The 57,671-nt window shown below is 50.5% G+C and carries 44 protein-coding genes and 1 tRNA gene (2 of these 45 running past the window's edge); 29 read left to right on the forward strand and 16 right to left on the reverse strand.

The window, feature by feature from the left end; genetic code table 11:
• The 3 genes from rpoD to V7P87_RS00760 all read left to right on the forward strand — a co-directional run.
• Positions 1-1,112 carry the 3' portion of an RNA polymerase sigma factor RpoD gene (gene rpoD, locus V7P87_RS00750; protein ID WP_260655607.1) on the forward strand. It extends 736 nt beyond the left edge of the window, so only the last 1,112 of its 1,848 coding nucleotides appear in the window; its start codon lies beyond the left edge, outside the window; the stop codon is at positions 1,110-1,112.
• Between the two features lie 292 nt (positions 1,113-1,404).
• A tRNA-Ile gene (locus V7P87_RS00755) sits at positions 1,405-1,481 on the forward strand.
• Positions 1,482-1,888: 407 nt separating this feature from the next.
• Positions 1,889-3,586, forward strand: a complete 1,698-nt coding sequence (locus V7P87_RS00760; protein ID WP_333795715.1) for an alkaline phosphatase D family protein — start codon at positions 1,889-1,891, stop codon at positions 3,584-3,586.
• A gap of 374 nt (positions 3,587-3,960) precedes the next feature.
• On the opposite strand, the gene V7P87_RS00765 is transcribed toward V7P87_RS00760, so the two are convergent.
• Positions 3,961-4,950 (reverse strand): hypothetical protein, encoded by a 990-nt coding sequence (locus V7P87_RS00765; RefSeq protein WP_333795716.1) that lies wholly within the window; start codon positions 4,948-4,950, stop codon positions 3,961-3,963.
• A gap of 306 nt (positions 4,951-5,256) precedes the next feature.
• On the opposite strand from V7P87_RS00765, the gene V7P87_RS00770 reads away from it, so the two are divergent.
• The 5 genes from V7P87_RS00770 (at position 5,257) to V7P87_RS00790 (ending at position 12,014) form a co-directional block, all read left to right on the forward strand.
• Positions 5,257-6,468, forward strand: coding sequence for an efflux RND transporter periplasmic adaptor subunit (locus V7P87_RS00770; protein ID WP_333795717.1), 1,212 nt, complete (start codon positions 5,257-5,259; stop codon positions 6,466-6,468).
• A complete protein-coding gene (locus tag V7P87_RS00775) occupies positions 6,465-9,644 on the forward strand; it encodes an efflux RND transporter permease subunit (protein ID WP_333795718.1) in 3,180 nt (1,059 codons plus the stop codon). The genes V7P87_RS00770 and V7P87_RS00775 overlap by 4 nt, the downstream gene beginning before the upstream one ends.
• Positions 9,645-9,698: 54 nt before the next feature.
• Positions 9,699-10,310, forward strand: a complete 612-nt coding sequence (locus tag V7P87_RS00780; RefSeq protein WP_333795719.1) for a TetR/AcrR family transcriptional regulator — start codon at positions 9,699-9,701, stop codon at positions 10,308-10,310.
• Between the two features lie 124 nt (positions 10,311-10,434).
• Positions 10,435-11,040 (forward strand): 2OG-Fe(II) oxygenase, encoded by a 606-nt coding sequence (locus V7P87_RS00785; RefSeq protein WP_333795720.1) that lies wholly within the window; start codon positions 10,435-10,437, stop codon positions 11,038-11,040.
• A gap of 218 nt (positions 11,041-11,258) precedes the next feature.
• Complete coding sequence (locus tag V7P87_RS00790) at positions 11,259-12,014, forward strand: tellurite resistance TerB family protein (protein WP_333795721.1); 756 nt, start codon at positions 11,259-11,261, stop codon at positions 12,012-12,014.
• Between the two features lie 81 nt (positions 12,015-12,095).
• Here V7P87_RS00790 and V7P87_RS00795 read toward each other — a convergent pair whose 3' ends face one another.
• The 3 genes from V7P87_RS00795 to V7P87_RS00805 are packed head-to-tail and all read right to left on the reverse strand — an operon-like array spanning position 12,096 to position 16,678.
• Positions 12,096-12,899: a hypothetical protein gene (locus V7P87_RS00795; protein WP_333795722.1), complete on the reverse strand. Its 804-nt coding sequence runs from the start codon at positions 12,897-12,899 to the stop codon at positions 12,096-12,098.
• Complete coding sequence (gene glpK / locus V7P87_RS00800; protein ID WP_333795723.1) at positions 12,893-14,392, reverse strand: glycerol kinase GlpK; 1,500 nt, start codon at positions 14,390-14,392, stop codon at positions 12,893-12,895. Before glpK ends, V7P87_RS00795 begins: the two co-directional genes overlap by 7 nt.
• An 18-nt stretch (positions 14,393-14,410) precedes the next feature.
• The gene (locus V7P87_RS00805; RefSeq protein WP_333795724.1) at positions 14,411-16,678 is read right to left on the reverse strand and encodes a patatin-like phospholipase family protein; all 2,268 of its coding nucleotides are present in this window, start codon (positions 16,676-16,678) and stop codon (positions 14,411-14,413) included.
• 351 nt (positions 16,679-17,029) lie between these two features.
• Between V7P87_RS00805 and V7P87_RS00810 the strand changes: the two genes are divergently transcribed.
• The 5 genes from V7P87_RS00810 (at position 17,030) to V7P87_RS00830 (ending at position 24,122) form a co-directional block, all read left to right on the forward strand.
• Positions 17,030-19,555 carry an ExeM/NucH family extracellular endonuclease gene (locus V7P87_RS00810; protein ID WP_333795725.1) on the forward strand — a complete coding sequence of 842 codons (2,526 nt, stop codon included), beginning with the start codon at positions 17,030-17,032 and terminating at the stop codon, positions 19,553-19,555.
• Positions 19,556-19,601: 46 nt separating this feature from the next.
• Entirely contained in the window at positions 19,602-20,195 is a 594-nt protein-coding gene (locus V7P87_RS00815; protein ID WP_333795726.1) for a cohesin domain-containing protein, read from the forward strand.
• A 321-nt stretch (positions 20,196-20,516) separates the two neighbouring features.
• The gene (locus tag V7P87_RS00820) at positions 20,517-22,838 is read left to right on the forward strand and encodes a bifunctional diguanylate cyclase/phosphodiesterase (protein ID WP_333795727.1); all 2,322 of its coding nucleotides are present in this window, start codon (positions 20,517-20,519) and stop codon (positions 22,836-22,838) included.
• A complete protein-coding gene (locus V7P87_RS00825) occupies positions 22,835-23,659 on the forward strand; it encodes a DUF3034 family protein (RefSeq protein WP_333795728.1) in 825 nt (274 codons plus the stop codon). The genes V7P87_RS00820 and V7P87_RS00825 overlap by 4 nt, the downstream gene beginning before the upstream one ends.
• Positions 23,660-23,684: 25 nt before the next feature.
• Positions 23,685-24,122, forward strand: a complete 438-nt coding sequence (locus V7P87_RS00830) for a group I truncated hemoglobin (RefSeq protein WP_333795729.1) — start codon at positions 23,685-23,687, stop codon at positions 24,120-24,122.
• Here V7P87_RS00830 and V7P87_RS00835 read toward each other — a convergent pair.
• Positions 24,119-24,871 carry a substrate-binding periplasmic protein gene (locus V7P87_RS00835; RefSeq protein ID WP_333795730.1) on the reverse strand — a complete coding sequence of 251 codons (753 nt, stop codon included), beginning with the start codon at positions 24,869-24,871 and terminating at the stop codon, positions 24,119-24,121. The two genes, V7P87_RS00830 and V7P87_RS00835, sit on opposite strands and share 4 nt — an antisense overlap.
• Positions 24,872-24,983: 112 nt before the next feature.
• Here V7P87_RS00835 and V7P87_RS00840 point away from each other — a divergent pair, with 112 nt between their 5' ends.
• Both V7P87_RS00840 and V7P87_RS00845 read left to right on the forward strand, forming a co-directional pair.
• Entirely contained in the window at positions 24,984-25,943 is a 960-nt protein-coding gene (locus tag V7P87_RS00840; protein ID WP_333795731.1) for a D-2-hydroxyacid dehydrogenase, read from the forward strand.
• A 139-nt stretch (positions 25,944-26,082) separates the two neighbouring features.
• Entirely contained in the window at positions 26,083-28,089 is a 2,007-nt protein-coding gene (locus V7P87_RS00845) for a tetratricopeptide repeat protein (protein ID WP_333795732.1), read from the forward strand.
• 30 nt (positions 28,090-28,119) lie between these two features.
• Here V7P87_RS00845 and V7P87_RS00850 read toward each other — a convergent pair whose 3' ends face one another.
• Positions 28,120-28,953: an RluA family pseudouridine synthase gene (locus V7P87_RS00850; RefSeq protein WP_333795733.1), complete on the reverse strand. Its 834-nt coding sequence runs from the start codon at positions 28,951-28,953 to the stop codon at positions 28,120-28,122.
• Positions 28,954-29,069: 116 nt separating this feature from the next.
• Here V7P87_RS00850 and V7P87_RS00855 point away from each other — a divergent pair, with 116 nt between their 5' ends.
• Entirely contained in the window at positions 29,070-29,840 is a 771-nt protein-coding gene (locus V7P87_RS00855) for a choice-of-anchor H family protein (RefSeq protein ID WP_333795734.1), read from the forward strand.
• Positions 29,755-30,678, forward strand: coding sequence for a hypothetical protein (locus V7P87_RS00860; protein WP_333795735.1), 924 nt, complete (start codon positions 29,755-29,757; stop codon positions 30,676-30,678). The genes V7P87_RS00855 and V7P87_RS00860 overlap by 86 nt, the downstream gene beginning before the upstream one ends.
• Here the strand turns inward: V7P87_RS00860 and V7P87_RS00865 are convergent.
• From V7P87_RS00865 to V7P87_RS00875, 3 genes are all read right to left on the reverse strand, one after another.
• Positions 30,663-31,733, reverse strand: a complete 1,071-nt coding sequence (locus tag V7P87_RS00865) for a hypothetical protein (protein WP_333795736.1) — start codon at positions 31,731-31,733, stop codon at positions 30,663-30,665. The genes V7P87_RS00860 and V7P87_RS00865 overlap by 16 nt on opposite strands.
• A complete protein-coding gene (locus tag V7P87_RS00870) occupies positions 31,717-34,284 on the reverse strand; it encodes a hypothetical protein (RefSeq protein ID WP_333795737.1) in 2,568 nt (855 codons plus the stop codon). Before V7P87_RS00870 ends, V7P87_RS00865 begins: the two co-directional genes overlap by 17 nt.
• A 68-nt stretch (positions 34,285-34,352) precedes the next feature.
• The gene (locus V7P87_RS00875) at positions 34,353-35,744 is read right to left on the reverse strand and encodes a PhoH family protein (RefSeq protein WP_333795738.1); all 1,392 of its coding nucleotides are present in this window, start codon (positions 35,742-35,744) and stop codon (positions 34,353-34,355) included.
• 188 nt (positions 35,745-35,932) lie between these two features.
• Between V7P87_RS00875 and rapA the strand changes: the two genes are divergently transcribed.
• The 4 genes from rapA (at position 35,933) to V7P87_RS00895 (ending at position 41,762) form a co-directional block, all read left to right on the forward strand.
• A complete protein-coding gene (gene rapA / locus V7P87_RS00880; protein ID WP_442967908.1) occupies positions 35,933-38,845 on the forward strand; it encodes an RNA polymerase-associated protein RapA in 2,913 nt (970 codons plus the stop codon).
• Between the two features lie 31 nt (positions 38,846-38,876).
• Positions 38,877-39,530, forward strand: a complete 654-nt coding sequence (locus V7P87_RS00885; RefSeq protein ID WP_333795739.1) for a pseudouridine synthase — start codon at positions 38,877-38,879, stop codon at positions 39,528-39,530.
• A 174-nt stretch (positions 39,531-39,704) separates the two neighbouring features.
• On the forward strand, positions 39,705-40,766 hold the full coding sequence (locus tag V7P87_RS00890) for an OmpA family protein (RefSeq protein ID WP_333795740.1): 1,062 nt from the start codon (positions 39,705-39,707) through the stop codon (positions 40,764-40,766).
• 216 nt (positions 40,767-40,982) lie between these two features.
• Positions 40,983-41,762 carry a DUF3530 family protein gene (locus V7P87_RS00895; RefSeq protein WP_333795741.1) on the forward strand — a complete coding sequence of 260 codons (780 nt, stop codon included), beginning with the start codon at positions 40,983-40,985 and terminating at the stop codon, positions 41,760-41,762.
• 34 nt (positions 41,763-41,796) lie between these two features.
• Here the strand turns inward: V7P87_RS00895 and V7P87_RS00900 are convergent, their stop codons facing one another.
• Positions 41,797-43,356 carry a methyl-accepting chemotaxis protein gene (locus tag V7P87_RS00900; RefSeq protein ID WP_333795742.1) on the reverse strand — a complete coding sequence of 520 codons (1,560 nt, stop codon included), beginning with the start codon at positions 43,354-43,356 and terminating at the stop codon, positions 41,797-41,799.
• Between the two features lie 239 nt (positions 43,357-43,595).
• Here V7P87_RS00900 and V7P87_RS00905 point away from each other — a divergent pair, with 239 nt between their 5' ends.
• Positions 43,596-43,952: a DMT family protein gene (locus V7P87_RS00905; RefSeq protein WP_333795743.1), complete on the forward strand. Its 357-nt coding sequence runs from the start codon at positions 43,596-43,598 to the stop codon at positions 43,950-43,952.
• A 96-nt stretch (positions 43,953-44,048) separates the two neighbouring features.
• On the opposite strand, the gene djlA is transcribed toward V7P87_RS00905, so the two are convergent.
• Genes djlA through V7P87_RS00920 form a run of 3 tightly spaced genes read right to left on the reverse strand, consistent with a single transcriptional unit; the run spans position 44,049 to position 46,536 of the window.
• The gene (gene djlA, locus V7P87_RS00910; protein WP_333795744.1) at positions 44,049-44,846 is read right to left on the reverse strand and encodes a co-chaperone DjlA; all 798 of its coding nucleotides are present in this window, start codon (positions 44,844-44,846) and stop codon (positions 44,049-44,051) included.
• Positions 44,846-45,535, reverse strand: a complete 690-nt coding sequence (gene murU, locus V7P87_RS00915; protein ID WP_333795745.1) for an N-acetylmuramate alpha-1-phosphate uridylyltransferase MurU — start codon at positions 45,533-45,535, stop codon at positions 44,846-44,848. Before murU ends, djlA begins: the two co-directional genes overlap by 1 nt.
• Positions 45,523-46,536, reverse strand: a complete 1,014-nt coding sequence (locus V7P87_RS00920; RefSeq protein ID WP_333795746.1) for an aminoglycoside phosphotransferase family protein — start codon at positions 46,534-46,536, stop codon at positions 45,523-45,525. Before V7P87_RS00920 ends, murU begins: the two co-directional genes overlap by 13 nt.
• Before the next feature lie 131 nt (positions 46,537-46,667).
• On the opposite strand from V7P87_RS00920, the gene lptD reads away from it, so the two are divergent.
• The 7 genes from lptD to V7P87_RS00955 all read left to right on the forward strand — a co-directional run bounded on the left by lptD (position 46,668) and on the right by V7P87_RS00955 (position 55,352).
• Positions 46,668-48,959, forward strand: coding sequence for an LPS assembly protein LptD (gene lptD / locus V7P87_RS00925; RefSeq protein ID WP_333795747.1), 2,292 nt, complete (start codon positions 46,668-46,670; stop codon positions 48,957-48,959).
• Positions 48,960-48,970: 11 nt separating this feature from the next.
• Positions 48,971-50,263, forward strand: coding sequence for a peptidylprolyl isomerase SurA (surA, locus tag V7P87_RS00930; RefSeq protein WP_333795748.1), 1,293 nt, complete (start codon positions 48,971-48,973; stop codon positions 50,261-50,263).
• The gene (pdxA, locus tag V7P87_RS00935) at positions 50,260-51,255 is read left to right on the forward strand and encodes a 4-hydroxythreonine-4-phosphate dehydrogenase PdxA (RefSeq protein ID WP_333795749.1); all 996 of its coding nucleotides are present in this window, start codon (positions 50,260-50,262) and stop codon (positions 51,253-51,255) included. The genes surA and pdxA overlap by 4 nt, the downstream gene beginning before the upstream one ends.
• A complete protein-coding gene (gene rsmA / locus V7P87_RS00940) occupies positions 51,248-52,066 on the forward strand; it encodes a 16S rRNA (adenine(1518)-N(6)/adenine(1519)-N(6))-dimethyltransferase RsmA (protein ID WP_333795750.1) in 819 nt (272 codons plus the stop codon). Before pdxA ends, rsmA begins: the two co-directional genes overlap by 8 nt.
• Entirely contained in the window at positions 52,059-52,436 is a 378-nt protein-coding gene (apaG, locus tag V7P87_RS00945; RefSeq protein WP_333795751.1) for a Co2+/Mg2+ efflux protein ApaG, read from the forward strand. The genes rsmA and apaG overlap by 8 nt, the downstream gene beginning before the upstream one ends.
• A gap of 2 nt (positions 52,437-52,438) precedes the next feature.
• Complete coding sequence (locus V7P87_RS00950; protein WP_333795752.1) at positions 52,439-53,251, forward strand: symmetrical bis(5'-nucleosyl)-tetraphosphatase; 813 nt, start codon at positions 52,439-52,441, stop codon at positions 53,249-53,251.
• Between the two features lie 88 nt (positions 53,252-53,339).
• Positions 53,340-55,352 (forward strand): methyl-accepting chemotaxis protein, encoded by a 2,013-nt coding sequence (locus V7P87_RS00955; protein WP_333795753.1) that lies wholly within the window; start codon positions 53,340-53,342, stop codon positions 55,350-55,352.
• 220 nt (positions 55,353-55,572) lie between these two features.
• On the opposite strand, the gene V7P87_RS00960 is transcribed toward V7P87_RS00955, so the two are convergent.
• The 3 genes from V7P87_RS00960 to cgtA form a co-directional block, all read right to left on the reverse strand.
• Positions 55,573-55,950 (reverse strand): DUF3718 domain-containing protein, encoded by a 378-nt coding sequence (locus V7P87_RS00960; RefSeq protein WP_333795754.1) that lies wholly within the window; start codon positions 55,948-55,950, stop codon positions 55,573-55,575.
• Positions 55,951-56,029: 79 nt separating this feature from the next.
• Entirely contained in the window at positions 56,030-56,521 is a 492-nt protein-coding gene (gene folA / locus V7P87_RS00965; RefSeq protein WP_333795755.1) for a type 3 dihydrofolate reductase, read from the reverse strand.
• 9 nt (positions 56,522-56,530) lie between these two features.
• Positions 56,531-57,671, reverse strand: the 3' portion of a protein-coding gene (cgtA, locus tag V7P87_RS00970) for an Obg family GTPase CgtA (protein ID WP_296300163.1). Its footprint extends 17 nt past the window's final position; 1,141 of the gene's 1,158 nt are visible here — the last part of the coding sequence; its start codon lies beyond the right edge, outside the window; its stop codon occupies positions 56,531-56,533.

A 57,671-nucleotide genomic window follows, 5' to 3' on the forward strand; every position in this document is an offset into this window, starting at 1 on the left:
CCACCAAAGCAGAAATTGAAAAACTGTCTGAAGTTTTCCGTTGTTTCCGTTTAGTGCCAAAACAATTTGACCGGCTGGTCAAAAACATGCGTGAAATGATGGACCGCGTGCGCGTCCAGGAACGTATTGTGATGAAGCACTGTGTTGAATACGCCAAAATGCCGAAGAAAAACTTCTTAAAGGCATTTACCGGCAACGAAAACAGCAGCGCCTGGATTGACGCCGAAATTGCCGGCAACAAACCTTATTCGGCCAAACTGGCTGATATGCGCGAAGAGCTGGTGCGTTCAACCGACAAATTACGCAAAATTGAAGAAGAAACTGGCCTGTCCATTTTCAAAATCAAAGATATTAACCGCCGTATGTCGATTGGCGAAGCCAAAGCCCGCCGTGCGAAAAAAGAGATGGTGGAAGCCAACTTACGTCTGGTTATTTCTATTGCGAAAAAATACACCAACCGCGGTTTGCAATTCCTTGATTTAATTCAGGAAGGCAACATCGGCTTGATGAAAGCTGTAGATAAATTTGAATACCGTCGTGGTTATAAGTTCTCTACTTATGCCACCTGGTGGATCCGTCAGGCCATCACCCGTTCAATCGCCGACCAGGCGCGCACCATCCGTATTCCGGTGCATATGATTGAAACCATCAACAAACTGAACCGTATTTCGCGGCAGATGTTGCAGGAAATGGGTCGTGAACCTTCGCCGGAAGAATTATCTGAGCGTATGGGCATGCCGGAAGATAAGATCCGTAAGGTGCTGAAAATCGCCAAAGAGCCAATTTCGATGGAAACCCCAATTGGTGACGACGAAGATTCGCATCTGGGCGATTTTATCGAAGACAGTGGGTCAGAATCACCACTGGATTCAGCCACCATGGAAAGCTTAAAAGCAGCGACCAACGAAGTGCTGGCAGGCCTGACCGCCCGTGAAGCCAAGGTACTGCGTATGCGTTTTGGTATCGATATGAATACCGACCATACACTGGAAGAAGTGGGTAAACAATTTGATGTAACGCGCGAGCGGATCCGTCAGATTGAAGCTAAAGCGCTGCGTAAACTGCGCCACCCTTCCCGTTCAGAAGTATTAAAGAGCTTCCTGGACGAATAGACCTAGGCTTATCAGCCTTTTGTGGTGATAACTCATTACAAACATCATAAAAAGCGCCTTGCGGCGCTTTTTTATTTGGGGCTGACTACCATAAAAAAACGCGCGCTAACGCTACACTTGCCAGCTCTCTATCGGCTGTCGGCCCGCAGCTGATTTGATGACCAAAAGCGAAGACGTTTAAAAAACAAGCAATTGAAATACAAAAGCCCAGATCAGCAAGTGACAACAACCACAAATCTTCTTATACTGCCTGCGTTTTATTGCAGGCGCATTCGTCGCTGCACAAAGACACGGCCCTATAGCTCAGTTGGTTAGAGCATCCGACTCATAATCGGCAGGTCCCTGGTTCAAGTCCAGGTGGGGCCACCATTTTCAGACCCTCTTGTATCATCCCTGATAGCTTCCTCGCTTAAACTGACATGTTCTTTTAAGAGCAGCCTTACCACAGCGTCCGCTATCAACAACTGCTTTGCTATCACCTCAGCTGGTTTTCACCAATCCCCCCAATTTTTTCTGGTACTGGCATCTGGCTTACCTGCTTTGTCATAAAAAAAGCAATCAAATATCACAATTCAGACATTTAACTTTAACAAAACCATCTTAAGTTCTGTGCGCCGGCTGCTGCACAGCATGTATTGCAGATCCACCACTTTTAACCACAAATCACTGCAATATTGCGAATAAATCAGGCTTTATCTGTAGTAGCACGGCCCACAAAGTCACAGTAGTCACCAAAGTGTGCTGCTGGCCAACACCTTATCACTAAGAGCAATAATATGACCCGACTGAACCGCCGTGATTTTTTAAAAATGTCTGCTGTATTAACAGGCTCAGCCTGGCTGACCACCGTCAGTGGTTGCCTTGGCAGCAATGACAGCCTGCCGGACAATGCCACCACTATCCGTTTTGACCATGGTGTTGCCAGTGGTGACCCTTTGCAGGACAGAGTGGTCCTCTGGACCAGAGCCACGCCGGCACAACCTGTCAGCACTGTGGCTTTATTGCTGGAAATAGCGACAGACCGTGATTTTACCCAGGATCTGCAGCGCATCCGGGTCGATGCCAGTCAGCAGGCGGATTATTGCTGTAAAGTCGATGTCACAGGACTGCTGCCGGGCAAAAGTTATTATTACCGTTTTGCCGATCGGCAAAGCCGCTCTGCCATAGGCCACACCAAAACCCTGCCAAGCGGCAGTCCGGAAAAAATACAACTGGGCGTTGTCAGCTGCAGTAACTATCCGGCCGGATATTTTCATGTATATCAGGAACTTGCTAAGCGTACCGAGCTGGATGCCGTGTTGCATCTTGGCGATTACATTTACGAATATGCCACTGATGGTTATGCCGGTGAAGATGCAGTAAAACTGGGCCGTACTTTAGCGGATGATAACAATACTGAAATTATCAGCTTAACCGACTACCGCCGCCGTTATGCACGCTACCGCACAGATCCGGCGCTGCAAAAAGCCCATCAGCAACACGCATTTTTGCTGGTGTGGGACGACCATGAGGTCTGTAACGATGCCTGGCAAAGTGGTGCTGAAAACCACCAGAGCAGCGAAGGCAGCTATCAGGATCGCAAACTGGCTGCCTTACAGGCCTATTTTGAATGGATGCCAATACGACCCAAAGTAGACGCCGGCAAAGCCTTGTACCGTCATTTCCGCTTTGGTGATTTGGCCAGTATTTATATGCTGGATACCCGGCTGGAAGCACGCAGTCAGCCGCTGGACTATGCCAATTATTTTAGTGCCGGCGGTTTTGACAGCAACAGATTTGCCCAGGATTTAATGACACCAGGCCGTGCGCTGCTGGGTGCCAGCCAAATGCAGTGGTTACAGGCGGAAATGCTCAGTGCAGATACCAAATGGCAGCTGTTGGGGCAACAGGTGTTGATGGCCAGAATGACCTTACCTGCTGAGTTGATTGCAGGTCTTGCAAATCCGGGCCCGGCGCTGCTGACACAAATGGCTGATTTGGCAAAGCTCAAAGCGCGTGAACAACAGAACGACCCAAGCCTGACCCCGGCTGAGCTGGCCAGGTTAAAACAACCACAACTACCGTACAACCTGGATGCCTGGGATGGGTACCCTGCAGAGCGTGAACAACTCTATGCTACTGTGCAAGCCATGAAAAAGCAGCTGATTGTGTTGGCGGGCGACACCCACAATGCCTGGATGTCAGAGCTGACCGATATGCGCGGTAAAAAAGTAGGGGTTGAATATGCCACAGCATCGGTGTCATCACCGGGGCTTGAGTCTTATTTAAAACTGAACGAGACCCAAAGCAAACAATTTGCCCAGATGCTGCCGATGCTGATTTCTGAATTAAAACAATGTGATGTGCACCGCCGTGGTTTTATGCAACTGGCTATCAGCAAAACACAGGTAGAGTGTCACTGGCATTTTGTCAGCAGTATCAAACAAAAAGACTATCAACTCGAAGCAGGTTTTAACCACAGCTATGCGGTTTAACCCTTCCAGCTGCCGGGCAATCTATGATTGCCCGGTTTTATCCCCTCCATCATGGCGGTATCACAGCACCATAATCCCTGATAAAAGCTCATAGCCTGCCACAGCCAAATCAACAGCAAAAACAGCAGTAGCGACTTCACCAGCCGGCCTGTTTAGCAGGCAAAAAAAAGCTCCATTTCAGGAGCTTAAACAAAGGAACATCATCCAGGACAAACATAAAGTGGCACAGCGCACTGTACTTGTCCTTATTCTGCGGATTGATGCTGACATTTTTATGGCTTTTTGATGACAAATTTAAGACGTGCCCTATCAAGGGCCTTACAGCCAACAGCCAACAGCCACACAGTGAAGAACTATGATGACAGTTAAGGTGGTTATTCGCTTTGTGCTGGTAACATAGCTGCCGGCCCAGTTACTTCAGCATGCTTCACATCAGGCTTAGTCATCTTCGCCGGTGCTACTGCCGACTGCGGCGGCTGATACCATAAACTGCGGTCTGATAACGGTGTTTCAGGCGGCAATAACGGATTTTTCAGCTCGATGATACGACGCTGCTCCAACCTGGCTTTTTGAATGGCCGCACCATAACGCTGTGAAAACAACTGATCAAACTGACCGTTTTTGCGCAAAATATGCAGACCACGCTCAAGATCAGCGGCCAGCTGCAATTCGGTTTTATTCAGAAAAAAGTACACAGCGGAAGGGTAACGGATCACCAGATCTGGCTCGACCACAAAACCTTGCCTGTTGTGTTGTTGTTCATGCTCAATTTCAATAACAGAACGCGGAAAGGCATTGCCTCTATGTCGCGCCAACATATCAAACAGCTGCTGCGGGTGCGGCGCTGTCAGCACCTTTAACTGATTAAAACGCAAAATTTCAGTGTCGGGCCAGTCGTAGCCCTGCAAAAAACTCAGCCGCTTCAGCCCTTTTAAACTATGAACACCTTCGGCGATATCAGCCTGATCAGCAGCCAATAACAACAAACGCCAGCCATTCAGACCTTTATCCAGCGGGATCCGAACCGGCAACAACCGTTTCTCCCGATCCACTGATGTCATACTCCAGTACACATCAACATTGCCAAGCTCAATTTCTTTCAGCACCCTGCCCTGCACCATATCGAGGTTGGCGGGTTTTAGCTGATAATTGCCACCGCTGGCTTTAAGCGCTGCCTGCAGCAGTTTAAAAGGATACATCTGAGCTGTTTGTTCGGCGCTCAGTAAAGGGCTGCCGTAGATGACAGTCCGGGCCTGGTTTTTTGCCGAAGCCGCTGTATTGGGTTGCTGCGCCGCACCAGCCGGAATGGTCAACAAGGCACAGCAAAATGCCAACAGACCAGAAAAAATGCCCAGAATATTCATCCGTATTGATTGTTCCCAAGGCAAAGCAGCAGCCGATAACTCACTATAACAAAGTCGCTGGCCACGCCCAAAAATTTCCGCACCAAAGCACTGAGTTACAACTTTTGAATTCTGACAGAATAAATCTGTGTTTTTATTAGATTTTCATAAAGAAAAACTGCTTGTGGTCACTACGGATTAATTCACCACACTGCGCTGATACACGACCAACTACCGGCCAAGTCCGGTCAATGGTCAGTCACAGGCTTGCGTTTTAGTTACACCAAACTATAGAATGATCGTTCATTCTATGTTTGGAGATCCTGCATGAAACGCCTGTTTGCCTTAGCCAGCGGCCTGCCTGCCCCGGTTTTATTGTCTGCCGCCCTGCTGCTAAGCGCCTGCCAGCCGGCATCACAACAAGCTACGCCTGCCGCTCAGGCAGCCGTTGAAGTGGCAGTGCTCACACTGCAGCCTGAGGCCGTTACCTTAAATACCGAATTACCGGGGCGAGTCCATGCCTTTTCACAAGCACAAATCCGTCCTCAGGTTGGCGGTATCATTTTGTCGCGTAACTTTACCGAAGGTGGTGAAGTCAAAGCCGGTGATACTTTGTATCAGATTGACCCGGCCCCTTATCAAAGCAGTCTCAACAGCGCCAAAGCGCAGCTGGCCAAGGCCGAAGCCAACCTGATGCAGGCCAGTGCCAAAGCCAGCCGTTTTAAAGACTTACGCAAAAACAAACTGGTCAGTCAGCAAGATACTGATGAAGTGATTGCACTTGAACAGCAAGCGGCAGCCGATGTGCTGGCCGCCAAAGCCAGTGTTGAACAAGCCAGTTTGCAGCTGACGTATAGCAAGGTGCTGGCACCTATCAGCGGCCGTATTGGCAAATCGACTGTCACAGCCGGTGCGCTGGTGAACTCTGGCCAGACTGAGGCGCTGGCCAATATTACGGCGCTGGATCCTGTTTATATTGAAATTACCCAATCGAGCAAAGAGCTGCTGCAACTCAAACAAGCGCTGGCTGCGGGTCAGCTTAATGCTGCCGGCACTGAAGTGAGTTTAAAGCTGGAAGATGGCAACTTATATCCGCATCGGGGCCAGTTACAGTTTGCAGAAGTCAGTGTTGATGAAAGCACGGGCTCTGTGGTACTGCGCGCCCAATTTACCAACCCCAATCAGCTGTTGTTACCGGGCATGTATGTGCGCGCCACCCTCAATAGCGGCATTAAAACAGCGGCTATTCTGGCACCTCAACGGGCGGTCAGCCGCAACGCCAAAGGTGAGGCCACAGCCCTGGTAGTGAATAACGAGGGCAAAGCTGAACTCAGAGTATTAACAACCAGCCGTACCATCGGCGATAAATGGTTGATTGACGAAGGTTTAGCCGCTGGTGACAGGCTGATCGTTGAAGGACTACAAAAAGTACGGCCAGGTTCGCCGGTAAAAGCCGTGCCTTTTAACCCTGCGCCAGCTGTTGCAGAACCTGGAACCAAAGCAGCCGGTACTGGCAGCAACAACGGAGCCAGCTTATGAGCCGCTTTTTTATCGACAGGCCCATTTTTGCCTGGGTCATTGCCATCGTCATTATGCTGGCCGGTGTGCTCGCCATTAAAGCGCTGCCGATAGCGCAATACCCTTCCATTGCACCGCCAGCCATCAGCATTACTGCCAGCTACCCTGGCGCTTCGGCCAAAACGCTGGAAGACAGTGTGACTCAGGTCATTGAGCAAAAAATGAAAGGTCTGGATGGCTTGTTGTATATGTCATCGACCAGTGAATCCAGTGGCACCGCCACTTTAACCCTGACCTTTAGCGCCGACACCAACCCGGACATTGCCCAGGTGCAGGTGCAGAATAAACTGGCGCTGGCCACACCGTTATTGCCACAAGAAGTACAGCGTCAGGGCGTGCAGGTGGCAAAATCTGCCCGCAACTTCCTGCTGGTGATGGGTTTTGTGTCAGAAGATGGCAGCATGAACAACATCGATATTGGTGACTATGTCTCAGCCAATGTGCAGGACATTATCGCCAGGGTGGAAGGTGTCGGTGAAGTGCAGATGTTTGGCACCCAATATGCCATGCGCATCTGGTTAGATCCGGCCAAACTTGCCAATTACAAACTGAACCCATCTGATATCAACACTGCTATTTTGGCGCAAAATGCCCAGGTATCAGCCGGTCAGCTCGGTGGTTTACCGGCAGCAGCAGGCCAGCAGCTGAATGCTTCTATGACAGCACAAAGCCGGCTGCAAAGCACAGAGCAGTTTGGCAATATTTTGCTGCGCATTAATGCCGATGGTTCAGCGGTGAAACTGTCAGATGTGGCCCGTATTGAACTGGGTGGTGAAACTTATGAAGTGTCAGCCCGTTATAACGGTAAACCGGCCATTGGTTTGGGTGTAAAACTCGCCAGTGGTGCCAATGCACTGGATACCGCCGATGGTGTAAAAGAAGCCATCGCCAATATGCAGCCCTATTTTCCGGCCGGTTTACAGGCGGTGGTGCCTTTTGATACCACGCCTTTTGTCAAAATCTCTATTGAAAAAGTAGTGCACACCTTAATTGAAGCCGTCGTGCTGGTGTTTTTAGTGATGTATCTGTTTTTACAGAACTTTCGCGCTACGTTAATTCCTACTATTGCGGTGCCTGTGGTATTGCTCGGCACCTTTGCCGTGTTATCGGTGTTTGGTTATTCCATTAATACCCTGACGATGTTTGCCATGGTGCTGGCGATAGGTTTGCTGGTCGATGACGCTATTGTCGTGGTGGAAAACGTCGAACGGGTGATGACCGAAGAAGGTTTATCGGCCCGCGATGCCACCCGTAAATCGATGGATGAAATAACCGGCGCTCTGGTGGGTATTGCGCTGGTGTTGTCGGCAGTTTTTGTGCCTATGGCGTTTTTTGGTGGTTCTACCGGTGTGATTTACCGCCAGTTTTCTATCACGCTGGTGTCGGCTATGGCACTGTCGGTGTTGGTGGCTTTAGTGTTAACACCGGCACTTTGCGCCACTATGCTTAAACCGTCCGGCCATAGCGGCGGCGGTATGCTGGGTCAGTTTTTCTCCGGGTTTAACCGTGGTTTTGATGCCACCAACAACAAAACCCAGTCGATTGCCCGACGCATGATCACCCAGCCCAAACGCTATTTATTGCTGTACGGTCTGATTGTCGGTGGCATGGTGCTGCTGATGTTACGTTTACCTTCGGCCTTTTTACCGGACGAAGACCAGGGTATTTTATTTAACCAGATTGTGCTACCGGCAGGTGCCACCAGTGAACGTACACTGGAAGTGGTGAAGCAAGTGGAACAACACTTTTTGGTGGAGCAAAAAGAAGCGGTGAAGTCGGTGTTTTCGGTCAGTGGTTTTAGTTTTGCCGGCCGTGGTCAGAACGCCGCCATTGGTTTTGTCAATTTAAAACATTGGGACGAGCGCCAGCGGCCTGACCTCACCGTCAAAGCCGTCAGCAGCAAAGCCATGGGTGCTTTTAGCCAAATCAAAGACGCTATGGTGTTTGCTTTTGCGCCGCCAGCCGTGGTTGAGCTTGGCACCGCCAATGGTTTTAACCTGCACCTGCAAGACAGAGCCAACTTAGGCCACGAAGGTTTATTGGCCGCCCGTAACCAGTTATTGGGCATGGCCGCACAGGAGAAACGCCTGATGGCCGTGCGGCCTAATGGTCAGGAAGACACCCCAGAGCTGAAACTTGATATAAACCTCGCCAAAGCCGGTGCCTTAGGCGTCAGTCAGACCGATATTAACCAGACCATCCAAACCGGCTGGGGTGCAAGTTATGTCAATGATTTTATTGACAAAGGTCGGGTGAAAAAGGTGTTTGTGCAAGGCGATGCCAAAGCCCGGATGGTGCCGGAAGATGTAGCCAAGTGGTATGTGCGTAACAGCACGGGCGAGATGGTGCCTTTTACCGCTTTTGCCAGCGCACACTGGAGTTATGGCTCGCCACGGCTTGAGCGTTATAACGGCATGCCATCGATGGAAATTCAGGGCATGGCAGGCCCGGGATTTAGTACAGGGGAAGCCATGTTGGCAATGGAAGAGTTAATAGCCAAACTGCCGCCAGGTGTTGGTTTTGAATGGACAGGCATGTCGTATCAGGAACGGATGACCGGCGACCAGGCACCTATGCTCTATGCACTCAGTTTACTGGTGGTGTTTTTGAGTCTGGCCGCTTTATATGAAAGCTGGTCCATCCCCGCTGCCGTGATGGCCGTGGTGCCGCTGGGTATTTTTGGTGCTTTGCTGGCCTCAACGCTGCTGAAACTGTCCAACGATATTTATTTCCAGGTGGGTTTATTAACGACTATGGGTTTGGCCGCCAAAAACGCTATTTTAATTGTTGAGTTTGCCAAAGGTGCTTTACAACAAGGCATGTCTTTAAGTGACGCCGCTATTGCTGCTGTGCGCTTGCGGCTTAGACCTATTTTAATGACGTCTTTTGCTTTTATTTTTGGCGTACTGCCGCTGGCAACAGCGTCCAGCGCAGGCTCAGGTGCCCAAAATGCGCTCGGCAGCAGCGTCATTGGCGGTATGTTGGCCTCCGCCATTCTGGCGGTGCTTTTTGTGCCGCTGTTTTATGTGTTGATTGGCAGAGTGTTCCCGCAGCTTCCTTCAACTGAAAGGACAACCGAAGAGGCAGCGGACGAAACAGCTGTAAAAACACTGGCGCAAACCCCAAACAAAGCCTGATAATCCCGGCAACTTACAACGGCAGCCCCAGCTGCCGTTTGTTTTGGAGTGCTTATGAATACTAAAACAAAAAAACATCAGGATCCGGCCCAGGCCGAAGCCAGGAGGCAACAAGTACTGACGGCAGCCGCCGATTGTTTCCGCCGCCGTGGTTACCATGGCGCCGGTATGGCGGAAATTTCCAAAACCGCGGGCATGAGCCCGGGCCATATTTACAATTATTTTGTGAATAAAGAAGCCATTATCGAAGCCATAGTGGCGCAGAACATGGCTGAGATGTTTTCAATGTTAAGCGCTTTTGCCCAGCTGGAGGGTGATTTGCTGGATGCTTTGGTGGATGGCGCCGACCATGGCGTGGAGAAAAACCTCAATCCCGCCTATTCAGCTTTGCAGCTGGAAATGTTATCGGAAGCTGCACGTAACGACAAAGTCGCAGCTTTGTTGCGTCATGCCGACCAAAGCGCACGGGCACAAATTAAAGCGCTGCTGACCGGGCCTGAAGGCACGTTGCGCAGCCTGCCCGATCATGAAGTAGAAGCCCGGCTGGAGTTGTTATCCTCGGTGTTTAACGGTTTATTGGTGCGGGCAGTGCTCAACCCGCAGCTGTCGCGCCACGAGCTGCTGCTGGCTCTCAAACCCTGGCTTCGGCACTTATTGTCGGCCTGAAATCTCTGGTTAGCTGCTGAGTCACACTGCTACCTCCGAAGACTGCTTGACAGCGCCGGGGCAACTTTGTAAAACGCCGCTTGAATTTGTTCCCTGTTTGCAGTTTGTCTGTATGGAGTCTCTGATGAGCACAGCAGTGTTTGACTGGCCAACCCGCCAGGACTGGATAAGCGACATCATGCCGGATTTTTACCAGCATGGGCTGGCGATATTGCCACAGGCTATTCCGGCTCAGTTATGCCAGGCGCTGCTGGAAGAGGTTTCTAAGCGGCAGGATTTAACCGCAGCAGGAGTTGGCAGAGCCGGAGCTCTTCAACAAAACACCGAAATACGCCGCGACCAGACCGCCTGGCTCGATGGCAGCACCGATGCACAACAACAATATCTGGCGCTGATGCAGGCACTGCAAACTCAAATGAACCGGCAGTGTTTTTTAGGCCTGACCCACCACGAATGTCATTTTGCCCGTTACCAGATTGGCGACTTTTACCAAACCCATCTGGACGCTTTTCGTGGCCGATCCAACAGAGTGCTGACCACAGTACTGTATTTAAACTCTGTGGCCGAAGGCGGCGAGCTGGTGATTTATGATGAAAACAACACCGAACTGCAGCGGGTATTGCCACAAGCCGGTTTATTGGTGATGTTTGAAAGCGAAAGATTCCCGCATCAGGTGTTACCGGCCAAAGCTTTGCGTTACAGCATTGCCGGCTGGTTTCGTAAGGATTAACTCACTAAAAACTTTGCCGGAAACAGGCAGCACTCTTGGCTTCAGTGTCAGCCTTAGCTCTCCTTAGCCATCACAGCACAAAACCTTGTTACATTCTGATACAGCCCAATTGTGGTAAAAACTTGCCCTGTTTAACAATTGACCGTTAAGCTGGCTGCACATCAACCAGCAGCCTTTGCCATTTGTGGCGCGCTGCGGCACATTGGCAAGGAGCTTCTATGAATATGAAAAGCCTGTTAAATCAATTATTAGGTTCCGGCAGCGACCTAGTGCAAGGCAAAAGCAGCGGCCAGCAGGGATATGGCCACTCATCCTCACAACACTCTTCATCTTACGGTGCACAGCAGCAGTCAGGCAGCGATATCGGCTCGCAGTTGTCGTCTTTATTGTCGGGCAAAGGGGGCGCGGCGCTGGCCGGTGGAGCTTTGGGTTTATTACTTGGCAGTAAAAGTGGCCGTAAAATGGGCGGCAAAGTGCTGACCTATGGCGGACTGGCCGCTTTGGGCGCTCTGGCCTTTAAGGCGTATCAAAATTACCAGCAGCAACAGGGCACAACAGCCCAGTCCGCCAACCCGGCGCAGCCGCTGGCACAATTGCCGGCACCGGCGCAGGAAGCCCATAGCAAAGCCATTCTGGTGGCGCTGATTGCAGCCGCCAAAGCTGATGGTCATATAGACGCCAAAGAGCGCCAGCTGATCGACGGTGAAATTGCCAAAATCAGCAATGACAACAGCATCACACAATGGTTTGATGCTGAGCTGCAAAAACCCTTGGATCCGGCCGAGATTGCCCGTTATGCCACAGACGAGGCTATGGCCAGCGAAATGTTTTTAGCCAGTGTGCTGGTGGTGGATGAAGAAAACTTTATGGAAAAATCTTATTTGCAGGAGTTGGCGCGTCAGCTGCAATTACCGCCTGAGCTGCAACAAAGTTTAAGAGCACAGGTGGCAGAGGTGCGGCAAAGTTTGCAATAAGCAGCATCATTTCACCAACAATAAAGGCAGCCAATGGCTGCCTTTATTGTTGCTGTTGCTACATACTGTCAGGCAGCAGCACTACACGCCGGCCAGCAATACTTCCTGCTCCAGAAAATGTTTTGTCTGGCTAAAAGCCGCTTCCAACCCGAATAAACGATGTTTGGCTGCAAGCTGTATCGCTTTATCCAGATGGCTTTGTTGTTTTGGCAGACATTTAAAGCCGCTAAGCCAGGGCGTTAAATCGGGCGCCACCACAAACTGCACTTTGTCACCGTATTTTTTCTGCAGGCTGTCAAATACCTCAAGGCCGGCCGCATCAAAATCAAAAGCACAATAAATCTCCCGGTATTGCATCAACCAGTCGGTTAACAGCGCAGAGCCAATACGGGAGCCGGCCGCCAGCGCCACATCACAGTTATCCAGACGAAAAGGCTGTGCCAGCATCTGAGTGGCGAGCTGCAGCACCTTGGGGTAACAGAAAAAGTTTTCTTCATTTTCAATCAATAACAGTTTGGTCTTGGGCTGATAGGCCTGGGTTACACGCACAGCGCCGTTTTGTTCTGTGCTCGCCAGCACCAGATCCGGCCTGACATCAGGCAAAGCATTATGGTACAGCAACAGATAACAATAAGAAGTGACTGCCTGATGTGAATTGCCCTGCAAACTGGCGGTTTGTCTGTCCTGTGGCGCCAGGGCACTTTGCCATAACTGCTCGAACAGCGCCTGATCCAGCACTGTCACCTGCCATTTGCCTGCCCCTGTTACCTTCACTTTAAAAAGCTCACTGCGCCTTTGATAAAAACCAGGCGGCAGCAACTGCAGCAACTTGCTGTAATGCACTGCCTTGCCTTCTTTAATGTGCTGCAGGTATTTTTTTAACATGCCAGCACCTGAGCTACGGCCTGATGCCAGCCTTTCAGCAGTGCAGCACGCTGTGCGTCGTCCATCCGGGGTTCAAAACGCTGTGCTGTATCTGAGCGCTGCGCTGTATCTAAGCACTGCGCTGTTGCCGCTAAATCCGGATACCAGCCATAACTGATGCCCGCCAGCAGCGCCACACCATAAGCAGAAGATTCAGTGGTGGCCGGACGCAGCACCGGCAGATTTAATAAATCAGCCAGATACTGGCAGAACCAGTTGTTGACCACCATGCCACCATCAATTTTCAACGCTGTGATGCGGGCGCCATCCGCCTGCATCGCCGCTAATAAATCAACAGTCTGATACACCACGGCCTCCAGCGCAGCACGTGCCAGCTGTGCTTTGCCGGCGCCAAAGGTCATGCCAAGCACAGCGGCCCGCACATCAGCGCGCCAGTGCGGCGCGGCCAAACCGGTAAAAGCCGGCACTAAATACACACCGCCGTTATCCAGAAGCCCGGCAGCCAGAGTTTCAGTTTCGCTGGCACACTGGATCACACCAAGCTGATCCCGCAGCCATTTCACCGCAGCACCGGCGACAAAAATAGCGCCTTCCAGCGCATACAAAGTCTGGCCCTGCACTGTGCAGGCCACTGTGGTCAAAAGGTTATTCGACGAATACAGCGGTTTTTCCCCGGTGTTTAGCAGGGCAAAACAGCCGGTGCCATAGGTACTTTTTAACGAACCAGCGCTGACACACCCCTGGCCGATAGCTGCAGCCTGCTGATCACCAGCCAGCGCCAGCACAGGTATAGCATGACCAAATATGGCCTCTGCACAAAGCCCATAAAAATCAGCGCTTTGTTTGACCTGCGGCAAACAATTGGCCGGCACCTGAAACAGGCTCAGCAGGTCCTGATCCCACTGCAAACTGTGAATATTAAACAACATAGTGCGGCTGGCATTGCTGCTGTCGGTGGCATGCACAGTACCGCCGGTCAGCCGCCAGACTAAAAAACTGTCGATGGTGCCCACACAAAGCGCGCCGGCCGCCGCAGCCTCAGCCACCGCCTGGTGGTTTTGCAGTAACCAGTGGATTTTACTGGCCGAAAAATAAGGGTCCAGCTCCAGGCCGGTTTTTTGCCGTACCAGCGCCGCATGGCCCTGCGCTTTCAGCTCGGCACAATAAGCAGCGGTGCGCCTGTCTTGCCAGACAATGGCCGGAGCCAACACTTCGCCCGTGCTTTTGTGCCAGGCGACGGTCGTTTCACGCTGATTGCTGATGCCTATGCCTGCCACCTGCAATTGCTGTTGCTGTGCCTGTTTCAGGACATCACGGCAGACTTTGAGCACCGACAACCAGATGTGCTCAGCATCCTGCTCCACCCAACCTTGGTGCGGGTATTGGCAGTTCAGTTCCTGCTGCGCTTCGGCCAGCACCTGGCCTTGCTGATTAAATAACAAAGCGCGGCTGGACGAAGTGCCCTGATCCAGCGCCAGCATCACCTGTTGCATAATGGCTCCTTTGGCCTGTTAAAAACTCTGGCCAAGCGACAAATAAAAACGATAGGGCTGCTGCTCTGTGCTGGCCTGCGCCAGCCCATATCCCAGATACAAAGGCCCAAAAGGACTGTCCCAGCCGGCAAACACACTGCCGGCCCAGATCCAGTCGCCTGAATTGGTGGCTGTGGCCCGGCTAAAACGTGGCTGATACACAGCGCCGCGCTCCAGCGATGCGCCCAGGTAAAAAGGTGCATTAAAAAAGCTGAATTTGCTGTCACTGATCTGATACAAATACATCAGGCTGCCAAAACGTACTTCAGAGCCAAATAAATAAGCTTTGGGATAACCGGATAAATTAAACAACCCCCCCAGTGAATATTGCTCCAGCGCCAGCACACCGGCATCACCGTTAAAAGTGTCCCAGCGTAGCCTGCTGCGAAGCACGTGGGCACCAAACCGTCTTGCCCCCTGCAGATGCAACAGAGAGCTGACACTGTGGCTGCGGCTGTCTAACACATTGTCCTGCATCCGCTGCACTGTGGCTTCAAACCTGATACCCCGGTTTGGAAAACTAATGCTGTCGAGGTTATCCCAGGCATAACTGCCGGCCACACCGCGGCGCAAATAAGAAAAAGCACCAAAACCAAGTTCTGCCGCGACGCTGCCCGGCAAACGGTATTGGCCATCTTCCTGCAGCAAGCCCAGGCTGAATCTGCTGTGATCAGACAACTCATAACCAAAGTCTGTGGCCAGCAATAACTCTGAGTTACTGAGTTCACCATCCGACAGGCCCTGGTCATCCTCTAACCCCAATACAGTGCGCTGCTGCGCCAGTCTGGCTGCACTGTAAAACCCCGAAGCCCCCCAGGGCCAATATAATTCGGTGTGCAGGTTTTTATCGGTGCCAAGGGCAATATCGGTTTGCCACTCAGCGCCGTAAGCTGACAAGCCGGTCCACAAATAAGAGGCCGCCAGCTGGTAATTGTGGGTATTGCGAAAATCATCCTCGAGCTGCAGCCGGAAGTTCAGATAAGCCGGCCCCCAACTTTTTTCCAGCGCCTGCACTTTTAACAGTTGCTCTGCATCTTCGCCTCGGCTCAGACTGGAACTCACCCGCTCCAGCGTATCCAGACCATAAACACGGCGCAGTGCCTGATTCAGTTCATCCGGCGTCAGTTGCTGGCCAGGCGTTAAATTCAGCCGTTTTAATAACACCTCATCAGCCAGGCTGGTTTGGTTATCCAGCTGCACTTTGCTTAATTGCAGCTCGCTGTGACGGCGCGCCCTGTGTTGCTGCTGCCAGAGTGCATAAAGCTCTGGCTGGCTCAGGGCGGCAAAAGCATCAGCAGTAGCAACGGCCACCCTATCGCCAGCACGAATAGCTTCAGCCATGCGGCCAAACTCCAGGGTGCCAATTTGTTCCACCTTGGGTTTGAGCAAAATATCGCCAGGTGCCAGTAGCGCCAGCTGCCGCTCTACCGCTTCCCGCACTAAAAAACTGGTGAGTTGTTCGGTAATAGCCATGGCGCTATTGAGCTGATGTTGCTCCAGCAAAGGTGCATCTATAGCCACAGCAATAATTTTGTCGGCGCCAAGTTGTTTTGCCACACTGACCGGCAGGTTGTTGGCCACCCCGCCATCCACCAAAGAGATGCCACCCAGTTCCAGCGGTCTCACCACACCAGGGATCGACATTGAGGCCTGCACCGCCTGTAACAAACTGCCGCTGCCAAGCACCACTGCCTCTCTGTTCACCAGATTGGTGGCGACGGCGCGAAAGGGAATAGCCAGCGCGTCAAAACTGTGAAGTTCAGGCACCACGCCATAAGCATGGCGGATCAGCTCCGCCATCGCCTGACCATGCAGCACACCTTTGGGTAACTTCAGGCCAGACCCATCCAGCCCTAAATCCAGATTGATTGGAAAATCATCCCGTTGCTGCTTGCGTCGCATCGGCATTTCATCCCGCTCTACCCTGTCGCGAAAACCCTGACTCCAGTTGGTCTCAAGCAACATTTGTTCAATGGCTTGCGGGCTGTGGCCCAGGGCATATAAACCGCCGACATAAGCGCCGATACTGGTGCCGACAATCAAGTCGACCGGCACCTGTTGTTTTTCCAGCTGTTTCAGCACCCCTACATGGGCACCACCGCGGGCGCCACCACCTCCCAGCACCAGCGCTATACAAGGCCGGCCTTTTACCTGAGCGCAAGGACCGTTTTTGGCTGCGCCAGCGGCAACAGACCGCAGCGGCATCGCCAGCAAACTCAGCGCTAAAACGGCACAAATTAGCTTCATCATCAATCCCTTATGTCTGGTTGCTCCAGCTTAGCGGAGCCAGGCTGTTCTGCCAATTGCAGCAACACACAAAGCTTGATCTGAACGGGACAGCACGAAAAAAAATTTAATATTTTTTCAGCAACTGATCCGTCCAGTAAATCAACAATTTACCTCTTTCACTGTCAGTTTATTTTACAAAAACATGTAAAGGTTTTAAAAAGATTCATTAGGCTTTATTGAAATTGTCACAAATATTCTCTAACGTGCAGCGGCTAAATAAAAAGTAATGTTTTTTTGCGCAACTTTGCTGACAAAAAAATAAAAAATATTAACAACAGCCAACTCCAACAATTCAGTCATGGAAACCCTATGAACATTAAAATGCTCCTGCTGCCGGCGTTATTGGCACCGGCACTTCAGGCAGAACCGTTTTTTTCGGAATATGTCGAAGGCACGTCAAACAATAAAGCGCTGGAAATTTATAACCCGGCCGACACCCCACTGGATTTATCCGGTTATTCCATCAAAGTGTTTTCCAATGGGGCTGTCACTGCCGGCAAAACCATTAACTTGTCTGGCCAGGTGGCTGCAAAATCGGTGCTGGTACTGGTGGATACCAGTGCAGAACAGGCACTGAAAGACAAACAAACCTCGGCCAGCCTGACTTTAGGCTCGGGCAACTTTAACGGTGACGACGCCGTTGCTTTATACAAAGGCAGCACCTTACTGGATGTGATTGGCCAGATTGGTGTTGACCCTGGCACCAGCTGGGGCAGCACAGTGAAAACACTGGATACCACCCTTGTGCGTAAAAGCAGTATTGGCAAAGGCGACACTATTGCCGACGACGCTTTTGACCCGGCGCTGGAATGGGATGGCTTTCCGGTCAACACCTACAGCAACCTGGGTAGCCATGCAGGTGGCTCCGGCGGTGGTACAGAACCAGAACCGGAAGAACCGGTACCAACCCCAAGTTTAGGCAACTGTGGTGACGCTGCCACAAAAATCAGCCTGATCCAGGGCGCCACAGCTGTTTCGCCAGAAGTGGGCAAAACTCACGTGGTTGAAGCTGTCGTCACCCAAATTCTGCCAACGGCAAACGGCTTTTTTGTGCAGGAAGAAACAGCAGATCAGGACGCTGATGCCAACACTTCTGAAGCTATTTTTATCTACAACAGCGGCGTCACTGACTATCCACAACCTGGCCAGAAAATCCGGGTGCAGGGTGTCGTCGAAGAGTTTTTCACTAAAACCCAATTAAAACGCAGCACTGCCCTGCGCGACTGTGGTGTAGGTGAAACCATTGCTGCGCTGAATGTGACTTTACCTGTCAGCGACCTGAACCTGTGGGAAAGCATGGAAAGTATGCAGGTGGAGTTCAGCCAGAGCCTCACTGTGGTTGATACTTACAACCTTGGCACTTACGGTGAGCTGACCTTAGCATCTGAGCGGTTATTCACCCCGACCAATCTGTATCGTCCTGGCAGCGCCGAAGCTGTAGCACTGAGCGACCAAAACCGCCGGAATAAAATTGTGCTGGATGACCTGCAAAACGGTAAAAACCCGGCCAACATCATTTACCCTGCGCCTGGCCTGACGATGCAAAACCCGGTACGTAGTGGTGACAGCTTTAGCAATCTGCGTGGCACCCTGGATTACAGTTTCAGCGCCTGGCGTTTATTGCCAACCAGCGCCCCTCAACTGTTAACCACCAACCCACGCACCGAACAAGCGCCGCTGAAAAATACCGGCACTTTAAAAGTCGCCAGCTTTAACGTGCTGAATTATTTTAACGGTGACGGCGCAGGTGCTGGTTTCCCAACATCACGGGGTGCCAGTTCTTTTGCCGAGTTTGAACGTCAATCTGACAAAGTGATTGCCGCCCTGGCCGCATTGGATGCCGATGTCGTTGGTTTGATGGAAATTGAAAACGACGGTTATGGCAGCAGCAGCGCTATTGTGGATTTAGTCAGCAAACTGAATCAGCGCATGGGTGGCACTGTGTATCAGTTTGTGCAGGTTCCTGGTTTAACTCAGTTAGGTACTGACGAAATTGCCGTTGGCTTGATTTACAAAACCGCCAAAGTAGCGCCGTTGGGTGCAGCTGTGACGACCAGCAGTGGTGTGTTTGCCCGTGGCAACCGTCAACCGCTGGTGCAAAGTTTTAAACAACTGGCCAACAACGAAGTTTTTACCCTGGCCGTGAACCACTTTAAATCCAAAGGCAGTTGCCCAAGCGGCACCACCAGTCCGGATCGCGACCTGAAAGACGGTCAAAGCTGCTGGAATGCAACCCGGGTGCAGGCTGCAACCGAGCTGATGGCCTGGCTTGCCACCAACCCAACCGGCTCTGCTGATAAAGACGTGCTGGTGATTGGTGACTTAAACTCTTACGCCAAAGAAGATCCAATCCACGCTTTTGTCAGCAATGGGTTTATCGACTTAGTAGGTAAATATCAGGGCAGCCATGGATATGGTTATGTGTTCAGCGGTGAAAGTGGTTATTTAGACCACGCACTGGCCAGCACAAATCTGTCTTCTCAGGTGACTTATGCCACTGAATGGCACATCAATGCTGACGAGCCTATTTTGTTCGACTACAACGTTGAAAACAAAACGCTGCAACAACAAAACGACTTGTACCAGCCAACACAGTTCCGTTCTTCTGACCATGATCCTGTGGTGATTGAACTGGCACTGAAAACCGACAACCCTGCCGACTTTGATAAAGACGGTGATGTCGACAACCAAGATATCACACTGTTTAACAACCTGCTGCGTAGCGGCGCCGTGTTACCGCTGATCTACGACTTTAACAAAGATGGCAAAGTGAATTTGCTGGATGCCCGCGCTATGACAGCGCTGTGCACCTATGCCCGCTGTGCCATTAACTAACAGCGCCAGTAACTAACGGCACTATTTACAAACAGGAATTAAAAAAATGATGTTTAAAACTTTATTTGCCGCCGCGGCGCTGTTGTTTGCAACACAAAGCCAGGCCACTGTAATCAATATCCAGCTGGACAAAAGCCAATATGAAGTAGGTGACACTGTCAAAGCCGATTTATGGTTAAGCGACATTCAGGATCTGGTGACAGGTTTTGACGCCAGCCTGCTGTTTAACAGCAAGCTGTTACAGCTGCAAAACGTCAGCTTTGGCGACTTCCTGAGCATTCCTGCTGTTGGCAGTGATCGCGACTTTTTTGCCGATAACGGCAAGCTGACACTGTGGGAACTGTATTTTGGTTTTTCCACTGAAGATATGACCGATTTAGCAGCAGTGCAGCCAGGCACCAGCTTCCGCCTGGCCAGCATCAGCTTTACTGCACTGAAAAACGGTTTAGCAAAGCTGCAACTGGACTCAGCTTCTGTGGTGTATGAAGCGATTGGCAGCTCGCCTTATATGGATATGGAAGTACGCTCTGAGCTGGCTCAAGTGCAGATTGGTGATCAGGCCACTGCAGTTTCAGCCCCGGCGACCGCCTGGTTGCTGCTGCCAGCCCTGCTGCTGATGCTGCGTTTACGCCGCCGTTAAGCTGCAACGCTGCACAATAAAAAAACCGCCTGATGGCGGTTTTTTATTGTGCAGCTTTTACTCTAGAATTTTCACCGCAGAATTTTTGCCACGCCAATCTGCAGCACAAATTTCACCAGTATCGGGAAGAATCACTTTATCACGGTCTTTTTACCGACTTTTTATCCTCTTTACCGCGCCTTGCGTTGAAAGCCATGCCCGGACAGCCTATGGTTATACCACTTAACACTAAGCTACTGAAACAGCTCAGATGTTCGCTGCAGTAGTACCCATTATGTTATGCTTTGCCCTCAGTAAAAAATGCCGGTCTGACGAGGTCTCATGTTTGACTCTTTGCGTGTTCGCCTGATTATTCTGTTTACCGGGCTGCTCAGCCTGACAACAGTCGCTATTGCCATTGCCACCTTAAGCGCGATGAAAAGGGATAACTACAGCGAAGCACAACAAAGTTTGTCAGTGGCCACCAAAGTATTCCAGCAGCTGTTGAGCAACCGCTCAGAGCAGCTGAATACCTCAGTGCGTATTGTCGCCAGTGACTTTGGGTTTCGCCGTGCCGTTGCCACCTCAGAGCAGGACACTATCAGCTCAGTGCTGGAAAACCACGGTGATCGTATTCATGCCAGCCTTGGCATGCTGCTATCCCCCCAGGGAGAACTGCTGGCCAGTACACAAAACCAAATCAGCCAGCAACAAATTCAGGCACTGGCTCAGCAAATTAAACAAACAGGCCGCCAGGGTTATACCGATATAGTGCTGCTGGGGGACGATGCCTATCAGCTGGTGATGGCACCTGTACTGGCACCACAGCTGATCGCCTGGGTGGGCATGGGGTTTTCACTCGACCAGCAACTGGCGTCTCAAATTAAAGGGGTGACTGAGCTGGATATCAGCTTTCAGCGCCGCGATGGCAATGGCATGCAACCGCTGGCAGCCACAGTGCCGCTGCAACTGGCGGCTGAACTTGCCGCCAGCGAGCTTCAGATGCAAAGCGGGCTTTTTGCCGACAGTTTTCCACAGTATTTAAATCAGGCGGTGGCGCTTGATCAACCCCAGCAACTTTTTGCTTATCTACATTTAGCCACCAGCCGCTGGCGTGAAAACTATCAGCAGGCGCGCACCCAGTTGCTGATTATTTTTGGTCTGGGTTTGTCGCTGGCACTGCTGCTGGCTTATGTGGTGGCGCGTAGCATCACCCATCCGCTGAAACAACTGACAGAATTTGCCCGTAACATAGGCCAGGGTTTGCCGGCGCAACCGCCTGCAGTGCATAAAGGTGAAGTAGGTTTATTAAGCCAGACGCTTGGCAAAATGCAGCTGGATATCAGCAAAAGGGAACAACAGATTTTATTCCAGTCACAGCACGACGGTCTGACTGGCCTGGCCAACCGCAGTCTGGCTGAACTGCAGCTACCGGACTTGTTAAAGCTGCCACAGGCACAGTTGCTGCTGGTGAATATCAAAGACTTTAAGCATATCAACGATACCTTTGGTTATCACAATGGCGACTTGTTATTGCAACAACTGGCCAGGCGGCTGGAAACTTGTTTATTAACACCTTTATTGATTGCCAGGCTTGGCGGTGACGAATTTTTATTATTACATCAGCATCAGCTCAATCCCCAGCTGTTACAACAGCTGACCCAGCAGCTGTCGCTGGACTACAAACTACAGGATTCCAGCCTGAATCTGACACTGGCGCTGGCTCTGTATCAACCCAACAGCGGGGAGCCTGTCAGGGCCGGTGACGCGCTGCGCCGGGTGGATATTGCCATGATGCATGCAAAACAACAGGCAGGTCATCTGGCCTGGTATCAGAGCGGGCAAGACGAAAGCCATCAGCGCGAACTGACTATACTGCGTGATTTACCCTTGTCGTTACAAAGCGGCCAGATGTTTGTCGTGTACCAGCCCAAAGTGGAAGTGCAGCAACAAAGCTGTCATAGCGCCGAAGCGCTGATCCGCTGGCAACATCCACAACTTGGTTTTATTCCACCGGATGAATTTATCCGTCTGGCTGAGCACTCAGGCCTGATAGCGCTGGTCACCGACTGGATGATCGATCAGGTGATGGCACAACTGGCGCGCTGGCAACAACAGCAAATGCTGGTGCAGGTGGCCATTAACCTCTCTGCCAACGATTTAACCAACCCAGAGCTGCCGGCCAAGCTGGCGGCCAAACTGCAGCAATTTGGCCTGGGTGCACAGGCCCTGGCGCTGGAAGTGACCGAGGGCGCCGTGATGCAGGAACCCCAAAAAGTGATCAACATCTTAAGCCAGTTGCGCAGCATGGGCATTCAGCTGGCCATTGATGACTTTGGTACCGGCCAGTCGTCGCTGGCTTATATTAAAAGACTACCGGTGCATGAAGTGAAAATTGACCGGGCTTTTGTAAAAGATATTGAACATAACCAGAATGATGAACTGATAGTGGCCGCCACCACTCAGCTGGCGCATGGCCTTGGTCTGCTGGTCACAGCTGAGGGTCTGGAAAACCAGGCGGGCCTAACCAAATTGCAGCAACACGGTGTCGATAAAGTACAGGGTTATTATTTTTCCAAACCTTTAACGGCAGAGGCTTTCCATCAATGGCTGCTGCAATTCCCAACACAGCACCAGGGATATTTTGAGGAGAATGCCGGATGAAATATGCAGCATTGTGGCTGCTGGCGCTGGCGTTGCCGGTGCAGGCTGGCAGCAAAATTATCGCCACAGGTGGAGCCACCAGTATTGAAGGTGCCGCCGGCGGTGGCATTGTGCCCTGGGCCGTGATCAATGGTTATGCCAGCAGCGAACAATGGTCGGTGCTGGCCTTTAACAATAATGTTGGCGTCGATGACTTCAGCCTGCATAGCTACGGTGTGGCTGCCAGTTATAACAATCAATGGGAATTGTCTTATACCAGACAACAGTTTGACCTCGATACGCTGGGCGGTGAGTTACAGCAGGATGTAATAGGCCTGAAATACCATATTGCCGGTGAGCTGCTTTATAGCCAGATGCCACAGCTCAGCGCCGGCATTCAGTATAAAAAACACCGTAACTTTGCCCTGCCCTTTGCGGTTGGCGCCAAAGACGACAGTGACATTGATTATTATCTGGCCGCCAGCAAAGTGTATTTTGCTGCTGTGGCCGGGCGTAATCTGCTGCTGAATGCAACCTTACGCGCCAGCCGCGCCAATCAGATTGGTTTATTGGGGTTTGGCAGCCAGACAGATCACAGTTATCAGTGGTTATTTGAAAGCTCGGCCGCTCTCTTGCTGACACCACAACTGGCGGTTGGCGTTGAGTTCAGGCAAAAACCCAATCAACTGGCTTTTGCCGATGAGCAGCACTGGCGTGATATTTTTGCCGCCTGGTTTATTAATAAAAATTTCAGTCTGGTGGGCGGTTATGTTGACCTTGGCCGTATTGCCGGATTTTCAGAGCAACAAGGTTATTATCTGGCACTGGAAGCCACATGGTAAGCCGCGGCCAAACAGGAACAATACAATGACCATTAAACTCACACCGCTGCTGACTGGCCTGGTGTTATGCCTGAGCCTTGCTGCCTGCAGTCAAAAACCACAGGCGCCGGATCAGCTTTATCAGGCACTGGGGGCACAGGCGGGGCTTGAACAGCTGGTGGACGGCCTGCTGCAGGAAATAGAACAAGATAAGCAAATAGTGCATCATTTTCAGGATACCGATATCCCGAGGTTTCGCCGTTTGTTGATAGAGCAGTTGTGTGAACTCAGCGGTGGGCCCTGCACTTACACTGGTGCCACTATGCAGGAAAGCCATACTGGTTTTCAGATCAGCCAGGCAGATTTTGATAATCTGGTCGCTCATCTGATGAAAGTGATGCAGCAGCAGAAGATTGATATCAAAGCGCAAAATCAGCTGCTGGCGTTATTGGCACCTATGTATCAAGAGGTGGTGTACCGTTAGTCCGGTGCTTTTTCTGCGACTTCGCTAAAGCGGGCCTGCTGATACAAAACCGCGTTATTAAACAAAGTTTTTAGCCGGCCCGACTGATACAACCTTAGCATACCCTCGTCATAAGCCTTGGCCAGCAAGCGGCCCTGTAAGTCATCGCGAAACACCGGATACATAGCTCTGGCCTGATGCAGCTCTATGGCGGATAACTGCGATTGCAACGCCACAGGCACATGCATCTGATAACTGATAAAAGCCTTTAACCTGCCATGTACCAGTAACTGGAAACCTTCGGCATGGCTGGCCACTTCATAAGCCTTCACCTGTACCGGCAGATATTGATCAAAATCATAACCCAGCACCCAACCGACCGGCTGGTCAGCAAGTTCGGCCAGCGACGCCAGCGCAGACATGCTGTAAACATTCACACTGGGGTCATAGTCCAGATGCCAGCGTGGATAAAACCAGCCACTTTGTACCGTTTTATAATCGCAAATCAGGATATCGGCACGGCCCGCCAGAAAACTATGTTTTGCTCTTTTCCAGTTGCTGACCCTGATATGCATTTTTAAATCAGGTTGGTTTAACGCTTCACGCAAAATATCAAAATACAGCCCAGAGCCATTGGCATGGGTATAACCCGGCCATTCGCCGGCTGTCACTACGATAGATTTTGCCTGATTCATGCCACTAAACAGCAGCAGGCTCAACAGCACTGCAGCTCGGAACTTCAGAACAACACAGCTTGGCAGAGAATTCATGACCACCAGAACACCGGCCGAAACGCAGCAACCGGATAAAAATGGAAAAATTCCTTTATTGATAGGCGTTTCATCTGGTAAAAGCAAGATTTTACTGCTACCGGACACAAAAATGCACAAAATGGTTTTTCTCGATGCAGCCAGCCTGCCGGGTGTTGATTTGACGCCACTGCAACAGCCAGGCTTTGAGTTGCACACTTATCCGTACAGCAACAGCACAGAGCTGGCCGAGCGGCTCTGTGGTGCCTCAGTCGCCATAGTGAATAAAGTGGTGTTGGACGCCCAAATTCTGGCCACTTTGCCAGATTTAAAACTGATTTGTGTCACGGCCACAGGTATCAATAATATCGACCTTGCCGCCGCCAGCCGTGCCGGCATCCGCGTCTGTAACGCCCGGGATTATGCGCTGGATGCAGTGCCACAACACTGCATGGCGTTATTGCTGGCGCTGACCAATCAGCTGCTGCCTTATCAAAACGCCATTGCCCGCGGCGACTGGAGCAAAAGCTCGCAGTTTTGTCTGCTCGACTACCCTATCCGTCAGCTGCGTGGTTTAAATTTTTCGGTAATTGGTTATGGTGGCCTGGGTCAGGCGACAGCGGCGCTGGCGCGCGCTTTTGGCATGCAGGTGCTGATTGCAGAGCGACCAGATGCACTCGACATCAGGCCAGGCCGGGTGTCTTTTCGCCAGGCGCTGGAACAGGCGGATGTATTGTCGCTGCATTGCCCTGCGACGGCCGATAACCGCCATTTGCTGAACGCCACTACGTTGGGCTGGCTTAAACCCGACGCCCTGCTGCTGAACACAGCCCGCGGCAGCCTGATTGATGCAGTGGCGCTTGCTGCAGCGCTGAAAAATCATCAGCTGGCTGGGGCAGCGCTGGATGTTCTGGATCAGGAGCCGCCTGCGGCCGATCACCCGCTACTCGACCCGGGCATTCCAAATTTATTGTTGTCGCCCCATGTGGCCTGGGCCAGCGGTCAGGCGATGCAGGCACTGATTAACCAGACTGCGGAAAACATCCGCGCCTGGCAACAACAGCAGCTGCTGCGCTGCTGCAATCAACCTTAAGATTCGTTAACATAAGTTGCTGAACTATCGTGTGAATATGCAATATGAATTGGCTGTAACTGCAAATGAAAGCTGTTGGCGCTGCTAATACGAACAGGTACACTGCCAGACAACAGTTCACTGCTGCAGGGAGGCCATTGTGAAAAAAAGCTGGTTATTAATGTTGTGTCTGGTTGCCCTACCGGCACTGGCCACTGACTTTGCCGCTGAACTGAAAAAAATCCAGCAAGACCCCAACCGCTACGCCACTGAACTGAGCCAAACCAACGAGACAGAGCGCGACGCCAGTCAATGGCTGAAACTTGGTGTGGCCCACCTGCAGCTTAAAAAGAAAGACGCGGCATTAAACGCATTGGACCAGGCGCTGAAGGGCGATTTAAGCCCGGCGCTGAAGTTACAGGCCTGGCAACAAAAAGCACTGGTGTATGGCATGTTGTTCCGGGACAACAACAATGCACTGCAGTCACTGCAACAGGCGGAATTATTATTGCCTGCAGTGCCCGCAGCGGAAAAGCCGGCGTTGCAGGCCAGCTTGTATGAAAATTTTGCCCAGGCTTATAACCAGTTTGGCAAACTTGAGCAAGCCAGCCGTTATGCCGAGCTCAGTGTTGAGATTGCCGTTCGCCATCAGCTGCCTTATGCCGAATTAAAAGCGCGGCTGATCGCAGGCCGGCTGGCGTTACAACAGAATAATTTTGCCCTGACCCAACGCCAGCTCAGCCGTGCTTTGATCCTGGCGCAACAACTGGACGAACAAACCTCGTTAGCTTCAATTCACATGCGCCTTGGTATGGCCTATCGCAAGCTGGCGCAATTGCCTTTGTCACTTCAGCATCTGCAGTCTGCCGAAACTTTATATCAGCAGTCGGTGCACCAGAATTTACTGGTCAATGCCCGTATTAATCTGGCGGAAACTTATCTGCAACTGGGCGAAATTGATAAAAGTGCACAAACCCTGCGTCTTGCGATGCAGGATGCAGAACAGCTGGACGACAGCCATTTGATTGCGCTGGTGCATTATGGGCAGGCGCAGCTGGCGATGAAACAAAACGATTATGCATTGGCTAAACAGCGGCTGACCAAAGCCATGCAACTGTTTTCACAGTTAGGGCATGACACTTTGTATCAGGAGTTGCTGCTGGCGCTGGCGGAAATTGCCATAGCCCAGCAAGACTGGGAAGCGGCAGTGTCGGCGCTACCGGCACAAGCCGAACTGCAAAATGCCGCTGATTTTCTGAAAATTCGTTATTGGGAACTCAAAGCCAGGCTGTACGCCGGCCAGCAACAATGGCAACAGGCGTTTGACGCCAACCAGCAACTCCTGGCACTGCGCTTTGACCAAGCCGTTATGCAGCAAAAATATACGCTGGACTTACTGACTGATGATTTAAACCAGCAACAACTGAAACAGCAACTACAGCAGGTCGCCATAACATCAAATCAAAAAGATCTGCTGATCTTTGGCCTTGGCAGCCTAGTGCTGTTGTTATGTTGTGCTTTGGCCTGGCGCCATTATTTTCGCCGTAGTCAGGATCTCAGTGTCGAATTGCCGGGTTTACCACAAGCCACCAGCTGGATTGAGTTTGCGCGCAAGGTACAAAAAGAAGCACAAAAAACCGATCAACTGCAGTTACAAGCGCTGCAACTGGCCAATCCACAGCAGTTTAAGTTTCAGTTTGGCGAGCAGATTTTACGCCATGCTATGTTGCAGCTGGTGGACGAACTGCCGGTATCGGCCATGGCCGCTTATACAGTACATACAGATGCTTTATGGCTGGCCTGGCGTTGCCCGCCCGACCAGCTGGCCGCTTTGCAACAACAGCTGCAGGCTGCGGTCACCCTGATCCGCCGGCAGTTGCCGAATCAGCCAACCATTTATAGTTTTTTAACGCCGTTAAATCCGTTATTGGGCAAACAGTGGCCGGCACAGGAACTGGCTGGGGTGCGTGAGCTGGTGTGGTTAAGCTGGGATTTAGCAGCACGGCAACAGCAACTGGATCAGTACAAAGTAGAGGTGGAATGTCTGCAGGCCAATCCCTGTAGCTGGCAAACCGAAGATGTACGTGCCGACTTAATCAATGCGCTGCGGCTGGATTTGCTGCAACTGCGCTGTAACGGCGCCACACTGGAAAAACCTCATCTCTGAGCCAACATAGCGGGCAACACCGCAGTTGGCTCAGCCATAACGGCGTAGCTCAGCCGGTAACTTGTAGTGATAAATTTTTTGCTGGCCCGGCAACTGAAAACTCAGCTCCACCGCCTGTAGACCAAGGCCTGCGGGGTCCTGATTCTGCTCACCATATCTCGGGTCTCCCATCACAGCATGACCAATAGCGGCAAAATGGCGGCGAATTTGATGTTTACGGCCACTAATCAGCTTGATATCCAGCAGACTGTGGTTAGCATCCGGCTGATGGGCACAAAGTTTAAAGCGGGTTTCACAGGTTTTACCATCCAGCTTCTGCCGGATCACCCCTTCTTCCAGTAAGTCCTGGCTCAGTTTGCCACGCACCAGCACCTGATAGTGCTTAGCCATCTGTTGCTGCTGGATCAGCTGACTCAGGCTTGCCGCCATTTTTGGGCTATGTGCCAGCAACAATAAGCCACTGGCCTCTCTGTCCAGCCGGTGAATTAAGAACACCGCTCTGTTGCCAAGTTGTTGTTCAGCAAATCGCAGCAAACTCAGATGATCCCCCCACTCGTTGCCCTGAGACAGCATGCCGGGTGGTTTGTACCAGAGACTGAAAGTACGTTCATCGGCCAATAATACCGCCGGCTCACACTGACGCGATAATAAGTCATCATCGTAATGAAGCTGCAGTAAGTCACCCGCTACGACCGGGCTCTGTGCACGGCGCAGGCGCTTTTGCTGTTTGCCTCGCCGCCAGATCACGGCCCCTTTATTCATCGCATCTTTGAGCCGGCCTTTAGACAATTCCGGCACCGCAGCGGCCAGCAGTTCTACGGCAAGCCCGGCAGTTTCCACCTTAATCTCTTTGCTAATTTTCATCCGATTTCCACACAGCAGCGACAGCTGAGGTACCAACTCAGCATGCACCACAATAATTCAGGGGCTATTCAGCCATCTCAGCTCAGGATCATATCAAAGCCACCGGAGATATGCCTATGAAAACCCTGAGTTCAACCCTGTTATTGGTGCCTTTATTATTGACCAGCCTGAGCGTTCAGCGGCTTTGTGCAGCTGAGGAGTTGCAAAGCCCGCAGCAAACCCAAGAGCAACATCTGCCCGCCAGTGAAGTGGCAGCTGCCGCCAAAAGTACTCCACAACCGGCCGTTGACAGCCGCAGCATGGCAACTCCCCAGGCTTATCAGAGCAGTGCCTGGTTTCAGACAATTGATCTCACTCTAAAAAGAGATTTGAATAACAATGGCTTTTACTCGCTGCTTTATGCGCGTTTTGACGCTCACAGCGATTACAGCAGTCAGCCGGTTTATGCCATTTATGATCTGATCAGTAGCAATGGTGTGGTACGACGTATTCATACCAGCTCTATTTTTACCCTGTATGGCCAGAGTTCTCAGGACTGGTTTGCCGTCGAAACCAATCTGGTCAGCTTGCCGCGTGATTATTACAAACTGAAAATTCAGCTGATTGATGCACAAAGTGGTTATGTACTGGCCGAAATGTCAGGTTATGACAATGCCACACTGGACAGACTGGCACTGGAAGATCAAAACAGTGACAACTACAGACCTGTGGTGGTGGTGCATGAAGATTCCGGCGGTAGTTTTGGTATTTTTGCCCTGCTCGGCTTAAGCTGTGTTTATCTGTGGCGAAGGAAACAACAAGTTGTTCAGAATAGTGATGTTACTCAGCACCTTGCTGCTCAGCACTCCGCTGGTGGCTGCAACAGAGTTTCAGCTAAAACAAGGTGAAACCAGCACTGAATTTAGTTATCAGCGCCCGCCCCAACCTACCATCAGTTTTTTGTTAGACAACGCCAAAATGCAAGGCCAGCACAGCATCAAGAAAAAATATTCTGCTGAACTGGCCGAACTGCACGTACGCCACCAGCTGTTGCTGCAGTCGGTCAAACTGCAACAACGTGGGATAAAAATCCGTTTATCACCAAACAATTTGCCGCTTAGTGTCACAGTGTCGGGTGCCGATCTGACACAGGTGGCCAACATCCGCAACCAACTGGCGGCTACTCAGCAACAAGCCTATCAGGGTTATCTGCAGCGGGATTATCTGTATTTGTTAACTAGCCCATTGGGTGAAAGTTATGTGCTCCCGGATCATGTGCGGATCATGCGAGAAAATTTACCGGTATTACAGCCGGTGGCAGCCAGTTTTGTCAGCCTGTATGGCCGCAACAATATCCGCAAAATTGCCATGCAGCTGGCGCTTTGGCTGCAACAAATCCCTTACCAGAATTTGTCCGACAGGCGTGAATCTGCAGGGGCCGGATTTTTAACACCGGTGCAGATGCTGCAGGCCAATCAGGGAGACTGCGATAGTAAAGCTGTGGTATTTGCCACTGTACTTCGTAATATTTTCCCGAAACTTGGCATCGCCATTATTTATTTTAATGACCATGCTGTAATTGCAGCGCAAATTCCGGCAATTGATAACGAGATAACTGTGGATTTAAACAACGCCACTTATCTGGTGCTGGACCCAACAGGACCCGCCGAGCTGCCGCCCGGAAAACTGAATCCACCTTATGATGTACAGCTGAAAAGCCGCCAGTTTAGTTACCGGCTGTTCTGATCCGGATCTTTGTCCCGTAGCAGCTCTACCTGATGAAATACCTCCAGCCAGTCAGCCGGAATATGCCGCACGCCCTGCGGATCTCCACGTCCCAACCGTTCCACATGAACTAACAGACGCTGAAATGGTGCCAGCACCTTGGTGCGAAAACGGCGGCGACAATACCACCACAGCAACAATAAACTAACCAGATACAACATAAAATGGCCAAATAAATCACCAAGCTCCGCCAACGCTGAGCGGGCGCCAGCTGGCTCCAGATGTAAGGTCAAAGGCAAAATATTCAGGGTTCTGAGCCTGTCACTGTGATGCAACAGTTCAGTGTCGGCCTCTGTCATCACCTGACCTTGCGCCACAGCCAACAAAGGCTCGCCAATGTCATTTAACAACTGAATGGTGCTATCCTGCTGACCTTTGGCCACCCGTTGCAACATCGCAGCCAAATCAAAATTAAGCACCAATTCTCCCAGCAGCTGACCATTCTTACTGAGCGGCACCGACAACATAAATACAGTTTCGGCGGCTTTTAATCTGTGCAGCCTCAACTGCTGCTCAGTTAACTTGGGAAGCTGTTCTTTTTGCTGCCAGAACAACTGCGCTTCCAGTTCAAGTGCAGCCGAACGTTGTTCCACTGGCACATACCAGACACCGGATTGCGACAAATAACTAAACTGTTTGATACTGGTGGATGTGCGCTGCGCCAGCTGTAATTGAGGCAACAAGCTATTTAACATCGATTTTTCTACGTCCGACAGCTGCAGGCTGTTATCTGATGGGCGCAGAGACCATTGCTGACCAGGCAATACAGCAGGCACTTCACTCTGCAATAATAAATTTGCTTCTGCATCCTGCTTTACTACCTGCAGCAGATGAACCACGGGCGCCAACTGATGCTCCAGATCTTCGGCAGCCGACAACAACAAATGCTGGCGCTGCACTATGCGCTGGTTTAATGCCATAAAATAATCAATAGTTGCCGCAGTAACGGCCAGACCTACCACCAGCAACAGCGTATATAACCTGGACTTTTTATATTCGTTATAAAGTGGATTCATCCGTTATGTTTCCTGTTGCAGTCTGAGGTTGCTGCGCTCTGAGTTGGTATAGTTGCCGGCTTAGTGTTGCAGCACCTGTTGAAATTTGCCAGTAACAACAAGCATTTGGCAGGGCAATTTCATCTCTGCCCTGTTCACCGTACCATAGCAGCAAAGCCGGTTTGTGGCTGGTTTTCAGCTGCTGGTACAAAGTGGCAGGCAGACAATAAAGATCCTGATGCAAATCCCCCTCCGGCTCTGGCCAATGCCTGATCACTTTGGACTGATAAGGCAGGTTGAGCAGCTGCTGCTCCAGATACCACAACAATAGCGGATCAGGCTGATACAACCAGAGGGTAGGCATAGGCTGGCTGATTTCCCCTTCGTCTTGTGTGCTAAGCGCAACCGCCAGTTGAGGCAACACTACAGGTTTTGCCAGCAACTGCACACACGGCAATGACGGTTGCCACTGTGATGGCTTACGCACACAAAACAACACCCGCACTCGCGGGAAATAACGGCGCACCACTGTCGCTATCTTCGGCAACAAGCTGTGATCGGCACCGGCAAAACTTTCATCAATCACCAGCTGGTCCAGCTGTTGTGTCCCGTCATGGCACCAGGCCACCAGTTGACTGGCGTCATCCATCGGCAATAAGTCATAACCAAGCTGACGCAGCATCCGGTTATATAACTGTCGTGACGGACCAGGCGGACACAACAACATCACCCGGCCTGATAACTGTGGCAAAGCACGGTCGGCAGCCGCTGGCTCTGGCAACTCATAGTGAAATTCCAATACCTGTTTATTGCCATGCGCAGGATCTGAGTGACCGGAAATATGGGCCTGACACCATAGCAGCAGCTGCTGCAGCTGCTGATAATCGGCGGCAACGCCATGCCCTGTTGCCGCAGGCTCCAGTAATTGCAGCCACTGGCTGTCGGTCAGTGCATCGCCCTGATCAAGCAACTCCAGCCTGAGCTGGTGATTGGCCGCAACCAGTAATCTGAGCTGAAAGGGCTGAGCTCCAAGCCGTTGGCGGTTAAGCAATACCCAGAGTTCGATGGCCCGAAACAACGCCTGTTTGGCCAGCAGCACCACTGCAGGCACTTCGGTATTTAGCTCCAGTAAACAATCCAGTTGCTCGTCCTGCTGTATCAGTTTCCGCAGCAGTTGTGGCAGTTCAATGCAGAGTTCGCAGGCATATACTGCATCAAGCTCTGCATCTTCCTGCGGCTGGCTTTGCAGATAATTACGGCTCAGCTCAGCCAGCCTTTTGTTATCCGGCTGCTGCAACCAGGCTTTTAATAGCGCATTGGCAGCCGGTAATCGGGGATCTGAGAGTTCTGAAGCTGTTGCAGCTGACCCAAATGAATTTAGCTGCATCAACTGCCCGGCGTTATCTGTTTTGGCTTCTCTGGTGCCAGTATCGCGCATCAACACTTCTTCCGTCGTCACAATACCCAGACTCTGCTCGTCTTCAAGCTGCACTGAAGTTAAATCACCGGTCACAGGCGGGTCAAAATCATGCAACAGCCATTGTTCCTGCTCAGCCACAGTTGTGTTCACCAACTGCTGGCGTTGGTTCAGATAACGGTTTAAGTACCAGAATGTCAGCAATAACAACAGAGTCAGGGCACTGAGCGCCGCCAACAGCTGTTGTTTTAACAACTTCAACGGTTGCAGCATCAGTTTTGCATCCTGTTCCGACACCAAATAGAGTTGCCAGCCAGGTAACCAACGCCAGGCCGCCAGAGTTTTACGACCCAGATAATTCTGATAGGGTTTCAGTAACACACCTTCGCGGCGCTGTTTCAGCGCCGTCACCACTGTACTTTGTGGCCAGGCGCCAGCATCCTGATATTTTTGCCGGCTTAATAACAGATCTTCCGGTGGCCTGCGTGCAAACAGCTGCAACTGCTGATAATCATCCAGCGCCTCCAGTCCAAGCCTGGGTAACAGCGATTTCTGATAGCGGCTGCGGCTGTAGAGTCTGGCGTTATCATCAAGAAGCAACAACTCACCGGCTGAACCTCCTGCGGCCATCAGGCGCTGAAACTGGTCCTGTAACAGGGTGGCATCAAACCACAACACCAACTGCTGGTTATTCTGCTGCACCTGCAGTGGCAACACCCAAAGTTTGGGCAGCAGCAGCGGTGGTAAAAACCTGGGTTCTGTGGTGTGACTGAATTGACTTTGACTGAATAACTGCCGGGCCTGGCTGGAGCTGAATCTTAACACTTTGCCATCGTTGTCCAGCACCACATAAGCCAATAACGGGTCGGGCCATAAAATGCGCCGGATCCTGTCGTCTAGCTCCTGTAATGGGTCCAGTATCGGGGTGTTTTCGGCGGGAGGAAGCAAGGTGGTTTGCAGATAAGACAGATGCAGCTGATAACCCTGCTGCCAGTCTTGCAGCAGAGCATCGGCTTTATCAAGTTGGGCACTGAGTTCAGTTTTTTGTTGTTGCAAATACCAGTTGCCGTTTTGCAGCCATAACCAGTAACCGCAGCTCCAGATAAAAACCAGCGACAATACAAAGACTAAACCAGACCACGAAAACAATTTCACCAGGCTTCCACTTCCTTTATGTGAACAGAGTGACTAGCCTAGCGGATCAGTCACTCAAGTCAACCTGTTTACAAATTGGCCTCGGCAAAGGAGGCCAGCCTGCTGCGTACCACGCCGTTTAGGTTGATGGTGGTACTGCCTTCAAAGTTTTTAAAACGCTCAACTATATAAGTTAAACCTGAGGTCACGGCGGTCAGATAGTTACTGTCAATTTGCGACAGGTTGCCCGAGCAAATCAGCTTGGTGCCTTCTCCACAACGGGTAATGATGGTTTTTAGCTGCGCTGCAGTAAGATTCTGACACTCATCGAGGATCACTATGGCGTTCTGAATACTGCGCCCGCGCATAAAGTTCACCGACTTAAACTGGATATTGGCTTTGTCCATAATGTATTGCACGCTGGCATGCGGATGTTCATCGGTTTTATGTAACACTTCCAGCGAGTCGGTAATAGCCGCCAGCCAGGGTGCCATTTTTTCTTCTTCAGTGCCTGGTAAAAAACCGATAGATTCAGCGATTTCCGGTGTATTACGCGTCACTATCACTTTATCGTACAACCCCCGCTCTATCACCATTTCCAGCGCTGCTGCCAGTGCCAGCAAGGTTTTGCCACAACCGGCCGGCCCTGTCAGAATCACCAGATCCATCTCAGGGTCGAGTAGCGCATTCAGCGCCATCGCCTGATAGACATTTTTTGGATGCACCCCCCAGGCTTTTTTATGCATCAGCCGCTCAAAACCTAAATCCAATACTTTAATTTCAGTGTCGGAAATGCCCACTACCCTGCCGGCAAAAGTTTCGTGTTCATCTACCAGATATTCGTTGATATAAGGGTTTGGCAACACAGCCTTGGGTAAATAATGATAAGTTTCACGGCCTTCATTGGCACTGCGGCAGTCTTTAATCTGGCTCCAGAAATCGCCCGGTACCTTAAAATAACCTTTATATAAAAAACGCACGTCGTCGATCAGCTGGTCGGTGCGGTAATCTTCCACCAGTTTCAGGCCCGCACCTTTGGCTTTGAGGCGCATATTAATGTCTTTGGTCACCAGTATCACTTTAACCGGTGCTTTTTCCCGCTGTAAAAACAACGCAGTATTAATAATTAAATGATCGTTTTCACCGCCTGGTAAACCCGGAATTTGATCAGACAAATGATGGTCGTTGACAATAAACAAATGACCGTTTTCTTTGTGCTCCAGTGGAGCCGGCAAAGCCACCCCCTGCATCATTTGCTCCGGACTGGCATCTTTAAGTACATCTTCCAAAGCGCGAATGGCCACCCGCGCTTCGCGGCTGACGTCTTTGTGTTTGTCTTTGATATGGTCTAATTCTTCTAACACTGTCATCGGGATCACAACGTCGTGTTCTTCAAAGTTCAGGAAGGCAAAGGGTTCGTGCAGCAGGATATTGGTATCAAGAACGTAGATTTTTTTTTCTTTGCTTTTTCTTCGCGCCATATGCAGCTCCTTAGCGTGGACCAGCGTACAAAAACTTCGCTGTTGTTTTAACTTTAGAGCAAGAATCCAGAGCACGGATGACAATTGCATGACAGATTTTCGGCAATACGAAAAAAATCCGTTGTGACAGATGAAGTTTGGGTCTTTTCTTAGTACCATGCAGCCCCTTTTTTGGAGTGGTATCAAACATGATGAAATTTGCACTTGGGCAACGTTGGATCAGCGATTCAGAATCAGATTTAGGCTTAGGCACCATAGTTGGTATTGAAGGCCGGATGCTGACCTTGTTGTTCCCTGCCAGCGGCGAAACCAGACTGTATGCCACAGCTGAAGCGCCACTGACCCGGGTGCAATTTAACCCAGGCGATAGCATTAAAAGTGCCGAAGGTTTTAGCCTTGTTGTTGATACTATTGAAGAAAAAAATGACACTCTGATTTATCACGGCCACAGAACCGACAATGGGGAAGCCGTGAGTCTGCGCGAAACTTTCCTGGACCATTTTATTAGTTTTAACCAGCCGCAAGACCGTCTTTTTGCCGGTCAGCTCGACCGTTTTGAATGGTTTACCCTGCGTTATCACAGCTGGCAGCATATTCACCGCCAGCAGCAAAATCCATTCCGGGGTTTAAGCGGCGGCCGGGTCAGCCTGATCCCACACCAGTTATATATTGCCGACGAAGTGGCCAAACGCCATGCCCCGAGGGTGTTGTTATCGGACGAAGTGGGTTTGGGTAAAACCATTGAAGCGGGTCTGATTATTCATCAGCAGCTGATTGCCGGTTTAGCGCAGCGGGTGCTGGTGGTGGTGCCTGAGTCTTTAATGCACCAGTGGCTGGTGGAAATGCTGCGCCGTTTTAACCTGAAATTTGCCATTTTTGATGAAGAGCGTTGCACCGAAGCCAAAGCCGACGGTGGTAATCCGTTTGAATCTGAGCAGCTTGTGCTGACTTCGCTTGAATTTTTCAGCCGGAAAAAAAGCTGGCACGAAGCGGCCACCGAAGCACACTGGGATTTATTGGTGGTGGACGAAGCGCACCATTTACAGTGGAGCCAAGACAATCCAAGCACTGAATACCAACGCATTGAAGCTTTGGCGCAAGACACTCCGGGCGTTATTCTGCTGACCGCCACGCCGGATCAGCTTGGCCATGAAAGCCATTTTGCCCGCCTGCGGTTGTTGGATCCTAACCGTTTTTATGATTATCAGGCTTTCCTCAAAGAAGAGCTGCACTATAAAGAAATTGCCGATTTGGCCAAACAGGTGCTGAGTGATGATGCCTTAACAACTGACATTGCCAAAGCGCTGCAACAACGTATTGCCGAAACTGATTTATCCAAAGAGCTGGCGCTGCTGCAACAAGCTGGCAGCAGTGAAGAAAAAACCGCTGCGCAGCAGTCGGTGATCCGCCAGTTGCTGGACCGTCATGGCACAGGCCGCATTTTGTTCCGCAATAGCCGCAGTGCCATTAAAGGTTTCCCCAAACGTCAGGCACATTTATTACCACTGACTTTACCCGAGCAATATCAGAATGCCATTAAGGTGCAACAGGCATTTAACGGCAGTCAGAGCGATTTACAAAAAGCCAGCGCCCAGCTGTTTCCGGAGCGGATTTTCCAGGAATTTGAAGGCAGTAAATCCAGCTGGTGGCAGTTTGACCCGCGGGTAGAGCTGTTGATTGAACGTATTAAAACCAATAAATACAAAAAGTTTTTAGTGATTTGTGCCCACGCCGACACTGCTATTGCGCTGGAAGAAGCGGTACGGGTGAAAGAAGGTATTCGCGCCGCGGTATTCCACGAAGGCATGAGTATTGTCGAGCGGGATAAAGCCGCTGCTTATTTTGCCCAGGACGACAACAGCGCTCAGGCGTTAATTTGTTCGGAAATTGGCAGTGAAGGCCGTAACTTCCAGTTTGCCCACCATCTGGTGCTGTTTGATTTACCTTTAAACCCGGATTTGCTGGAACAACGTATTGGCCGTCTGGATCGGATTGGCCAGCAACATGATATTCAAATTCATCTGCCGTATTTTACCAATCACCCGCAGCAAATTTTGCTGGACTGGTACCATCAGGGTTTGCAGGCGCTGGAACAAACCAGCCAGACCGGCCGTGCTGTGTATGAAGAAGTGAAAGATCAATTACTGGCGCAGCTGGCTGCCAAAGAAGCGGATCAGTCAGCTGTTGAAGCCTTAATCAGTAAAACCCATGAATTAAATCAGGCACTGAAACAAAAATTAGAACAAGGCCGCGACAAGCTGCTGGAAATGAATTCAGCAGGCGCCGGCCGTGCTGAACAAATTGCCGCCGCCATAGCAGCGCAGGATGATGAAACCACCTTGCCACTTTATATGATTAAAGCCTGGGATATCTTGGGTATTAATCAGGATGACCGCAGTGACACCAGCATCGTATTAACGCCATCCGAACAAACCCAGGGTCATTATCCTGGCCTGGAAGATGACGGTGTTTCTGTCACCTTTGACCGTAAAACCGCATTGGCGCAGGAAGATATCCAGTTTTTAAGCTGGGATCACCCTATGGTGCAAGGCACACTGGACATAGTGACCAACGACTCTATGGGCAATAGCTCGGCCGCCATTTTATTTAACAAACAACTGCCGGTGGGCAGCTTTTTTGTCGAATTTATTTATGTGGCAGAAGCCAGCGCACCACCGGCGCTGCAGTTAGGCCGTTATTTACCGCCAACCCCTATTCGGTTGTTGCTGGAAAAAACCGGCAAAAACTTAGCGCCAAATGTGCCTTTTGATAACTTTAACCGTCAGCTCAAGCCGGTGGGTCGTCAGACCGCAACCAAACTGGTTGGCGCTTTACAAAGCACCATTCATCCGCTCATTGCCAAAGCGGAAGCTTATGCTACGGCTCAGCTGGCGCAAATTCAGCAGGATGCCCAGCATAAAATGACTGAAGCTTTGCAGGCACAAATCAGCCGGTTAACTGCACTGCGGGCGATTAACCCGGCAGTACGGCCGGAAGAAATTGCCCATCTGCAGCAGATGCAAACTGAGCTTGCAGACTATATCGGCAAAGCACGGCTGAAATTTGATGCCATCCGGGTGATAGTGGCCAGCCACGAGTGAGTCAAATCACGCTGTTTTGGGAACTCTGTTAATGTTGCTGGAATACAAACCGCCGCTGTCGCCTTATCTGGATATTTTGTATCAGGATGAGCAGCTGCTGATCCTGAACAAACCCAGTGGACTACTGACGGTGCCGGGCCGCTTGCCGGAACATCAGGACAGTCTGGAACTCAGGGTTCGGCGGGTATTTCCAGAGGCGCGAATAGTGCACCGGCTCGATATGGCCACTTCAGGTATTGTGGTCATGGCACTTGGCGCCGACAGTCAGCGCCATTTAAACCTGCAGTTTGAGAAACGGCAAACCGAAAAACACTATCTGGCGCGCCTGGAGGGCAAAGTGCCGGTAGCTTGTGGTTCAGTCGAACTACCACTGATTTGTGACTGGCCAAACAGACCCAAACAAATGGTGTGTTTTGGGCGTGGTAAAAAAGCGCTGACCCATTTTGCCGTGCTGTCGCAGGATGAACACAGCAGTTTTGTAAAACTAATACCTGTCACTGGCCGTTCTCATCAGCTCAGAGTGCATATGCAGTGGTTGGGGCACCCAATTCTTGGTGATAAGTTTTATGCGTCGCCACAAGGTTTGGCCGCTGCCCCCAGACTACAGCTGCATGCTGCTTATCTGGCATTGTTTCATCCTGTAGATGGCCGCTGGCTGGAATTTCACTGCCCTTGCCCTTTTTAGGTCAGCAGATACAAGACAGAGAATTAACCTCAGATTCATTTTCAGCTGTTATGCTGCCGCCGCTTTCGCAACCTATTGCCATACAACTGAAATAAAGTAGAGCGAAATTTGTTTAATCAAGACAAATCAAATAAAATTAGCCGGTTGGAAAAAACACCCCTTAAGGAGATACGGATGAAACTTAAAACTAGCGCAATTGCCATTCTGGCAGCTCTTCCCCTGATGTCTTTTGTAGCATCTGCGGCTCCAACTGCAGAACAGTTACAAGATCGGGCTTTTGGTTCTTTATTTTATGAATATTACGCACCAGACAGCGACAAAACCCGTTCAGCTGAATGGCAAGGTGTGGACAACGGTAACGGTATTGGTCTGAACCTGGGTTACCGCATCAACAAAGCTTGGGCAATCCGTGCTGAATACGTGCGTCAGGACCTGGATTCTGCATTCAGCAACAACGATATCGAAGGTAATCGTGTTGGTCTGGATCTGATGTACCACGTTGACAGCCTGCCAGTATACGTTGTAGGTGGTGTGAAGAACTTCACCACTGGCCGCAGCGCTTCCGCAGCAAACATCGGTATCGGTGCTAACCTGTTTGCTACTGACGACCTGGCAGTATTTGTTGAAGCAAACCGTTACCAGGGTATCAGCAAGTCATTTGCTGACGCCGGCGTAAAACTGGGTGCAACTTACCACTTCGGCGCAGCACCAGCTGCTGAACCAACTCCAGCGCCTGAACCAGCTCCGGCCCCGGCTCCGGTTATTGGTGATGCGGACCAGGACGGCGTGACTGATGATAAAGATCAGTGTGCTAATACCCCAATCACAGACAAAGTTGACACTGTAGGTTGTTCAATTTTCACTGAACAGTCAGTCAGCATCGCACTGAACGCTCAGTTCGATAACGACTCTGCAGTAGTCAAACCTGAATACCATGCTGACATCGAAAAACTGGCAAACTTCTTAAAACGTTTCCCAAATACTGATGTTGAAATTGGTGGTCACGCTTCTAACGTAGGTAAACCAGCTTACAACATGGCACTGTCACAACGTCGTGCTGACGCTGTAGCTGCGGTACTGGTAAATCAGTTTGGCATCGAATCTTCACGCGTAAAAGCTGTTGGTTACGGTGTGACTAAACCACGTGCTGCCGGCAACACTGCTGCTGCCCACGCGGTGAACCGTCGTATCGAAGCAACAGTAACTGCTTCAGTAAAAGAAGCCGTTCAGCGTTAATCGTTATTTAAACGTTAAAAAGCCGCCTCTGGGCGGCTTTTTTTGCCCGCAACCAAAGGCTGTTACGCATTGCTCATCCACACGCCCGACCATCCTTAATCTCAGTAATTTGCAACGCAAAGCGGCAACAACAAGCCACAGCAAAGCCGGATCTGATTTAAGTTTTTTGTGCTTTGGCCGATACTAACTGCAATCACCTCTTGCCGGAAATACCTGATGCTAAAGCCAATCACAGCGCTGCTGGTCCTGCTCTTTTATTGCAGCACCACAGTAACCGCCGCTGAACTTGCCGCCAGCAGCGAAAGCCTGCATACCCTGGATTTACAACGCCAGCTGGCAAGCACAGAATTAACGCCACTTCAGGCCGGTGAACAACAATTTATGACTTTGTATAAACCGGCCATGACCGCTTTTAACAAAGGCACTGTGGTCCTGCTGCCAGACTGGTCACAACATGCAGCCAGCCCGCGCATGATCAATCTACTCAGGCAACAACTGGTTGACTACGGCTGGAATACCTTAAGTGTGATGGTGCCAGACCCACTGCCGCTGACCGATGCTGAAAATTTATTAACTTATCAGAACGAGTTGTTATTACGCTTGCAGGCTGTGATGACCAAGGTGCAAAACAGCAGCGGCAGTGTGGTGATAGTGGCGCAAGGCAGCAGTGGTGCAATACTCAACCAGCTGTATCAGAGCAGTGAGCTTACAAAACCTGATGCACTGGTGCTGCTGAGCGCCTACCTAGCCGAGCCGGCCTTAAATGACGCAGTGTCGCTGGCACTGGCAAAACATAAAATTCCGACTCTCGATATTCAGCAACAACAAGACAATGTCTTTGTATTGGCCAGCAGTAAACTGCGTCAGCAACTGGTGCGTAAACATATTAAAGAGTTGTACCGGCAACGGCTGTTGCCGGGTTCTATCGACGATGGCTTCAATCAACAGTGGGTGTTTAATGAAATTAATGGCTGGCTGAGCTATTTAGGTTATTAGCACAGGAGCCGGCGACCCCCTGTGCCTTCATTGCTTATTTTTTAAAACGCTCGACCAGCTGATACAAAGATTCGGCATTACGCTCCAGATCACTGCTGACAGCTGCGGCCTGCTCACTGTTGTGGTAACTGTCACCCGCTAAGTCGGCAATACGACTCACCTGGCGATTAATATCTTCCGATACATGCGCCTGCTCTTCCACAGCCACAGCTATTTGATGGCCCATTTTGGCAATAATATTCACCGCATCCATAATGCCGCTCAGCATCTGCTCTGTTTCCTGCACCTTGGCGACCCCTAATTCTGTGGCATGAATACCATCATTGGCTGCGGAAACCGCCGCCGAAGCACCACTTTGCAGATTATTAATGATCACCTGAATTTGTTTGGTCGACTCCTGAGTGCGTTGTGCCAGATGCCGCACTTCATCGGCTACCACGGCAAATCCGCGTCCCTGATCGCCAGCCCTCGCGGCTTCTATCGCCGCATTAAGCGCCAATAAATTGGTTTGCTCGGCAATTTGCTGAATAATCTCAGCAGCCTGAGTAATGCTGGAGGTTTGGGTGGCCAAGTCTGTTACTGCAGTTGAAATCGCCTGCACTGTACGGGCCAGTGCATTAATGGCCTCTTTGGTTTGTTGTGCCACCATCCGGCCCTGACAGGTCAGCTCATTGGCATTGGCTGCCTGATTAGAGGTAAGTTGTACGTTTTGCGCCACCTCAGCGATGGTATGGGTCATCTGGTTCATCGCAGTGGCGGTTTGATCGGTTTCCTGCTGCTGTGAGCTGATTGAGCCCAAAGTGGCTTCTGATAACTCATGGGCCTGCGCTGACTCTTTTGATGCCAATAAAGCGGCATCTTCCAGCCGGGTTAACACAGTGCGAAGATGGGCAGCCTCTGTCACCAGCGCCAGCTCCAGCTGACCCCAGCTGTCAGATTTTCCGGTATACACTTTAGTCGCGACTGGGCACAAAAACGGATTACTTAACTGGGCTTTTAGCTGCTCTCTTGCACGATTGGTACCTGATTTTTCCAACCACAGTAAAGCCATACTACTGGCTGCCGCAGCCACGCCTGCCCCAAGCTGACCAAGCCAGGCTGCAGCAGCAACGGTCACCAGCAACACGGCGGCGGCGGCCAGCGGAACCTTTGCCACTTCAGGCAACCAGGACGCCACAGGTTTTTTCCCTTGTTGCACCTGCCGGTACACCTCTTCGGCTCTTTGTACCTGTTCTGCTGTAGGTTTTACCCGCACCGATTCATAACCCACCACCTTGCCTTGCTGTAAAATAGGGGTCACATAAGCATTGACCCAATAATAATCACCATTTTTACAGCGGTTTTTCACCACACCCATCCAGCATTTTCCGGCATTTAAATAGTCCCACATGCTGGCAAACACTGTTTCTGGCATATCGGGATGCCGCACCAGATTATGGGGCTCACCTATCAGCTCTTCGCGGGTAAAACCGCTGATATCAACAAAAGCATCATTACAATACTGAATAATTCCACGGACATCGGTTGAAGAAATCAATCGCTGTTCAGCAGGAAAGGTACGTTCTCTGGAGGTGACAGGTAAATTCTGGCGCATGATAGGCAATCCTTTGTGAAGCCAATAAAAAAGTACCGATTTTAGCGCTGCGGCACTCTGTACCGATAAAGCTGCGGCACTCTGTACCGATAAATCTAGATCAGTGTTTTGTCATTGCAAGGAAAAAGTGATTAAAATTTAGACTGTTACCTTTGCTGTCGCCAAAGACGCCCGCTGCCGTTTTTCTGGTCGCCATGTTAGGATCTGCGCCTTGTCCCGCTATTGTTCCTGAGGTGGTTATGTTTGCGTCCAGTCCGGTGTTCAGCACTGTGATTTTGCTATTACTAAGCAATATTTTTATGACTTTTGCCTGGTACGGCCATCTGAAACACTTCAAAGGCTCAGCCATTTATATTGCGGTGTTGGTGTCCTGGGGCATAGCGTTTTTTGAATATATGCTGATGGTGCCGGCCAATCGAATTGGCTCGCAGGTGCTGTCGCTGGCGCAGCTGAAAATATTGCAGGAAGTCATCACCCTGTCGGTTTTTATCCCATTTGCGCTGTTTTATATGAAAGAGCCATTTAAATGGAATTATGTTTATGCCGGCTTGTGTTTATTGGGGGCGGTATATTTTATGTTTTATCACAAGAGTTAACCTCAGCATCCACAAAGGGGCGTGCAAAGATGACTGCTGAACCCAAAGCTGCAGGGGAGCACAGCCTCCACTCCCCTGTGCACTGTGAGTTTTTAACTAACTACGGTTTTGTTTAATCATCTCGTAAGCGGCCTGAATATCCTGCGTTTTGCGTTTGGCCAGTTCCAGCATTTCTGCCGGCAAGCCCTGGGACATCAGCTTATCCGGATGATGTTGTGCCATTTGTTTTTTATAGGCTTTTTTCAGCTCACTTTCACTGCAATCAGGTTTTACCCCAAGCAATTGATAAGCATCCTGCAGGGTATCGGCTTTGGCTGCTGTCTGGCGTGGCCTTTTGGCAAAACGCGCTTCTGCCTGATAACGCCCAAGCAGATATTGCAGTCTGCTGGCCGAAATCGACAAAGCATCGGCTAATTGTTGCAATAAACGCTCTTCAACCGCGCTTAAATGCGCGTCGATATAAGCAATGCTGATCTGGATTTCTAAAAACAGCTGTAATAAATCCGGCCGCCAGCGATAACTTTGCTTGAGCAGCGCCAGCTGCGCTAACAGCGGAAAATCAGCGGCCTTGCCTTCACGAAAGGCACGTTGGGCTTCCTGCTGCTGTTTGCTGTTCAGCCCAAGTTGCTGCATAAACTCAGTGGCTTTATCAATATGAGCGCTGGTTACCACACCATCAGCTTTGGCCAGATGTCCCATCACCGCAAAGGTGCTATACATAAACACCCCCTGCGCTTCACTGTTATCTTTTTTCAGCGCCGCTAAACCACCCGAGTCTTCAAAAGATGAACGCAGGCTACGGTCAAACCAATGCCCTATGAATAACCCCAGCAGCAAACCCGGCCATTTAAATAAAGCCATGCCAAACATGGCCCCCAGCAGTTTTCCCCACATCAGCGCGCCCCCCGCAGCAAAGCCAGCTGTTGCTCAGCCTGAGCTAACCGCTCTGGTGTGCCTATGTCGGCCCAGAAGCCAGTATAAAGTTCGCCACTGACCTGCCCCTGCGTCATGGCCTGACGTAAAAACGGCGCCAGTTTTTGTTTGCCATCCGGAACGGATGTAAAAAACTCCGGCCGGTACAGCGCAATACCACTAAATGTCCATTGGGGCTCTCCTTGTGGCAACACCAGTGCTGTGGTGTTATCCAACGCAAAATCGCCCTGCGGATGTTGCGGCGGATTTGGCACCAGCACCAGATGCGCTCTTTGTTGCACCAGCATCAGACTTTTGAGTGCGCTAAAAGGAAAGTTTGTCAGCACATCGCCATTCACCACCAAAAAAGGCTCAGTGCCCAGTAACGGCAGCGCTTTTTTTATACCGCCAGCCGTTTCCAGACCGGTTTCACCTTCAGCAGAATACTGCAGCTGCACACCAAACTGACTGCCATCCCCCAGCTGCTGCTCAATCAGCGCCCCCAACCAGGCGTGATTAATCACTATCTGGCGGATACCGGCGCTGGCTAAGGCTTCAATATGATGGACAATCAGGGGTTTTCCGGCGACCTGCAACAATGGTTTTGGGACATGGTCTGTCAGAGGCCGCATCCGTTCACCACGGCCGGCAGCGAGGATCATGGCGCGCATCGGCTCACCTCATCAAAACGGGGTTGAATTTTTTGCTGCAACAACAAAGAAAACTCAGCAAATTCAGGATATAAAGCAGCAGTATCCATCACATAAGCCAGCACCCTTGGCAAATCGGGCAAATAACCTGCTTTGTGATCGCGATGATAAAGCCTGGCAAAAATGCCACAGACCTTGATATGGCGTTGCAGCCCCATCCAGTCAAAACTTCGGGCAAAACGCTGCTTGTCCCAGTCCGGCTCCAGCTCACCACTGGCCTGTAAAGTGGCAAAAAACTCATCACGCAGTGTGGCCACCACGGCGTCCGACCAACGCAGATAACAGTCTTTTAATAACGACACTGCATCATAACTAACAGGCCCCAGCACCATATCCTGAAAATCAATGACGGCAAGCTGGTTATCCGGCAACACCATCAGGTTGCGGGCATGAAAATCGCGGTGCATGCCGGCCTGAGGTTGCGCCAGCGCTTCATCAGCAAGTAGCGCAAAACAGCGTTCCAGCACTTTCAACTCGTCAGAACTGAGTTCGAGCTTCAGATGCACCAGACAGAACCAGTCGATAAACAACTGCATTTCACGCAATAAAAAAGCACGATCAAACAACGGCAAGGCCCCCTGGGTAGTGGCGCTGACCTGTCGTATCGGTTTGAGCAAAGCCAGCGCCTGCTGATACCAGTGCAATACTGAGTTCTCATCCAGCACAGACAACAATAAACAGTCGCCCAAATCCTCAAGCAAAATCAAACCGTTGGCTAAGTCTTGTGCCACAATGGCCGGCACCCGCAGCCCTGCTACTGCCAGTGCCTGTTGCACAGCCACAAAACGGGCCCCATCTTCCAGCGTGGGTGGCGCATCCATCAGCACATAAGGCCGCTGCTGATGGAATACCCGAAAATAACGGCGAAAACTGGCGTCACCACTCAGGGGGCTTAGCTGATAATCCTGCGCTGGCCAGACGGAGTCTAAAAAACTGCAAATAAAAGTCATACGATCCGGCACTTTTTACTCCCATCAGGTCAAAGTGCGCACTATATCTGATTAGCAACAACCATAAAATTGCTTTATCATGGCCAACCTGCTGTTTTTGCAACGATGCAACTGCAGCAAGGCTTCTACTCTGAGACTGCGGGATGAAACGAACTTTATTAAATCAATGGATACTGCTGGCGATCGGTGGTGCTGCTGCGCCATGGTTTTCTTATGCCGCCACACCAGTACTGCAGTGCTACCCCAAACCCGACTTGCCCCCTATGCTGGCCAGCCTCAATAAAAACGACAACCAGCTACGCATTGATTCTGGCCGGGCCGAGCTGATTGGCAATCAGATTGCCGAATTTAGTGACACAGTACAGCTGACCTACCGCGACACTTTATTAACAGCCCCCAGCGCCCGTTTTAGTAAACCTGAGCAGAGCATGTCTGCCGACGGCGGCATCAGTTATTACAGCTCTATGCTTAAAGTCAGCAGCAGCTCGTTCAGCGCTCTGCTCGCTGAAAATAAAGTGACACTGCAAGATGCTGAATACCGTTTTTTAGGCCAGGCGGGCCGCGGTTATGCGGCGAAAATGTCCGCATCAGATCAAAGTGTTGAGCTGAACCAGGCCAGTTTTACCACTTGCCCTGATGGTGACAATGGCTGGGCTTTAGAAGCCGAAAAAATTCAAATCAATGCCGATGATGGCTGGGGTGAAGCCTGGAATTCCTTTGTGAAAATCAAAGGGGTGCCGGTGTTGTATCTGCCTTATATGACTTACCCTGTCAGCAACAAACGCAAAACAGGCGTGTTATTTCCCAATATCGGTAGTTCCCAAAAACTCGGTTTAGATGTGGCCCTGCCCTATTATCTGAACCTGGCCGACAACTACGATGCAACTTTAACCCCCCGTTATATGAGCCAGCGTGGTACTCAGCTAAACTCTGAATTCCGCTATCTGACTGAAACACAACGTGGTTCTTTATATCTGGAATATCTGGATAAAGATCAGGAGAAGGCTGCCGATTTTGGTGCCCGTTATTTATCTCATGTCAGCCATCTGGCTGATTTTAGTGATCGCTGGCGCGCCAGTGTCGATTTTACCGATGTCAGCGACGATGCTTACCTGACAGAACTGGGTTCTGCCATCAATAACCAGAGTGACACTCAGCTGTATCGCCAGGCCAATTTAAGTTATTACGGCGACTATGTGCATTCTGATATCCAGCTGCAGGGTTTTGAAATTCTGGGTAACTACAACAAAGCCTTTAGTGCTTTACCGCAGTGGGATTTTAGTTCGGCTAAACCGCTGCAGCTCACAGAAAATGTCCAGCTGTTGTGGGCAGGTCAATACGCCCATTTTGAGAATGACGACCTTTACAAACGCAGCGCCGACCGGGTACATCTGGAACCCACAGTGCGGCTGCCTTATAGCACACCGGCACTGGAACTGACACTCGAAGGCAGTTTGCTGCATACCTATTATCAGCAAAAAACCACTGAGCCAAGTGTGGTGCTGGATGAGTCGGTCGCGCGCAGCCTGCCAAAACTCAGCCTGAACGGCAAACTGAATTTTGAACGGGATACCAACTGGTTTGGTCAGGATTCAGTACAAACTCTGGAGCCCCAGCTGCAATATTTGTATATCCCGTTTCGCGATCAACAAAATATTGAACTGTACGACACCGCCAGATTGCAGGACGACTATTCGGGCTTATTCCGCCAGAACCGCTATTCTGGTCTGGATCGGATCAACGACGCCAACCAGCTGACACTGGGCTGGACCACCCGGGTCTATGATGCCAACGAAACCGAACGTTTCAGGTTCAGCATGGGCCAGATTTTATTTTTAGCCGACCCAAAAACACAGGCTTTACTGGATCCAACCGACGGCAACACAGACCCACAGGCTATTGCTGCCACTGAGTCGATTTTTGCCGCCGAAACACTGGTGCACTGGCAACAAAACTGGTTCCTCAATGGTGGTGTGCAATACGACGCAGAAAATAAACGCATGGTGAAAAGTAATGTCACACTGGATTATCGCAGTGATGATAAAAAACTATTTCAGTTGAACCATAGATACAGCCGTTATGTCTCAAACACCGAAATTGCCCAGCTTGGCGCCCTCGGCACTATGCCGATTGCCGAACAGTGGCAGGCTGTTGCCAGTTATTACCGTGATATCAATAATGACCGGATGATTGAAGCCAATATCGGTCTGCAATACGAATCCTGTTGCTGGGCTATCCGACTGGTTGCCCGCCGTCAGATTGAAACCAATCTGGAGTTGTTGGTGAATAATCCAAACAATCCGGTGAAACTGGACAGCGGCATTGCGTTGCGTTTTGTGTTAAAAGGATTCGGTGATTCAGCCGGATTTGATGTGTCAGATATGTTATCCAGCGGCATCTTCGGATATCGCCGCCCTTATTTACTTAATAATTAATGTGGAAATTTATGAAGTTACAAAAGTTGATTGCTGTTGCCGTAACAACCTGCTTCATGCTGAGCAGCCAGGCTGCCGAAACCAAAATTGATGCAGTTGCCGCTATTGTCAACAACGGTGTGGTACTGGACAGCGAAGTATCAGACATGGTGGCCCGGGTGAAAAAAAATGCCGCAGCGCAAAACCAGACGCTGCCTTCAGACCGTGCACTTCGCACTCAGGCGCTGGAACGACTCATTCTGAATAACCTGCAGATGCAAATGGCCAAGCGGATGGGCTTACAGATCACAGATCCACAACTGGATGAAACCATTGAAAATATCGCCAGAGAACAAAAAATGACGGTCACCCAACTGCGAGCGCAGGTGGTGCAGGAAGAAGGCAGTTACGAATTGTTCCGCGAGCGGCTGCGTGAAGAAATCACCACAGGTGAAGTACTGCGTGCCAACGTACAACGTCGTATTTATGTAAGCCCGCAAGAAGTTGATACTGTGCTGAAACTGATGGAACAACAAGGCGCCAGTAACGAACAATATAATATCGGACATATCCTGATCGCGCTGCCAAGCGAGCCAAGCGCAGAACAAATGAAAGAAGCCGAAGATAAAGCGAAAAAAGTGCTGGAGTTATTGCGTTCCGGCAGCGACTTCAAAAAAATTGCTATTGCCTCGTCATCCGCTGAAACAGCACTGGAAGGTGGTGATATGGGCTGGATGAATATCAACGAAATGCCAACTTTGTTTGCTGACCAGGTGCGCGGTAAAAAGAAAAAAGATCTGATTGGCCCGCTGCGGTCAGGTGCTGGTTTTCATATTCTGACTATTTTTGATATCAAAGGCGCTAACGTGGTGGAATTTGAAGAAGTGAACGCCCGTCATGTGCTGATCAAACCGTCCATTATTCTCAGCGACGAAAAAGCCAAAAACATGCTGACCACTTTTGTCAAAGATTTTAAAGCTGGCAAAGCCGATTTTGCAGAGTTTGCGAAAACCCATTCCGAAGACCCAGGTTCCAAACTCAAAGGTGGCGAACTGGGTTGGGCCGATCCGGCCAAATATGTCACTTCCTTCCGTAATACTCTGGCTACGCTGAAAAAAGGTGAGATCAGTGAACCTTTTGCCTCTGAATTTGGCTGGCACGTTATTCAGTTGCATGACCGCCGCACTGTCGATGCAACAGCCGAGAAAAAACGTGAGCAAGCGGCACGATTGATTTTTAACCGCCGTTACAACGAAGAGTCCAGTAACTTCTTGCGTGAACTTCGTGACCAGGCCTATATAGAAATTCTGGCGGACGCTGAATGACGTTACGTATCGGCATCACACCTGGCGAGCCCGCTGGTATAGGGCCGGATCTGGTGGTACAACTGGCGCAACGAAGCTGGCCTGTTGAGCTGGTGGTCTGCGCCGATCCTGCCGTATTAAGTCAAAGGGCGGCCCAACTTGGGCTGCCATTAACCTTGTCACCCTATCAAAGCGAACAAGAAGCAAAACCGCAGCAAGCGGGAACCCTGACCATTGCCGCCTTTCAGACACCTCAGCCGGTCATTCCGGGCGTACTGAATGAAAATAACGGTCATTATGTGGTGGATACACTACGTTTTGTCGGGGAAAAATCCATCAGTGGTGAGTTTGCCGCTATTGTGACAGGCCCTGTGCACAAAGGCATTATTAATAAAGCCGGTATACCCTTTAGCGGCCATACCGAATTTTTTGCCCAGCAATCAAACACACCTTATGTAGTGATGATGCTGGCGACCGAGGGACTGCGTGTGGCGCTGGCGACCACCCATATTCCACTGGCTTATGTGGCCAAAGCTATCACCCGTGAACGGTTACAACAGGTGCTGCGTATTTTGCAGCAGGATCTACAGCAAAAATTTGCTATCGCCAAACCCAGAATTTACGTCTGTGGCCTGAATCCGCATGCCGGTGAAGATGGTCACCTCGGCCGTGAAGAAATTGACGTGATGATCCCGGCACTGAACGAGCTGCGCGCCGAAGGTATGGATCTCGTCGGGCCATTACCTGCCGACACCCTGTTCCAACCCAAGTACCTGGACAATGCTGATGCCGTGCTGGCGATGTATCACGATCAGGGTTTGCCGGTGCTGAAATACAAAGGTTTTGGCCGCTCGGTGAATATCAGCCTGGGTTTACCCCTTATCCGCACTTCCGTCGATCACGGCACCGCTTTGGATTTAGCCGGCAGCGGCAAAGCCGATGCGGGCAGTATGCTGCATGCCCTTGATCAGGCGATATTTTTAGCGACTCAATCGAAATTATCTCATGAATGATAAAGTACACTTAGGCCATACGGCCCGTAAAAGATTTGGCCAGAATTTCTTGCACGACCCTGTGGTCATTGAACGTATTGTTAAAGCCATAGCACCAAAACCCGGCGAGCATCTGGTTGAAATCGGCCCAGGCCTTGGCGCCCTGACTGAACCTGTCGCGGAACAAGCAGGCCACTTAACGGTGGTGGAACTAGACCGTGATTTGGCTCAGCGTTTGCGTGAACATCCGGTGCTTGCCGACAAGCTGACCATCCATCAGGGCGATGCAATGAAATTTGATTTCAGCACCCTGGTACCTGATGGTGGCAAACTGAAAATTTTTGGTAATTTGCCCTATAACATCTCTACCCCACTGCTGTTTCATCTGTTTGAATTTACCAATCACATTGAAAACATGCACTTTATGCTGCAAAAAGAAGTAGTAGAGCGGATGACTGCTGGCCATGGCTCAAAAACTTATGGCCGTTTAAGTGTAATGACACAGTTTTTCTGCCACGCCATGCCGGTGGTTGAAGTAGGCCCTGGCGCTTTTAAACCTGCGCCAAAAGTCGATTCAGCTGTAGTGCGGCTTATTCCGAAAAGCGACAGTGAACGCGACGGCGTGCCTGTGGCTGTGCTGAACCGCGTTTGCCTGGAAGCTTTTAATCAGCGCCGTAAAACCTTACGCAACTGTTTTAGCAACTTCGCCACAGCAGAGCAGATTGAAGCTTTGGGTATAGACCCTTCGTTAAGACCGGAACAACTCCCGGTCAGTGAGTTTATCCGTATTGCCAAGTGGTTATCGCAACAACCGGATGTAAAGCATGACTGAGCGTTATTCCATTCCTATTCAAGTCGACACTTTTTATATTGAAAATCAGTCGGATGAAGCGGCAAACCGCTATGTGTTTGCTTATACCATTACCATCCGCAATGACAGCCCAGTGCTGGTGCAGCTGTTACGCCGTTATTGGTCTATCACTGATGCGAACGGCAAAAACTCTGAAGTTTATGGTGATGGTGTAGTGGGCGAACAACCAGAGCTGGCTCCCGGCAGCAGCTACAGCTACACCAGCGGTGCCGTACTGGAAACTCCGGTTGGCACTATGCAGGGCCACTATGAAATGAAAACCGAATCGGGTGAAATATTTAACGCCCCTATTCCGGTGTTCCGCCTGGCTGTCCCTAATATTCTGAACTGACGATGCCAAGATATGTGATTGGAGACGTACAGGGCTGCTTTGAGCAATTGCAGCAGCTGCTGATAAAAATCAATTTTAACCCTGACCGCGATCAACTGTGGTTCTGCGGCGATTTAATCGCCCGCGGCCCACAGTCACTGCAAACCTTACGCTTTGTCAGGGCCCTGGCCGACAACGCCATCACAGTGCTTGGTAATCACGACTTAAATTTTTTAGCATCCTTGCATGGTTATGGCCGGGTAAGCGCCGCAGATCAGCTGCAGCAACTGCAACAAGCACCTGATTTACATCAACTGGCAGATTGGCTCATACAACAACCACTGATGCACTTTAACAGGCAGGAACAACTGCTGCTGGTGCATGCCGGTTTAGCTCCGGGCTGGAGTTTGCCTACAGCCCTGAGCGCAGCAGCTGAAGTAAGCCAAAGCCTTCAACAGAATGCAGCGTTGTTATTTAGCCAGATGTATGGCAACCAACCCGATTTATGGCAGGATGCCACCGATCAGGCAGCCCGCCACCGGTTTACCATCAACGCTTGTACCCGGATGCGTTATTGTCTGGCGGATGGCAGACTTGAGCTTAAAGAAAAAGGGGAAGTGTCAGCAAACCCGGATTTAATTCCCTGGTTCGAGTTCTGGCGCTATACACCGCACCCAACCATATTTTTTGGTCATTGGGCTGCACTGCAAGGAAGCTGCGATGTGGAGCAGATCCATGCGCTTGACACAGGTTGTGTCTGGGGTAATTCTTTGACGGCCTATTGTATTGAATCGCAACGGCGTTATAGTGTTACTGGATATATAAAACAACTATAATACAGTCGTTTTCCGAAAGACAAATTGGTCGTCAGGCCGGGCCGCCGCAAATTTGCGCGACTAATTAAAAACCCGTTGGGAGTTCCATATGAAGTTAACTGTAGCACTGCGTATTGTGGGTGGCTTTGGTGTTATTTCACTGCTGTTGTTGTTCATCGGTATCACGTCTTATATCAGTCTGAGTAATATTAGTGATTCAACCAGCCAGGTAAACACCATCTCTATTCCCGCCCTTGAAAACAGCGCAACCTTACAGAGTGAGTTTGTAAAAATGAGCAAAGTAAGCCTGCAGGCTTATTATGCTGATGAAGTGAAAAATGTGGCCACACTGGAAGGTCAATTCCAGGCCGAAAAAGCGCTTTATGACGCCGCGGCTAAATCACTGCAATCCGTGGTTGCTGCAGAGCCTGAACTGGCCGCTAGTTTTAAACAAGTGAACTCCGCTTACGAGCAATTTATCCCAACCAGCAGCGAGCTGTTTGCCGCGCTGAGCAAAAGCCTGACATTACGTGACCAGCTGGACAACAAATTGTCTGATTTGGAAGGTAATTCAGACGATGCCGCCTCTTTGATTCTCGATTTTACCGATGTCCGTAATGCCAGCAGCCGTTTTCCAAAATCTTATGCCGCCGCATCAGAGATGGAAACTAGCTTAAACTCGCTGGTGTCTACTGTGGTTGATTTACTCCGCACCAATACCCCAACCACCAGTGAAACCCTGAGCAATGAAATTAAAAACCGCATCAGTGATATCTCAGCCAAAATGACAGTGATGCAGGATGAAGCCGGCAGTTCAGTAGAAATGGTGGCCGATCTGGCAGATAAAATTACCGCTATTAACGACCTGTTAAATGCAAATGACGGTATTCTGGCACTGAAAGAACAACGTCTGACTGCGACAGCCTCAGCGCAAAAGATGCTCACCACTGCAGAACAGCAAACGACAGACGCAGTGTCAGCACTGAACCAGTTATTAAGTAAAGCCAGAAGCGCTGCAGGTGAAATCCAGCAGGCTGCAGAGTCTGGGGTCAGCAATGCCGTAGTAGTGATTTTTATCGTTGTACTGGTATCTATTGTGCTGGCCGTAGGTATTGCGTTAGTCACAGTCCGCAGCATCACCACGCCATTGGCCAAAGTGAACGAGATTTTAGGCGTAGTCGCTTCTGGTGACCTGACGAAAAAACTGGATGACTCGGCCTCAGACGAATTTGGTGAACTGGCGCGTAACTGCAACCAGGTGATCAGCAATCTGCGTCAATTAATTCAAGGTATTATTTCCCGCTCTACCCAGTTGGCTGCTGCTTCCGAACAAACGTCAGCCATTACTGTGCAGTCAACTCAGGCCATTCGTGAGCAGAAGTCTCAGGTCACTCAGGCGGCTACAGCAACTACTGAAATGAGCAGTACCTCACAGGGTGTATTGCAAAGTTCAAGCGATGCTCTGGCTGAAATTAAACATGCCGACAGCGAAGCTGAGCGGGTAAAAGGTATTTCCAATACCAACAAACAGACCATTCTGCAGCTGTCTCAGGAAGTTGAACAAGCTTCTAAAGTCATCAACAAACTGCATCAGGACAGCGCCTCTATCGGCAGCATTCTGGATGTGATTCGTGGCATCGCCGAACAAACCAACCTGCTGGCATTAAATGCCGCTATTGAAGCTGCCCGCGCTGGTGAACAGGGTCGTGGTTTTGCGGTGGTTGCTGATGAAGTGCGTTCTTTAGCCAGCAAAACCCAGTCTTCAACCCAGGAAATTCAGGCGATGATTCAGGTACTGCAATCCGGCGCCCATGCGGCGGTAGAAGCGATGAATAAAGGTCGCCGTCAGGCAGAAAACTGCGTCGCCCAGACTGAAGTTGCCGCAGAAGCGCTGGACTCTATCACCCATGCAGTGCATATGGCACACGATATGAGTGAGCAAATCTCTCATGCCGCCCGCGAACAAAACCAAGTTTCACATGAAATCAGCAAATTGCTGGAATCTATTGTAAATATCGCGGAAGAGACCGCATCTGGTGCCGAACAAACGTCAGATTCAAGCCATGAAGTGGCTCGACTGGCGGAAGAACTGCGTCAGTCTGTCGACCAGTTTAAAGTCTGATTTTACTGAATGTAAAAAGGAGCTCAATGAGCTCCTTTTTTATTTGCGGCGTTAAGCTACATAACCAGCGCTGTATTTGTTTACTGCAATTCTAAAGTATTCAACTCATCCGAAAATCTGAGGTTGCTCTGAAGGTTAGGCTGCGCTTAGCATCAACATTTTCTGCTTCGGAAAAACGGCACAAAAAAACCGCTGTATCAGCGGTTTTTTCAGATTTGGCTTATTCGCCACTACCGGCACGTTCTTTTAATACCGCAATCAGCGGTGAACCTGCATGGTTTGCTTCAGCCCAGGCTATATCGCCTGAAGCATTAATTTGCGCTGCCGGTAGCTGCTTGATAATAAACTCACCTGCCCCTGCGGCTTTATTGATAACGGCGTGGCGGATCATTGAATTGCCATCACACATCACACCATCGTAAATGTTGCGTAAGCGCAAGCGGTTATCGCTTAACAACTTACGAAAACGGTTTTTATCGTCTGCCTTAATATAATCACACATGGATGCCGCCAGCTGTTGATCGGCGTAAGCTGCAGGAGTAACCACGAACAGACCAGTTAACAGCGAACCACATAACATCGCTGGTAATACTTTCATAGACGACCTCTCAGACTGTTGGGATCAGGAACCGACTAATAGTAGCAACATGTGATTAGCTCTGCAATGCACCTGCCACTCAGGAAGTTTTTTCAAGTAACACAAAGCGATACGGGTAAGGGTTGTGCTCATCAGCCGGGTGTTCTTCCACCCAAATTTGCTGCCATCCTTGCTGTTGCTGATAGTTTGGGAAAAAGGCATCCCCTTCAGTGTCCAGCATAATATGCGTCAGATAAAGCCGGTCGGCTCTGGCTAACATTTGCTGATATAACTGAGCGCCGCCGATAATCATCACTTCTTCCTGTCCGGCAACCAGCGCCAGCGCAGCTTCAACAGAATCTACCCAGTCAGCGCTAAACCCTTCAGGGGCTGATTGCCTGCTGATAATAATATTGCGTCGGCCGGGCAGCAGTCTGCCAATAGAATCATAAGTCTTACGCCCCATAATCACCGGCTTCCCCAGCGTCACTTTTTTAAAGTGTGCTAAGTCTGCCGGCATATGCCAGGGCATCTGATTGTTCAGACCAATGACATTGCCATTGGCCATTGCCGCAACCAGCGCTATTTTCATACGATTTCCTTAACGGCGATAAATAACTTCAACATCATAATCGTCTTCGTCAAAATCATCGTCATCATCCAGATCATCAGATAAATCCATCACCTGATCATGATAGTCATCCCACTTAAACTGAACCGGATCCAATAACTGCTCTGTGGGCTGCTCTTTTGGCAGTGCATCCAGATAGGCCTGAATATCCTGACACATTTTATCTGTGTTGGTGCGCGACGCTGCCGACACTGTGTACACTGGGCCGTCCCACTGAATCGCTTCAATCACCCGCTGTTTGATTTCGTCTAACTCGTCTTCCAGCACCAGATCAATCTTGTTAAAAACCAGCCAACGTGGTTTATGCGCCAGCTTGTCACTGTATTTCGCCAGCTCCTGAATAATCACCTGGGCATTTTCTGCCGGATCTGAACCGTCAGCCGGCAACACATCCACCATATGTAATAACAAACCGCAACGCTCAAGGTGCTTTAAGAACTGAATACCAAGGCCTGCCCCTTCTGATGCCCCTTCAATCAAACCCGGAATATCGGCAATAACAAAAGACTTGCTGCTTTCGGTGCGCACAACACCAAGATTGGGGACCAGAGTAGTAAATGGATAATCGGCTACTTTTGGCTTTGCCGATGAAACAGCACGGATAAAAGTCGATTTCCCGGCATTCGGTAAACCCAACATACCCACATCAGCCAGCAATAACAGCTCTAAGCGCAGGTTACGTACTTCACCCGGCGTGCCATTGGTTTTTTTGCGTGGTGTACGGTTGGTGCTGCTGGCAAAACGCGCATTGCCCAAACCATGCCAGCCACCTTTGGCAACCATCAGCTTCTGACCATTTTGTGTCAGATCGCCCAGCGATTCATTGGTATCGATATCAACAGCGCGGGTGCCAACCGGCACGCGCAACACCAAATCTTCACCTCTTTTACCGGTGCAGTTGGTACTCATGCCATTCTGACCGCGGGCTGCAATATGGATTTTCTCAAATTGATAATCAACCAAGGTATTGAGGTTGCTGTCAGCCAATAAATAGACGTCGCCGCCATCACCGCCGTCACCGCCGTTTGGGCCGCCTTTTGAAATAAACTTTTCGCGGCGGAAACTGATAATACCGTTACCACCATCACCGGCTTCGACGCGGATCACCGCT

Source organism: Rheinheimera sp. (genome assembly GCF_036782235.1).
Classification (GTDB): Bacteria; Pseudomonadota; Gammaproteobacteria; order Enterobacterales; family Alteromonadaceae; genus Pararheinheimera.

Bases quoted from the DNA above. Each gene is read 5' to 3' on its own strand.
- V7P87_RS00760 (WP_333795715.1), top strand. From the start codon at position 1,889: ATGACCCGACTGAACCGCCGTGATTTTTTAAAAATGTCTGCTGTATTA.
- V7P87_RS00765 (WP_333795716.1), bottom strand. From the start codon at position 4,950: ATGAATATTCTGGGCATTTTTTCTGGTCTGTTGGCATTTTGCTGTGCC.
- V7P87_RS00770 (WP_333795717.1), top strand. From the start codon at position 5,257: ATGAAACGCCTGTTTGCCTTAGCCAGCGGCCTGCCTGCCCCGGTTTTA.
- V7P87_RS00775 (WP_333795718.1), top strand. From the start codon at position 6,465: ATGAGCCGCTTTTTTATCGACAGGCCCATTTTTGCCTGGGTCATTGCC.
- V7P87_RS00780 (WP_333795719.1), top strand. From the start codon at position 9,699: ATGAATACTAAAACAAAAAAACATCAGGATCCGGCCCAGGCCGAAGCC.
- V7P87_RS00785 (WP_333795720.1), top strand. From the start codon at position 10,435: ATGAGCACAGCAGTGTTTGACTGGCCAACCCGCCAGGACTGGATAAGC.
- V7P87_RS00790 (WP_333795721.1), top strand. From the start codon at position 11,259: ATGAATATGAAAAGCCTGTTAAATCAATTATTAGGTTCCGGCAGCGAC.
- V7P87_RS00795 (WP_333795722.1), bottom strand. From the start codon at position 12,899: ATGTTAAAAAAATACCTGCAGCACATTAAAGAAGGCAAGGCAGTGCAT.
- glpK (WP_333795723.1), bottom strand. From the start codon at position 14,392: ATGCAACAGGTGATGCTGGCGCTGGATCAGGGCACTTCGTCCAGCCGC.
- V7P87_RS00805 (WP_333795724.1), bottom strand. From the start codon at position 16,678: ATGAAGCTAATTTGTGCCGTTTTAGCGCTGAGTTTGCTGGCGATGCCG.
- V7P87_RS00810 (WP_333795725.1), top strand. From the start codon at position 17,030: ATGAACATTAAAATGCTCCTGCTGCCGGCGTTATTGGCACCGGCACTT.
- V7P87_RS00815 (WP_333795726.1), top strand. From the start codon at position 19,602: ATGATGTTTAAAACTTTATTTGCCGCCGCGGCGCTGTTGTTTGCAACA.
- V7P87_RS00820 (WP_333795727.1), top strand. From the start codon at position 20,517: ATGTTTGACTCTTTGCGTGTTCGCCTGATTATTCTGTTTACCGGGCTG.
- V7P87_RS00825 (WP_333795728.1), top strand. From the start codon at position 22,835: ATGAAATATGCAGCATTGTGGCTGCTGGCGCTGGCGTTGCCGGTGCAG.
- V7P87_RS00830 (WP_333795729.1), top strand. From the start codon at position 23,685: ATGACCATTAAACTCACACCGCTGCTGACTGGCCTGGTGTTATGCCTG.
- V7P87_RS00835 (WP_333795730.1), bottom strand. From the start codon at position 24,871: ATGAATTCTCTGCCAAGCTGTGTTGTTCTGAAGTTCCGAGCTGCAGTG.
- V7P87_RS00840 (WP_333795731.1), top strand. From the start codon at position 24,984: ATGCACAAAATGGTTTTTCTCGATGCAGCCAGCCTGCCGGGTGTTGAT.
- V7P87_RS00850 (WP_333795733.1), bottom strand. From the start codon at position 28,953: ATGAAAATTAGCAAAGAGATTAAGGTGGAAACTGCCGGGCTTGCCGTA.
- V7P87_RS00855 (WP_333795734.1), top strand. From the start codon at position 29,070: ATGAAAACCCTGAGTTCAACCCTGTTATTGGTGCCTTTATTATTGACC.
- V7P87_RS00865 (WP_333795736.1), bottom strand. From the start codon at position 31,733: ATGAATCCACTTTATAACGAATATAAAAAGTCCAGGTTATATACGCTG.
- V7P87_RS00875 (WP_333795738.1), bottom strand. From the start codon at position 35,744: ATGGCGCGAAGAAAAAGCAAAGAAAAAAAAATCTACGTTCTTGATACC.
- rapA (WP_442967908.1), top strand. From the start codon at position 35,933: ATGATGAAATTTGCACTTGGGCAACGTTGGATCAGCGATTCAGAATCA.
- V7P87_RS00885 (WP_333795739.1), top strand. From the start codon at position 38,877: ATGTTGCTGGAATACAAACCGCCGCTGTCGCCTTATCTGGATATTTTG.
- V7P87_RS00890 (WP_333795740.1), top strand. From the start codon at position 39,705: ATGAAACTTAAAACTAGCGCAATTGCCATTCTGGCAGCTCTTCCCCTG.
- V7P87_RS00895 (WP_333795741.1), top strand. From the start codon at position 40,983: ATGCTAAAGCCAATCACAGCGCTGCTGGTCCTGCTCTTTTATTGCAGC.
- V7P87_RS00900 (WP_333795742.1), bottom strand. From the start codon at position 43,356: ATGCGCCAGAATTTACCTGTCACCTCCAGAGAACGTACCTTTCCTGCT.
- V7P87_RS00905 (WP_333795743.1), top strand. From the start codon at position 43,596: ATGTTTGCGTCCAGTCCGGTGTTCAGCACTGTGATTTTGCTATTACTA.
- djlA (WP_333795744.1), bottom strand. From the start codon at position 44,846: ATGTGGGGAAAACTGCTGGGGGCCATGTTTGGCATGGCTTTATTTAAA.
- murU (WP_333795745.1), bottom strand. From the start codon at position 45,535: ATGCGCGCCATGATCCTCGCTGCCGGCCGTGGTGAACGGATGCGGCCT.
- lptD (WP_333795747.1), top strand. From the start codon at position 46,668: ATGAAACGAACTTTATTAAATCAATGGATACTGCTGGCGATCGGTGGT.
- surA (WP_333795748.1), top strand. From the start codon at position 48,971: ATGAAGTTACAAAAGTTGATTGCTGTTGCCGTAACAACCTGCTTCATG.
- pdxA (WP_333795749.1), top strand. From the start codon at position 50,260: ATGACGTTACGTATCGGCATCACACCTGGCGAGCCCGCTGGTATAGGG.
- rsmA (WP_333795750.1), top strand. From the start codon at position 51,248: ATGAATGATAAAGTACACTTAGGCCATACGGCCCGTAAAAGATTTGGC.
- apaG (WP_333795751.1), top strand. From the start codon at position 52,059: ATGACTGAGCGTTATTCCATTCCTATTCAAGTCGACACTTTTTATATT.
- V7P87_RS00950 (WP_333795752.1), top strand. From the start codon at position 52,439: ATGCCAAGATATGTGATTGGAGACGTACAGGGCTGCTTTGAGCAATTG.
- V7P87_RS00955 (WP_333795753.1), top strand. From the start codon at position 53,340: ATGAAGTTAACTGTAGCACTGCGTATTGTGGGTGGCTTTGGTGTTATT.
- V7P87_RS00960 (WP_333795754.1), bottom strand. From the start codon at position 55,950: ATGAAAGTATTACCAGCGATGTTATGTGGTTCGCTGTTAACTGGTCTG.
- folA (WP_333795755.1), bottom strand. From the start codon at position 56,521: ATGAAAATAGCGCTGGTTGCGGCAATGGCCAATGGCAATGTCATTGGT.